Annotated in this window: 45 protein-coding genes and 3 tRNA genes; 38 read left to right on the top strand and 10 right to left on the bottom strand. The window is 34.5% G+C overall.

What is annotated here, in order from left to right; genetic code table 11:
* The 4 genes from AB4Y90_RS00920 to AB4Y90_RS00905 all read left to right on the top strand — a co-directional run.
* A partial coding sequence (locus AB4Y90_RS00920) for a hypothetical protein (protein ID WP_441555300.1) occupies window positions 1-252 on the top strand: 252 nt, incomplete at its 5' end.
* Between the two features lie 52 nt (window positions 253-304).
* Window positions 305-991, top strand: coding sequence for an SIR2 family NAD-dependent protein deacylase (locus tag AB4Y90_RS00915; RefSeq protein ID WP_441555299.1), 687 nt, complete (start codon window positions 305-307; stop codon window positions 989-991).
* Window positions 992-1,075: 84 nt separating this feature from the next.
* Window positions 1,076-1,621, top strand: coding sequence for an RNA 2'-phosphotransferase (locus AB4Y90_RS00910; RefSeq protein ID WP_441555297.1), 546 nt, complete (start codon window positions 1,076-1,078; stop codon window positions 1,619-1,621).
* A gap of 132 nt (window positions 1,622-1,753) precedes the next feature.
* Entirely contained in the window at window positions 1,754-1,948 is a 195-nt protein-coding gene (locus AB4Y90_RS00905) for a hypothetical protein (RefSeq protein WP_441555295.1), read from the top strand.
* A 118-nt stretch (window positions 1,949-2,066) separates the two neighbouring features.
* Here AB4Y90_RS00905 and AB4Y90_RS00900 read toward each other — a convergent pair whose 3' ends face one another.
* Window positions 2,067-2,951 (bottom strand): cupin-like domain-containing protein, encoded by an 885-nt coding sequence (locus AB4Y90_RS00900; protein WP_441555294.1) that lies wholly within the window; start codon window positions 2,949-2,951, stop codon window positions 2,067-2,069.
* Window positions 2,952-3,332: 381 nt separating this feature from the next.
* Here AB4Y90_RS00900 and AB4Y90_RS00895 point away from each other — a divergent pair, with 381 nt between their 5' ends.
* Entirely contained in the window at window positions 3,333-6,101 is a 2,769-nt protein-coding gene (locus tag AB4Y90_RS00895; RefSeq protein WP_441555293.1) for a hypothetical protein, read from the top strand.
* A gap of 48 nt (window positions 6,102-6,149) precedes the next feature.
* On the opposite strand, the gene AB4Y90_RS00890 is transcribed toward AB4Y90_RS00895, so the two are convergent.
* The gene (locus AB4Y90_RS00890; protein ID WP_441555291.1) at window positions 6,150-6,647 is read right to left on the bottom strand and encodes a DinB family protein; all 498 of its coding nucleotides are present in this window, start codon (window positions 6,645-6,647) and stop codon (window positions 6,150-6,152) included.
* 189 nt (window positions 6,648-6,836) lie between these two features.
* Here AB4Y90_RS00890 and AB4Y90_RS00885 point away from each other — a divergent pair, with 189 nt between their 5' ends.
* From AB4Y90_RS00885 to feoB, 4 genes are all read left to right on the top strand, one after another.
* Window positions 6,837-7,598: an FkbM family methyltransferase gene (locus AB4Y90_RS00885; protein WP_441555290.1), complete on the top strand. Its 762-nt coding sequence runs from the start codon at window positions 6,837-6,839 to the stop codon at window positions 7,596-7,598.
* Between the two features lie 103 nt (window positions 7,599-7,701).
* On the top strand, window positions 7,702-8,619 hold the full coding sequence (locus AB4Y90_RS00880; protein WP_441555288.1) for a GLPGLI family protein: 918 nt from the start codon (window positions 7,702-7,704) through the stop codon (window positions 8,617-8,619).
* A gap of 171 nt (window positions 8,620-8,790) precedes the next feature.
* Window positions 8,791-9,057: a FeoA family protein gene (locus tag AB4Y90_RS00875; protein ID WP_441555287.1), complete on the top strand. Its 267-nt coding sequence runs from the start codon at window positions 8,791-8,793 to the stop codon at window positions 9,055-9,057.
* Window positions 9,044-11,029 (top strand): ferrous iron transport protein B, encoded by a 1,986-nt coding sequence (gene feoB / locus AB4Y90_RS00870; RefSeq protein WP_441555285.1) that lies wholly within the window; start codon window positions 9,044-9,046, stop codon window positions 11,027-11,029. Before AB4Y90_RS00875 ends, feoB begins: the two co-directional genes overlap by 14 nt.
* Before the next feature lie 167 nt (window positions 11,030-11,196).
* Here feoB and AB4Y90_RS00865 read toward each other — a convergent pair whose 3' ends face one another.
* Together AB4Y90_RS00865 and AB4Y90_RS00860 are read right to left on the bottom strand one after the other, a co-directional pair.
* A complete protein-coding gene (locus AB4Y90_RS00865; RefSeq protein ID WP_441555284.1) occupies window positions 11,197-11,487 on the bottom strand; it encodes a type II toxin-antitoxin system RelE/ParE family toxin in 291 nt (96 codons plus the stop codon).
* On the bottom strand, window positions 11,475-11,699 hold the full coding sequence (locus AB4Y90_RS00860; RefSeq protein WP_441555283.1) for a hypothetical protein: 225 nt from the start codon (window positions 11,697-11,699) through the stop codon (window positions 11,475-11,477). Before AB4Y90_RS00860 ends, AB4Y90_RS00865 begins: the two co-directional genes overlap by 13 nt.
* 120 nt (window positions 11,700-11,819) lie before the next feature.
* Here AB4Y90_RS00860 and AB4Y90_RS00855 point away from each other — a divergent pair, with 120 nt between their 5' ends.
* From AB4Y90_RS00855 to AB4Y90_RS00830, 6 genes are all read left to right on the top strand, one after another.
* Window positions 11,820-12,842 (top strand): DUF4421 family protein, encoded by a 1,023-nt coding sequence (locus AB4Y90_RS00855; protein ID WP_441555282.1) that lies wholly within the window; start codon window positions 11,820-11,822, stop codon window positions 12,840-12,842.
* Window positions 12,843-12,907: 65 nt separating this feature from the next.
* The gene (locus AB4Y90_RS00850) at window positions 12,908-13,264 is read left to right on the top strand and encodes a hypothetical protein (protein WP_441555280.1); all 357 of its coding nucleotides are present in this window, start codon (window positions 12,908-12,910) and stop codon (window positions 13,262-13,264) included.
* A gap of 21 nt (window positions 13,265-13,285) precedes the next feature.
* Window positions 13,286-14,668: a phosphoglucosamine mutase gene (gene glmM / locus AB4Y90_RS00845; RefSeq protein WP_441555278.1), complete on the top strand. Its 1,383-nt coding sequence runs from the start codon at window positions 13,286-13,288 to the stop codon at window positions 14,666-14,668.
* A 35-nt stretch (window positions 14,669-14,703) separates the two neighbouring features.
* Complete coding sequence (locus AB4Y90_RS00840; RefSeq protein WP_441555277.1) at window positions 14,704-14,934, top strand: hypothetical protein; 231 nt, start codon at window positions 14,704-14,706, stop codon at window positions 14,932-14,934.
* An 8-nt stretch (window positions 14,935-14,942) separates the two neighbouring features.
* Complete coding sequence (locus tag AB4Y90_RS00835) at window positions 14,943-15,218, top strand: type II toxin-antitoxin system RelE/ParE family toxin (RefSeq protein ID WP_441555276.1); 276 nt, start codon at window positions 14,943-14,945, stop codon at window positions 15,216-15,218.
* 135 nt (window positions 15,219-15,353) lie between these two features.
* Complete coding sequence (locus tag AB4Y90_RS00830; protein ID WP_441555275.1) at window positions 15,354-16,736, top strand: tetratricopeptide repeat protein; 1,383 nt, start codon at window positions 15,354-15,356, stop codon at window positions 16,734-16,736.
* A gap of 155 nt (window positions 16,737-16,891) precedes the next feature.
* Here the strand turns inward: AB4Y90_RS00830 and AB4Y90_RS00825 are convergent, their stop codons facing one another.
* Genes AB4Y90_RS00825 through AB4Y90_RS00815 form a run of 3 tightly spaced genes read right to left on the bottom strand, consistent with a single transcriptional unit; the run spans window position 16,892 to window position 18,854 of the window.
* On the bottom strand, window positions 16,892-17,776 hold the full coding sequence (locus AB4Y90_RS00825) for a DMT family transporter (protein WP_441555274.1): 885 nt from the start codon (window positions 17,774-17,776) through the stop codon (window positions 16,892-16,894).
* Window positions 17,763-18,416 (bottom strand): leucyl/phenylalanyl-tRNA--protein transferase, encoded by a 654-nt coding sequence (gene aat / locus AB4Y90_RS00820; protein WP_441555272.1) that lies wholly within the window; start codon window positions 18,414-18,416, stop codon window positions 17,763-17,765. Before aat ends, AB4Y90_RS00825 begins: the two co-directional genes overlap by 14 nt.
* A gap of 60 nt (window positions 18,417-18,476) precedes the next feature.
* On the bottom strand, window positions 18,477-18,854 hold the full coding sequence (locus AB4Y90_RS00815; RefSeq protein WP_378179778.1) for a DUF3127 domain-containing protein: 378 nt from the start codon (window positions 18,852-18,854) through the stop codon (window positions 18,477-18,479).
* A 173-nt stretch (window positions 18,855-19,027) separates the two neighbouring features.
* Between AB4Y90_RS00815 and AB4Y90_RS00810 the strand changes: the two genes are divergently transcribed.
* From AB4Y90_RS00810 to AB4Y90_RS00785, 6 genes are all read left to right on the top strand, one after another.
* Window positions 19,028-19,109 (top strand) — tRNA-Leu (locus AB4Y90_RS00810).
* Window positions 19,110-19,118: 9 nt separating this feature from the next.
* A tRNA-Gly gene (locus AB4Y90_RS00805) sits at window positions 19,119-19,191 on the top strand.
* Between the two features lie 8 nt (window positions 19,192-19,199).
* Window positions 19,200-19,283, top strand: a tRNA-Leu gene (locus tag AB4Y90_RS00800).
* A 255-nt stretch (window positions 19,284-19,538) separates the two neighbouring features.
* Window positions 19,539-20,024, top strand: coding sequence for a hypothetical protein (locus AB4Y90_RS00795; RefSeq protein ID WP_441555270.1), 486 nt, complete (start codon window positions 19,539-19,541; stop codon window positions 20,022-20,024).
* Window positions 20,025-20,106: 82 nt separating this feature from the next.
* Window positions 20,107-21,147: a helix-turn-helix domain-containing protein gene (locus tag AB4Y90_RS00790; RefSeq protein WP_441555269.1), complete on the top strand. Its 1,041-nt coding sequence runs from the start codon at window positions 20,107-20,109 to the stop codon at window positions 21,145-21,147.
* A gap of 961 nt (window positions 21,148-22,108) precedes the next feature.
* On the top strand, window positions 22,109-23,719 hold the full coding sequence (locus AB4Y90_RS00785; RefSeq protein ID WP_441555268.1) for a hypothetical protein: 1,611 nt from the start codon (window positions 22,109-22,111) through the stop codon (window positions 23,717-23,719).
* A 1,644-nt stretch (window positions 23,720-25,363) separates the two neighbouring features.
* Here the strand turns inward: AB4Y90_RS00785 and AB4Y90_RS00780 are convergent.
* The 3 genes from AB4Y90_RS00780 to AB4Y90_RS00770 form a co-directional block, all read right to left on the bottom strand.
* Entirely contained in the window at window positions 25,364-25,819 is a 456-nt protein-coding gene (locus AB4Y90_RS00780) for a GNAT family N-acetyltransferase (RefSeq protein ID WP_441555267.1), read from the bottom strand.
* Complete coding sequence (gene yihA, locus AB4Y90_RS00775; RefSeq protein ID WP_441555266.1) at window positions 25,812-26,435, bottom strand: ribosome biogenesis GTP-binding protein YihA/YsxC; 624 nt, start codon at window positions 26,433-26,435, stop codon at window positions 25,812-25,814. The genes AB4Y90_RS00780 and yihA overlap by 8 nt, the downstream gene beginning before the upstream one ends.
* Window positions 26,436-26,496: 61 nt before the next feature.
* Window positions 26,497-27,258, bottom strand: coding sequence for an alpha/beta fold hydrolase (locus AB4Y90_RS00770; protein WP_441555265.1), 762 nt, complete (start codon window positions 27,256-27,258; stop codon window positions 26,497-26,499).
* 266 nt (window positions 27,259-27,524) lie between these two features.
* On the opposite strand from AB4Y90_RS00770, the gene mraZ reads away from it, so the two are divergent.
* From mraZ to AB4Y90_RS00685, 17 genes are all read left to right on the top strand, one after another.
* Window positions 27,525-27,983 (top strand): division/cell wall cluster transcriptional repressor MraZ, encoded by a 459-nt coding sequence (mraZ, locus tag AB4Y90_RS00765; RefSeq protein WP_441555264.1) that lies wholly within the window; start codon window positions 27,525-27,527, stop codon window positions 27,981-27,983.
* Between the two features lie 20 nt (window positions 27,984-28,003).
* Entirely contained in the window at window positions 28,004-28,897 is an 894-nt protein-coding gene (gene rsmH / locus AB4Y90_RS00760; RefSeq protein WP_441555262.1) for a 16S rRNA (cytosine(1402)-N(4))-methyltransferase RsmH, read from the top strand.
* 115 nt (window positions 28,898-29,012) lie between these two features.
* On the top strand, window positions 29,013-29,378 hold the full coding sequence (locus AB4Y90_RS00755) for an FtsL-like putative cell division protein (RefSeq protein WP_441555261.1): 366 nt from the start codon (window positions 29,013-29,015) through the stop codon (window positions 29,376-29,378).
* Window positions 29,362-31,353 carry a penicillin-binding transpeptidase domain-containing protein gene (locus tag AB4Y90_RS00750; RefSeq protein ID WP_441555260.1) on the top strand — a complete coding sequence of 664 codons (1,992 nt, stop codon included), beginning with the start codon at window positions 29,362-29,364 and terminating at the stop codon, window positions 31,351-31,353. The genes AB4Y90_RS00755 and AB4Y90_RS00750 overlap by 17 nt, the downstream gene beginning before the upstream one ends.
* A gap of 87 nt (window positions 31,354-31,440) precedes the next feature.
* Window positions 31,441-32,901, top strand: a complete 1,461-nt coding sequence (locus tag AB4Y90_RS00745) for a UDP-N-acetylmuramoyl-L-alanyl-D-glutamate--2,6-diaminopimelate ligase (RefSeq protein WP_441555259.1) — start codon at window positions 31,441-31,443, stop codon at window positions 32,899-32,901.
* A gap of 48 nt (window positions 32,902-32,949) precedes the next feature.
* Complete coding sequence (locus tag AB4Y90_RS00740) at window positions 32,950-33,327, top strand: four helix bundle protein (protein ID WP_441555258.1); 378 nt, start codon at window positions 32,950-32,952, stop codon at window positions 33,325-33,327.
* Between the two features lie 36 nt (window positions 33,328-33,363).
* Entirely contained in the window at window positions 33,364-34,605 is a 1,242-nt protein-coding gene (mraY, locus tag AB4Y90_RS00735; RefSeq protein ID WP_441555257.1) for a phospho-N-acetylmuramoyl-pentapeptide-transferase, read from the top strand.
* A gap of 87 nt (window positions 34,606-34,692) precedes the next feature.
* Window positions 34,693-36,018: a UDP-N-acetylmuramoyl-L-alanine--D-glutamate ligase gene (murD, locus tag AB4Y90_RS00730; RefSeq protein WP_441555256.1), complete on the top strand. Its 1,326-nt coding sequence runs from the start codon at window positions 34,693-34,695 to the stop codon at window positions 36,016-36,018.
* Window positions 36,019-36,085: 67 nt separating this feature from the next.
* Complete coding sequence (locus tag AB4Y90_RS00725) at window positions 36,086-37,339, top strand: FtsW/RodA/SpoVE family cell cycle protein (protein ID WP_441555255.1); 1,254 nt, start codon at window positions 36,086-36,088, stop codon at window positions 37,337-37,339.
* 73 nt (window positions 37,340-37,412) lie between these two features.
* Entirely contained in the window at window positions 37,413-38,543 is a 1,131-nt protein-coding gene (murG, locus tag AB4Y90_RS00720; RefSeq protein WP_441555254.1) for an undecaprenyldiphospho-muramoylpentapeptide beta-N-acetylglucosaminyltransferase, read from the top strand.
* Between the two features lie 181 nt (window positions 38,544-38,724).
* Window positions 38,725-40,095, top strand: a complete 1,371-nt coding sequence (gene murC / locus AB4Y90_RS00715; protein ID WP_441555253.1) for a UDP-N-acetylmuramate--L-alanine ligase — start codon at window positions 38,725-38,727, stop codon at window positions 40,093-40,095.
* Between the two features lie 62 nt (window positions 40,096-40,157).
* On the top strand, window positions 40,158-41,084 hold the full coding sequence (locus AB4Y90_RS00710) for a cell division protein FtsQ/DivIB (protein WP_441555252.1): 927 nt from the start codon (window positions 40,158-40,160) through the stop codon (window positions 41,082-41,084).
* A gap of 113 nt (window positions 41,085-41,197) precedes the next feature.
* Window positions 41,198-42,580, top strand: coding sequence for a cell division protein FtsA (gene ftsA, locus AB4Y90_RS00705; RefSeq protein ID WP_441555251.1), 1,383 nt, complete (start codon window positions 41,198-41,200; stop codon window positions 42,578-42,580).
* Window positions 42,581-42,655: 75 nt separating this feature from the next.
* Complete coding sequence (ftsZ, locus tag AB4Y90_RS00700; RefSeq protein WP_441555250.1) at window positions 42,656-44,551, top strand: cell division protein FtsZ; 1,896 nt, start codon at window positions 42,656-42,658, stop codon at window positions 44,549-44,551.
* A gap of 97 nt (window positions 44,552-44,648) precedes the next feature.
* Complete coding sequence (locus AB4Y90_RS00695; protein ID WP_441555249.1) at window positions 44,649-45,095, top strand: GatB/YqeY domain-containing protein; 447 nt, start codon at window positions 44,649-44,651, stop codon at window positions 45,093-45,095.
* Between the two features lie 349 nt (window positions 45,096-45,444).
* Window positions 45,445-45,855, top strand: coding sequence for a BrxA/BrxB family bacilliredoxin (locus tag AB4Y90_RS00690; RefSeq protein ID WP_441555248.1), 411 nt, complete (start codon window positions 45,445-45,447; stop codon window positions 45,853-45,855).
* 109 nt (window positions 45,856-45,964) lie between these two features.
* Window positions 45,965-47,328: GH3 auxin-responsive promoter family protein (locus tag AB4Y90_RS00685; protein ID WP_441555301.1), on the top strand; the 1,364-nt coding region annotated here is incomplete at its 3' end.

Raw genomic sequence — 47,328 nt, 5'->3', positions numbered from 1 at the left:
AGGAGTAAAATTTCAAATATTCCTCTGAAATCAACAAGTAATGTAAATTCTATTGTAAAGTTTGTTTTATCAAATAAATCAAAATGTTGGTCATATGAAGAAGAGGTTAGATTAATAACTCTCTTGTCAGGATCGCATGGCTACAATGAGGAATCATTAAAAAGTATATATTTTGGTATTAAAATGAAAGAAGAGCATAAATTAGAAATTGTTGAAAAACTTGAACATAAAATATTCTTTTTCATAATATGAAATTGAAACCGAATAGTTATGATTTAATATCAGAACGTTTTAACCATAACAAATGAAAAAACTAACCATATTAACCGGCGCCGGAATCAGTGCCGAAAGCGGAATAAAAACCTTCAGAGACGGAGATGGTCTTTGGGAAAATCATAGCATCACAGATGTGGCAAGTCCGGAAGGATGGCGAAAAGACAGAGCTTTGGTATTAGAATTTTACAACCAGAGACGTCGTCAGCTTCATGAAGTGGAGCCCAATGATGCACACAAATTAATTGCCGATCTGGAAAAGCATTTCGAAGTTCAGATTATTACACAAAATATTGATGACCTGCATGAAAGAGCGGGTTCCACAAATATCATTCATTTGCATGGAGAATTGTTCAAGTCATGTTCCTGCAACAACAAAGGTTTGATTTATGAACAAAGAAACGATATTAAGATAGGCGATAAAGCCGAAGACGGAGCGCAATTGCGACCTTTTATCGTTTGGTTTGGAGAAGATGTTCCGCTGATGTATGAAGCCACGAAAAAAGCGAAAGAAGCAGATATTTTCCTGGTAATCGGAACGTCTTTGCAGGTTTATCCGGCTGCAGGATTGCTTCATGATATCAAAGATGATTGCCTTTTAATTGTCATCAACCCAAATGAAACAGGCTTTGGACACGGACAAAGAGCGGTTGTGATGAAAGAAACGGCAACTCAGGGAATGAAATTACTATTTGATAGATTGGTAAATCTTGCGTAATGAAAAATACTGTAAAATCAGAGATTTATTACAGACATTGAAATTTTATTTTTTAATTAGAACAGAAATTAAAAAACGCAAACAATGAACGRACAACACAAGAAAAAAATAAGCAAATTTCTAAGCCTGATTCTTAGACATAAACCCGAAATTATCAATTTGAATTTGGATGAAAACGGTTGGGCAAATGTCGAAGAATTAATTACAAAATCAATCAACGATTCTCAAGGTTTTACTTTTGAGGAACTCGAAGAAATTGTAGAAACCAATGACAAAAAACGTTTTGTTTTTAATGAAGGCAAAACCAAAATCCGTGCGAATCAGGGACATTCGATAGATGTTAATCTGGCTTTAATTCCACAACAGCCACCGGAATTTTTATATCACGGAACTGCTCAAACCAATATCGATTCTATTTTAGAAAAAGGAATTGAGAAAAGAAGCAGGCAACACGTTCATCTTAGTCAGGACAAGGAAACCGCAACCAAAGTTGGAATGCGCCACGGAAAACCGCTTATTTTAGTTATCAAAACAAAAGAAATGTTTGAAGACGGAATAGCATTTTATCTTTCAGAAAATAAGTTCTGGCTGACGGATTTTGTGGATGCAAAATACATTTCGCAGGAATAAACAGAAAAAAATTAAGCTCTTGTAATAAATTTTTCAAAAAAGTGTGATTTTATATTATATATTTCTTACCTTGGGGAAATAAATCGTGGTTTCCGAAAAACGGATAGAGTAGGAAAATTAAACAAAATCATTATGAAAAAATTAAACAAAATCTCAAGAGAAAATTTAAAATCAATTAAAGGGGGAATTACCCCGGAATGTGCAACTTGGTGGGGTTCAGGACGACCATATTATACTACTGAGGCAGCTTGTCTTCAGGCTGCAACCACAGATCCTGATTTAGAACCGTTTTGTGTTAATAAATGTGGACGATGGTATGCTTTTTAATTAAAAATAAGTAAAAAATATCCCTAAAAGTTTCAGGCTTTTAGGGGTTTTTATTGAAAAACAAATTTGAAATTCAGAAATCAAAAAATTGCTTTAATCTTTGATGATGAAAAGTCATTTATCTTTTAGGCAATCCTTTTTTCAAGGCATAATTAGCTCTTTCTATTGCCTTTTTTTCTTTCCAATCCATATAGCGTTTTTTGTAACGGCCTTTCATAAAATTGTCAAAATTTCTCTGTACGGTAAGGTTCCAGAGAGAATTGGCTTTTACAGCCCATGATTTATCCCATGCACGAAGCGAGATAGAGAAGCTTCCGTCGAGATATTTCATCCAGTGCCACCATCCTGTCGGCATAAATAAAGTATCGCCGTGCTCCAGGTAACATTCAATACCTTCTACGCCGTCTAATGCAGGAAATTTTTCAAAATCAGGATTTGTGATGTCATAATCTTCCAAAGCATAGGTAGCATAAGGCAATTTGTAAAGTCTTTCTTTCCATTTATATTCAAAAAGGAGCACATGTTTTCTTCCGTTAAAATGCGTGTGGAAAATATGGGCTAAATCAATATCGTAATGTAAAAATGTTACGGAACCTTTTCCGCCAAAAAACATGGAAGGATATTTATCTAAAAATCCGCCCATCAATTCTTTTGGTGAAATATAATCTTCAAGAAGTTTATTAGCACGCTTGATAGGATCAAAAAAGAAAATTCTCAGATCTGTAGGCTCTCTCTGGATCAGATCAATATAATCTGCAAATTTCATTTCCGTTGTAGGCGTGTTGATCGGTGCGGCAGGATCTGCTTTTGCACTGTCATATAGGGGAACTGTAATGTCTCCTACCACTTCCTTCACATAATCCATCGTCCATTTTTGATAGGCGGGCCATTTTTTGGCCATATTTTTTATCACGACTGGTTTTCTTGGTATCAGATATTTCTTACGAAACTCTTCTTGAGTAATATCGTCAACAATATCAATAGGTTTTAGAATAACCCCCATTTTTTAAAAATTTAGTGTTACAAAATTATTAAATATTTACTTACGGAATTTAAATTAAGATATTTTTAATCTATGACCTTAATCATTTTTTTATTTAGTCGAAATAAGAATTTCTTTTACTTTAAAACAGACTTTAAAATTTTATTTTGATTTAATTCACTTAGCTCTTTACATTTGATCACTTTTTGGTGATGTTTTATGTTGGTTGCTATTGCTTTTAACGTTAAAGTTTTATAAAATTTAATGCTAAAAAATTTACTGTCTAAATTATCACTATGTTTGTAGTTATAAAAATATGATTTAACTAAATGCTAAAATTTATATCTCTATAAAGTGTAACAAAAGCCTTCAACAAATAACTAATTAATCAAATAATAAATTATGAAAAGAAATATTTACCTTTTCCTGATGGTTTTTTTCTCCGTAATCACTTTTGCTCAAAAAACGGTGTCCGGAAAAATTACCGATGAAGATGGTGTAGCGATTCCAAGCGCAAGTGTAACGATTGAAGAACCCGGAAAAGATGCCATTCTTGCCTACGGAATTACCAATTCTAAAGGGGAATATAAAGTGACTTTTACGTCTTCAGAATCGAATGTAGATCTAAAAGTAAAAGCTTTTAACCAAAAACCGATCACAAAACAAATCAGCAACAGTGATCAGAACCTTTCCTTCAAACTACAATCTGAAGCTACCGAAATTAAAGAAGTACAGCTGAAAACCAAAATGATTACCTCGAGAGGCGATACCATTGCTTACGATCTCAAAGCTTTCGACAGCAAAAGTGACCGTACTTTGGCAGACGTAATGAAAAAAATCCCGGGAATTGAAGTAAATGCAGACGGCTCTATTTTATACCAGGGAAATGCCATCAATAAATTTTACGTTAACGGAAAAGACTTAATGGAAGGCGGATACGGAACAATCAATAACTCGCTTCCGAAAGATGCGGTGCAGAAAGTTGAGGTTCTGGAAAATCACCAACCTGTAAAAATGTTGCAGGGTAAAATTCCTTCTGATGCCGCTGCGATTAATATTAAACTTAAAAAAGCCGTTACCATGACCGGAAGAGGCGAAGTTGGAACCGGTTTTGGAGATCCATGGCTGTGGAATGTAAAGTTAACGCCTATGTTTTTTGGACAAAAAAGCCAATGGGTTGCCAACTACAAAACCAATAATATGGGAGAGCAGGTAGAAAATGAAGGAAATATTATAGGCTTCGGAAGCTCTTGGGAAGGAAGAAGAGGAAATGCTTCACAAAACAATTGGCTTAGAGTAGAAACAGCAAGTATTCCGAATACACCCGTGAAAAGATATTTGATGAATAACGTACATTATTTATCAGCAAATTATCTTACAAATATTGATAAGAAAAAAGAATGGGAATTGAAAGCTAATGCGAATTATACAAACAATTCTGTAGAAAGAGAAGATAACGTAGAAACGGTGTATGCAGGAACAGCCAATCAGTCAGGATCAACAATTACAACGACAACAAAAAATAATTTCTATACCGATAAAGTAAAAGGTGAATTGATTTTCACTAAAAATGCGAAAAAAGGATTCTTTAAAAATACCACTACTTTTTCTCAGTTTTGGAATGCAGACAGAGCATTGGCTACAAGAGTAGGAAGAGTGGGCGATCAATCTCTGGAGTCTCCGACATCATCTTTTCAGAACTCATTAAGTACCATTATTCCATGGAAAGAAAAAATGGTAAACTTAAAATCGTATATTAATTATCAGGATGACAGCCAGACTCTGAGCATTTCACCTGCAAATTATCTACAGTTTCCATTGCCTTATTTACTTCCTAAAGTAGATCCAACTGATCCGGATAAATATGCTACGATAAATTTTGCACCCGGAACGAGAGCGGTACAAGATTTCAGAATAAAAACATTAGATACTTCTCATTCTGCAAATATCAGTTTTACAAAAAAAGGATGGACTTTTACTCCGGAAGTAGGGTTTGATTATTCAACCAATAAATTAAATACAAATTTTGACGGATTAGCAGTTCAGGATCCTCTTATTCCAACCATAGCTCCACCAGATTTCGGAAGTTCTTTATATGAAAATAATCTTGAATTTACAGAAATAATACCTTCCGCTTCACTTGGAATTAATTATAAAAATGATGCATGGAGCTTATTTGCAAATATACCCGTGAATTTTAATAACATTAAAGCTGAAGATGATGTAAGAGGAGTTTCTAAATCATTAAGCAAAGCTACATTTACTCCAAATGCTTTTTTACAATATAGTTTTGCCTCATTTTGGAAAGCAAGCCTTAACGGAAACATCAGTAATAATTTTGGAGATATACAGACAGCTTACGCAGGATATCTGTTGTCAAGTCCGGCAGGATTTAATGTAATGGATGCAAAAAACCCTATTCCTGAAATCAATACAAAAAGCATAGGTTCACGAATAGAATATAGAAACCCGTTAAATAATTTATTCTTTAATTTAAACTACAGAATCAGCGGCACAAAACGAAACTTATTATCTTCTCCGGTTTTAGATCCTACAACAGGATTTACTTTAATTCAGTACAGAAATCAGGATAATACTTCTACAAGCAACAGCTTTAGCGGTGAAGTTGGAAAATACTTTCCGAATTTTAAAACAAATCTATCCGTAAGCTATAGAAATTCGGATACCGTTTCTGATGCGTTTTTTAACAATATCCAATACGAAAGCCAAAACAACAATCAATCTTATGGACTGAAATTCAACAATACTTATTTCAGTTGGATGAGTATTGATTATACTTTAAGTCTTTCCAGAACTACACAAGAAAACAAAGGACTTCCAAATGGAGGAAAATTAGCTCCTAATACAGGATTTAACCATAATCTTGCAGCATTTATTTATCCATTAGAAAATCATACAATAGGTTTCAATTGGGATCAGGTAAATTCTAGTGATGGTGAAAGAAAGTTTGATAATGCTTTTTTTGATCTTTCTTACCAATATACATGGTCTAAAAAGAAAATTGATTTTGAATTAAAGTGGATGAATATTGCCAACCGAAAAGTTTTTGAAACGTATGACATCTTAGCTTCTCAGAATGCAGTAAGATATACAAGAATTCAATTACGACCAAGCCAGGTAATGCTTTCAGTAAAATTCAATTTTAAATAAATAATAAAAACCAATCTCATCGAGATTGGTTTTTTGTTTAAAAATATTTTAAAAATTAGGATTGTCTGCAGTCGGACCATAACTTCCCGGAAGTTCAATGTCATTTAATCTGTAATAAACTCCCAATTGTGCTCTGTGATGCGTAATCTGGTTTAAGCTGTGACGAATGGCTTCATATTTCGTCCACGAAGCCAGCTCGTGTCCGTCGTTTTTCAAAGCCCATCTCGGTTCTAAATCTGTTTCAGATGCTTTTTCCAGCGCTTCTTCGCTTGCTCTGTAGTTTTCTTCCAGAACTTTTAAAAGTTCGTCTTTTGTAGAAAGATGCTTTGGCTCCATTCCGCTTCTGRCAAAATCGAGTTCTGAAGAATTGAGCATAAACCCAGCCCAGCCAAAAACTTCCGTAATGTGGGTGGCAAGATGCATCATTTTCATGCTTTTCGGGTGTGGAACATAGTCATTTTTGTTGTCGGGGTAAATTTCCAAAAACCTTTTTGTGGTCTGATACTCGGTTTTTAGCTCGTCTCTTAGTTGTTTTAAGGTATCCATAAAATATTTGTTTGGGTGAGCTTAAATTTAAAAATTTTAAAAGAGCTGTAATTGTTTTATTGATAAAAAAATAAAAAATAAGATTTCTGACTTAGTAAAGTTTGGTGATGCAGAATTAATAATTTTATTGTGGAACAGGTGAAAGTTTAATGAGAAAAATTTTATTTTAGCAAAAATAAAATCAAATAAATGAGAAAAAAAATATACTTAAAAATTAAAAACTTTTTACCCTATTATACTGAATACGGATTCAAAGAAGGCTATGAGCTTTATAAAAAACTTTCATCTTCAGACTTAAATAATATTAGCATTTACGGAATAAAACACCCRATCCATCTCAGAAAAAACGAGCCGTCTGATCTGGAAGTTTTTAAACAGATTTTTATAGAAAAACAATATCTGCCTCATCATTACAAAAACCCGAAAACCATTATAGATGCGGGAGGAAATGTAGGACTTTTTACAGTTTTAATGAAAAATAAATTTCCCGACGCTAAATGTTTTACCATTGAACCGGATCCGGATAATTTTATGATGGCAAAAAAGAATCTCGAAAATTATTCTGATGTACAGCTGTTAAATAAAGGTGTCTGGAGTACTGATGTCAAGCTAAAAATTATTGATGAGAATGCTTCAAAATGGGGAATTCAGGTAAGAGAAGACAACGAAAATGGTAAAATTGAAGCCATATGCATCAATACGATTATCAAAGAATACAATCTGGATAAAATAGATGTATTAAAAATGGATATAGAAGGCAGCGAAAAAGAAGTCTTTTCTAAAAACTATGAAAACTGGCTGCCAAAAGTAAAAATACTGGTTATTGAACTTCACGATTCTATGCAGAAAGATGCCTCACGAATCTTTTTTGAAACCCTGAATAAAACCTRGCCTCATTACCATCTTTTTGTAAGCGGAGAAAATCTGGTTATAGAGAATCTTTCTATTTAATAATTGTCGGGCTGAAATTTTTTTAAAGAAAATTAATTTTTGTTTCATAAAATCTGTAACAAAAACCAACTCATGCAAACTAATTGAGTAAACCTTTTATATAATGAAAAATATACTTTCAATATTATTTGTTGCCGTTTTTGCTTTTGCAAACGCACAGGAAACAGCAAATCGATTTTTTTATGAATTGACTTTTAAGCCAAAAAAAGATTCAACAAAAATTGATAAAGTAATTGCTACTTTAGATATAACAAGTAAAAAATCAATCTATCAGGATTACACAGTTGCAGCTCAGGATTCTATTATTAAATTAGCTGTTGAAGAAATGGAAAAGACTAAATCTTTTAAAGATATGTCTAAGCTTATTAAAATGCCAAAATTTTCATACAAGATTGTGAAAACATATCCTGAAATGAAAGAGCAATTTGTAGATAGAATAAGTATGAACTTATTTGGTTATGAAGATGATATAAAATTTAAGTGGAATATTCTCCCTGAGAAAGAAAAAATAGGAGAATATAATACTCAAAAAGCAACAACGGATTTTGGAGGAAGAAAATGGACTGCCTGGTTCAGCACAGATATTCCTTTTCAGGATGGACCTTATAAATTTTATGGATTGCCCGGATTAATCGTTAAGATTGAAGATACAGAAAAAGATTATTCTTGGAAACTAAGCGGTAACAAGAAAATTGAAAACTATGAAGAACTATCTTATTCAGAAAAAATTAATGCAAAATATGGGATGTCGAATTCAGTAACTCCTACAAGTAAAGAAAAGTTTGAAAAGGCTTATGCTACTTTCAAAAAAGATCCAATGGGAGAATTTCGTCAAAAAATTACTCCAGAAATATCTAGCATGAAAATGCCAGGATCTGATATCACAGTAGGAGAAATGATGAAAAAACAAGAGAAAATGGCAAAAGATTTCTTCAATTCTAATGATAACCCTATCGAAAAACCTAATTCTGTAAGTGTTGGTAATCTTGAAAAAGTGGGTAAAGAAAAAGACAAAAAATAAAATCAATTTTAACTAAATTATATTTATAAACCCAGATGCAGTAATGTGTTTGGGTTTGTTGCATCAGATAATTGAAGATATTATAAATCTAACTGCCTTTAAATATGAAATGTAACGTTATTTAGATTAAATTTAAATAGCTATATTTGCAGTCACAAAAATTTTAGGGTCTTGAAGGATAATCAATTACATACATTAAGCAGCTTTCCAAAAAATAAAATTGGGAAAATAGTAGATTATGATAATGAAAACCTGAAAATGCCCACCAAGATTATAGAAATGGGGCTTCTTCCCGAAACCCTGTTTAAAATTCTTTATCAGGCGCCATTCAATGGTCCGCTTTACATAGAATTTGGCGCAGAAAAAAGTCGTATCGCTTTGCGTAAAGAAGAAGGAGATTTCATTATTGTAGAAGATTTGATTAATGCAGGAAAATAACAAAAAACAGATACTTTTAGTAGGGAACCCGAACGTAGGAAAATCAACCGTTTTTAACGCTTTGTCAAACAAAAAGCAGAAAACGGGAAATTACGCAGGTGTCACTGTCTCAAGCCATACGGGTAATTATTCTTATAAAAATGAAGAGGTGGAGATTGTGGATCTTCCGGGATCTTACAGTATTTATCCGAGCTCTGAAGATGAGGCGATTTTCTCTAAATTTCTGATTGATGGACAAAAAAAATATTCCGGAGTGGTTTATATTCTGGAAGCATTAAGCCTGAAAAGAGGCCTGTTATTATTTCAGCAGATTCAGGATCTTGGAATTCCGATGATTTTGGTTTTAAATCAGATTGATCAGGCAGAAAGAAGAGGAATCCACATTGATATTGAAAAACTTTCTCAGACATTAAATATCAAAATTATTCAGACCAATGCAAAAGAAAAGATAGGGATAGAAGCAATTAAAGAAGCTGTTTTTACTAATGATTTTGTTACTTCCAAAAAATCAAGCTTCGAAATTCCTGCAGAGCATAAAGATCTTCTTGACGAAAATTCTGAAAATGAGTACCAGTCGTGGATTAATTTCACTCTTGGAAAAGGCTCAGATTCAGAATTAAAAAATAAAGTTCCGAAAAGACTCCAGGTTCAGGAAACGGTAAGACGTTACCAGAATGTTGATAAGATTCTGAAGGATGTTATTACTAAAAAAGCGCAGTTTAAAGAGCTTTTAACAGAGAAATTAGATAAAATTCTTGTTCATAAATTCTGGGGATATGTAGTTTTCTTATTTATCCTTTTAATTATTTTCCAGTGCGTTTACTTTTTAGCGGAATATCCGATGAACTGGATCGACGAGGCTTTTGCCTGGCTTTCTGAGTTTTCGGCAACACATCTTCCGGAAGGTCCTGTTAATTCTTTGGTTTCGCAGGGAATTATTCCCGGATTAGGCGGAATCATCATCTTTGCACCACAAATCGGAATCCTTCTGTATTTCCTTTATTTACTGGAAGATTCGGGATATATGGCGAGAGTGGTTTTCCTGATGGACAGGATTTTAAGACCATTCGGTTTAAACGGAAAAAGTATTGTTCCATTGGTTTCTGGTACGGCTTGTGCGATTCCGGCGGTAATTTCAACAAGAAATATTGAAAATTTAAAGGAAAGGCTGCTTACGATTTTGGTGACGCCATTTATGACCTGTGCTGCGAGACTTCCGGTTTACAGTATTATTATTGGCTTAATTATTTCAGATAAAACCATTTTTGGAATTCAATATAAAGCCTTGGTGCTTTTAGGAATGTATCTGTTAGGATTTTTTGTGGCTTTATTATCGGCTGCAATTCTTAAAAACTTCATTAAAGAAGACGGTAAAACCTATCTTGTGATGGATTTGCCAACTTATAAAAAACCTCTTTTCGGCTACGATTTTAAACTGGTTTTAGGAAAAGTCTGGGATTTTATTACAGGAGCCGGAAAAATTATCTTCATTGTAAGTATCATTATCTGGGTATTAAGTTATTTTGGGCCGAAGCAAAATCCGGATGAAATGGTTGCAACTGATGTTCATTTAGATCATTCTTATCTGGCAAGAATGGGGAAAGCGATCGAGCCTGCAATTGCACCGCTTGGTTACGACTGGAAAATGGGAGTGGGAATTCTTACGAGTTTCGTGGCGAGAGAAGTTTTTGTGGGAACAATGTCTACTTTATACAGTTTGGATGACGATGCTCCCGAAGGAAAAGTAATCGATAAAATGAGACACGATGTAAAACCGAATGGCGAAAAGGTGTTCAGCTTTGCAACGGGAGTTTCGGTATTATTATTTTATGCGTTTGCAATGCAGTGTGTTTCCACATTAGCAGTAGTTTACAGGGAAACCAAAAGCTGGAAATGGACTGGCTTTCAGGTAGCCATGATGACCGGTTTGGCATATTTTGTGTCGTTGATAGCTTATCAAATCTTAAAGTAATGGATTCTTCATTAATCTTTCAATATATCATTATTGGGCTTTTGGTGCTTTTTGCCTGCTACTCTCTATATAGATTCATCAGGAAAAATTTCTCACCAAAGAAATTCAGCTCTAAAAGATCGGGTTGCGATAAAGATTGCGGATGTTCTTAGAAAAGACTTTATAAATTAAAATGGGTTGTCTTTTTTATTTGCCCAAAAAGATAAAATCTCAACAGTTGTTTTATTTATTCTATAGTGCATAGAAAAGTTTTCTAAGACCAAAACTCTTCTTACTTGTTCTTTTGTGCCGAAAATGATTGCTCCAATAAAAGGATTATGAGAAAGTAGTTTCTCCTTTCGTTCGACTTCTTCAATTATTTTTAAAGAATAAATATTAGATTTATTGTGATTGATCCAATATTCTAATATTTCTAAATATAGTTTTTCCGCTTCAGGAGTCCATTTTATTTCGAACATAATGCTCGAGCTTTTTGATGAACATCAGAGCTTTCAACCAACTTATTAGCATTAGCTTCATCAATACCGTTATTAATAGATTTTAATTCTTCTGGCGAAACAGTCACAATTTCTTCAGAAACTTTTTCAAAAGAAAATTTCATTCTATTTAAAAGATTTTCTAAAAAGCTGGCTTCTTCAGGGGTTGTAGGATGCACTATTATCGTATTCATAATCTGCTTTTTACAAAGGTATAAATTATTTCTAATTTTGAATTTTTATAAAAAATAAATTCTTTTCAACCAATATAAATTTATTTGTAGTAATTTCATTTCCCAAAACTAAATCTCAATTTGAATCCAAAAGAAGCTTCCGTTTTTTTTCTTTGTCTGATGGGTTTTTATTCACAAGCGCAAACAGACAGCACAAAAATAAAATCTTACGCAGATCAAGTAATGATTCGTGTAAATTTAGACACGAATATAGAAAACTACACTTTTTCGGAAGGGGATGAAGAAAATTTAAACGAAACCATACTTTCTGTCAATAACAAAACAAAAGCTTCGTTATCTGTAGATTACAAAATCATCAGTGCAACTTTATCTTTTACTCCTCGATTTTTCCCGGGAAATAATGACAACGACAGAAAAGGAAACAGTGCTTACACCAACTTCAGCTTTAGGTTTTTTCCTCAAAGATTTATACAGACCGCTTATTATAAAAATGTAAAAGGATTTTATATCGAAAACATGCAGGATCTTATTCCGGGTTGGCAAAAAGACAGAGATCCTTACATTAAGTTTCCGGATTTAAGGGTTCAGACTTTTGGAGGTTCCACAGCATATATTTTAAATAAAGATTTTTCGTTAAAAAGCCTTTATACACAAGGTGAATGGCAGAAAAACAGCAAAGGAAGCTGGGTTCCGTTTTTAGACTATGATTTTACTATTTTCAGCAACATGATTGATGGCTTAAAAAGCAAAGAATATCAATACAATTTTGGAGCAAACATCGGCTATTTTTACAATTGGGTCATCGCTGAAAAAGTGAATATTGCACCTTATTTAACAGTAGGTTTTGGCGGGAAATTTACAAGTTTCAAAGATACTTTAGAAGACGGAACAAAAGGACCAAAGCAAAAAGAGCAATACGTAACGGCAAAGGGATCGGGAGGTTTGCATATAGGATACAATTCTGACCGTTTTTTGTTTGGCGGAAAACTAAATTTTAATGCAACAGCTTATGATGAAAAAGAAAACGCTACCGTTGAAAACAACAACATTTACGGGCTTTTATACATCGGTTATCGCTTTCCGCCTCCCAAAGTTGTAGAAAGAAATTATAATAAAATTCAGAAAAAAATTCCTGTACTTTAAAAATATGTAAATAATATTTCATTCTAATGTCGTGTCTTTTATTTGTATTTTTGCAAAAAAAAACAATGGTTAGTAAAGAATTATTTGAAGTTACAGATATAATAGAAAAACTTATTAGATTGAATGTTTGGAACCAAGATGCTGATAATGAAGTAAAAAAAATGTCTTTAATTATTTATAAAATGGCATTTTTGAGAACAAAAAAGGAATATATTAGTCCGAAAATTGATCCGTTCGAATTAATTAACAATCCGTCATTAATGAACTATCCAAGTATTTTAAAAGGTATCAATAATATTTCTAAATCAGCAATAGATCAAATAAAGATAACTGGCTCAGAAGTTTCACTTATGGAATTAACTGAAATTGTTCATATGATTGTTGATAATACAGTTGCTCAATTAAATGCAATTGGAAAATAAAAGAATTATAAAAATAATAAAATGTCATTAATAAAAAGTATTTCAGGAATTCGCGGAACAATTGGCGGGAAAGTGGGCGACAATTTAACACCGCTTGATGTTGTAAAATTTGCTTCTGCTTTCGGAACCTGGCTTCAGAATAATAAAAATAAAAAAGATTTAACGCTGATTATCGGCCGCGATGCAAGAATCTCGGGTTCGATGGTCAATTCTTTAGTTACTGCAACTTTACAGGGATTGGGAATCAACGTGATCGATTTGGGACTTTCCACAACTCCGACTGTTGAAGTAATGGTTCCTGAACTGAATGCAGATGGCGGAATTATCTTAACCGCTTCTCACAATCCGAAACAATGGAATGCTTTAAAATTATTAAACGAAAAAGGAGAGTTCATCAGCGGAGAAAATGGTGCTGAAGTTTTAGCTTTGGCTGAAAGTGAAGATTTCAACTATGCCGATGTAGATGATTTGGGGCAGTATGAAACCAGAGAAGATGCTTTTGATATTCATATTCAGAAGATTTTAGACTTGCCGATGGTAGATGTAGAAGCAATTAAAGCTAAAAAATATAAAATCGTTCTTGATGCCGTAAATTCTACTGGCGGAATTGCAATTCCAATGCTTTTGGATAAATTAGGCTGTGAAACCGTGAAATTATACTGCGAATCGAACGGACAGTTTCCGCACAATCCTGAACCGTTGAAAGAGCATTTGGGAGATATTTGTGAGCTGGTAAAGAAAGAAAATGCAGATTTTGGCGTTGTTGTAGATCCGGATGTTGACAGATTAGCTTTAATCGACGAAAAAGGTGAAATGTTCGGGGAAGAATACACTTTGGTTGCTGTTGCAGATTATCTTTTGAAAAATAAAAATGGTGTGGCAATTTCAAACCTTTCTTCAAGCCGTGCTTTGAGAGATGTTGCACAAACTCACAACTCAGAATACTTTGCAAGCGCAGTAGGAGAAGTGAATGTAGTGAATTTAATGAAAGAAAAAAATGCGGTAATCGGCGGTGAAGGAAACGGTGGAATCATTTACCCTGATCTTCATTACGGAAGAGATTCTTTGGTAGGAGTTGCTTTGTTTTTGACGCATTTGGCGAAAGAAAACAAGACGGTTTCTGAACTAAGAGCTGGTTACCCAAGCTATTTTATGGGTAAAAAGAAAATTGAGCTGACTCCGGAAATTGATGTAGACTCTCTTTTAACTAAAATGGAAAAAGAGTATCAAAATGAAGAGGTTTCTACTGTTGACGGTGTAAAAATAGATTTTGAAAACAATTGGGTTCATTTGAGAAAATCAAACACAGAGCCGATTATCAGAATTTATACAGAGGCTAAATCTCAGGAAGAAGCCGATAAACTGGGTGATGATATGATTGCAAAAATCAGAAGTTTGATTTAAAATAAATTTTATAACTTTAAGTAAAATATTTTACAATGGATGTAAATTTAGAGCTTCAGACAAAAAAATTAGAATTGATCCATTGGCTTTCTTCAATTAATGATTTAAAGATTATTGATAAAATTTCAAAGATCAGAAAAGAAGAAAAAACATGGTGGGATGGTATTTCAGAAGCGGAAAAGAAAATGATTGAAGAGGGACTGGAAGATATTGAAAATGGAAATATAATTTCCCATGAAGATTTTTTGAAGTCTTACGGTAAATGATTGAAATTGTGTGGACAAAAAAAGCCATCCGTGAGTTTGATCTGATTTATCAATTCTGGATAGAGCATAACAAATCAAGTTTTTATTCTGAAAAAATATTTGATGAAACCTTGAGAATGATTAAAATTCTGCGAAGCAACCCAGAAGCAGTACAAGAATATACGGTATTGGGTTTAAGAAGGGTTGTGATTTTAGAAAACTTCTCTATGACCTATCAGTTTAAAAATAATAAAATTCAGATAATTTCTTTTTTTGACAACAGAAGAAACCCGGATAAAATTTAAATTGATTAACTTTAATCTAAGTCAGATGATACTTTAATCATCAATGTTAAGAAAAATTATTTTATAGTAATTAATAAATTGTTTTACAATGTTGATAAGGAATTTTTAACGTTGTAAATACAGAATGAGACGATATTGGAAGAATATTTTGGAAATGAACTGGTGAAAAAGTTCGAGGAAATGATGGAAAATAATGATGAATTCTACTTCGATACCGAAGAACTGGAAGACATTATTGTTTATTATCTGGAGCTGGGAGATTTTAATTATGCCGATATGGCGGTAAATTACGGTCTTAAGCTTCATCCCAATTCTTTAGAAATCAAGATTAAAAAACTGGAGGTTCTTTTAGAATGGGAAGACTATAATATGGCGAAAGAACTGATCGACGAGTTAAAAGGTTCTTCTATGGAGAATACAGACTTTTTGGTTTGCTACGCCAAATATTATTCGAATTTAGGAAATCCCAAAAGATCCATCGAAATCTGCAAAAAAGCCTTGGAATTGAAGGAAGAAGAAAATTTCCTCAATAATTTTATTGCAGATGAATATGTGAATCTTGGAGATCCTTTTAACGCTCTTAAACATTATCAGCAAGCATTGAAACATGATCCAATGGATGAATATTCTTTGGAAAATGCAATGGTCTGCTTTAATGATCTTAATAAGAGTGAAGAAGCGATTGCTTTTCTGAACGGCTATCTTGATGATTTTCCGTATTCAGAAATTGCATGGGGTGAGTATGGACAATATTATTTCAACAGAAAAAATTACGAAGAAGCCATCAAAGGTTTCGATTATATGTTGGCAATCAACTCCAGCTCAGTTGGAGTTTATGCGAGCAAAGCAGCCTGTTATGAAGCTTTAAATCAATATCACAAAGCAATCGAGGTTTACGAAGAAATGCTGGAGCTGGAATACACAAAAGCATTTACTTTTTATAAAATCGGATTGTGCTATAAAGCTTTAAAACAGCCGATCATTGCTTTAAACTCGTTCCAGAAATCGTTAAGAGAAGATCCTCAGTTTTATCTTTCGATGATGGAGCAGTCTTATCTTTATGAAGAAATGGGCGGCATGCCAGAAGCTTTACACTTCGCAAGAGAAGCAACATTATTAAATGAAAGCAACCTTGATTATCAGAAAAGACTGGCATTTTTGTTCATCGATTCGGGTAAGTTTGAGGAAAGCCTTTCTTGCCTTAAAAAATTGGTAGATGCAGAACCTTCGAGATTTTATAATTGGTATGCATATTCTGAGGTTTTGATGTTGGTTGGAGAGTATGAAGAAGCCGTTACGGTTTTAAATTTAGCTTTAAAACACCATCACAGAGCAGAATTATTTTACCAGTTGAGCAACTGCTATTTTAATTTAAGAGATCATGAAAAAGGTGGTGAATCTTTGGAAAAAGCTTTAGAGCTTGACCCTTCATTGATTACAGATATGCAGAAGAAGTATCCGTACATAAAAGATGAGGTGAAAAAAGCAAAAGCGAAAGTTAAAAAGAAGAATTTATAGGATTGATAATGGAAGTTTTCAAATTTCCGGAAGTCAATTTAGCATTTATTTAAAATAAGAAAATCCTGCAGTGATGCGGGATTTTTATGTTTAGAATTATATTCGTGCATTCGTGGCTATTTTAATATGCCACAAACAATAGAGTAATTTACCTGCTATTTTTTCACCACTGTTTTGGCTCTTAAAAAGATTAAACCCGCAATAATAATACTTGTTCCTGCAAACTGCAAAGAAGTTAATTTTTCGCCGTCTAAAACGCCCCAGATTATTGCAACAATCGGCATCAGCAAAGTAACGGTAGATGCAAACAGGGGTGTGGAAACTTTTAATAAACGATAATTCATCATCATTGCCAATCCGGTTCCGAAAACAGAAAGTAAGCTTACAAAACCTAATCCGATCATATTTTCTTTGCTAAATGTAAATGTAGAAACAAAACCTGTAGAAAGCAATGCAATTACTGAAGGCAAAAACAATACAAAAGAAAATACAAATGCAGATAAAATAGTAGATGAAACCTCCATCAGCTTTGATTTTACCGTTGTTGTACTTATGGCATAACATAAAGTTGCCAAAAGCAATAAAAGTATCGGGAACAGTTTAAATTTAGTACCGTCATCGCCGCCGAAAGCCAGTAAACAAACTCCCGTAAAGCTTATGATAACTCCTGTGATCTGTCTTTGATTGGTTTCGAATTTCCATATTAAAGCGCCTACAATAATGACGAAAATCGGCATCATCGAATTGATTATTCCTGCAATGCTGCTGCTGATCTCAGTTTCCGCAATAGGAAATAAGAACATCGGGATGAAGTTACCTGTAAAAGCCGCCAAAATAAGCCATTTCAAATGTTTCTTCGGGAAAAGTTTACGTTTTGAAATTGCAACAGGCATTAAGATAATTCCGGCAATTAAAACCCTTAAAGCTCCCACCTGATAAGGGCTGAAGTGGTCTAAGGATTTTTTAATCAAAATAAAAGAAGAGCCCCAGATAACACTCAGTAAAATCAGAAGAAGCCATTTTTCTTTATCTGCGTTCATGGTTTTGGTGTAAAATTTTTAAAAAATCTTTTTTAGGAATCATTCTCGCGCCCAAACTTTCTAAATGTTCGGTGTGAGACTGACAGTCGATTAATTTTAAATCATTTTTGTGTGTTTCTATAAAATGGATAAATCCAGCTTTGGAAGCATTGCTCACCTTTGCAAACATACTTTCTCCGCAAAATATCTTTCCGATCTGTAAGCCGTAAAACCCGCCAACAAGTTCATTGTTTTGCCAGACTTCTACGCTTCTTGCAAGGCCGTAAATGTGAAGGGTAATAAAAGTTTCCATCAGTTCATCAGAAAGCCAGGTTCCTTCCTGCCCTTTMCGGTTGATTTTTTGACAGTTTTTTATCACTTCATTGAAATTTTGATTTTCGGTAATGGTAAAAACCTTTCTGTCTAAAATCTTTCTCATCGATTTTGAAACCTTCAAATCTTCCGGGAAAAGTACAAATCTCGGATCGGGACACCACCAAAGAATTTCTTCACCGGGATTAAACCAAGGGAAAATTCCATTCTTATAAGCAAACCAGATTCTTTCCAGAGATAAATCTCCACCGAAGGCAATGATGCCTTCATGCCCGTCATATTGCGAAGGATCGGGGAAAGATATTTCGTTTTCGTCTAATCGAACCATTATGAGAAAAAAAATCCCACTTTTCAAAAAGCAGGATTTGTATTTGATTTTGTTTTCTGATTAAAAAGGTAAATCATCATCATCGTCACCTGCAAAAGGGTTTTCATTTGAAACCGGAGAAGCAGATTGAGACGGAGCAGCTTGTGTAGGTTCTGAAGCATTATCAAAAACTTTTTCTACTCTCCACCCTGTAATAGAGTTGAAATATTTGGTTTCTCCCTGTGGTGAAACCCATTCTCTTCCTCTGATGTTGATTCCTACTTTTACATTTTCTCCTTCTTTCAAAGAATCCAGCAAATTTATTTTATCCTGTAAAAATTCGATGTTGATTGGCTGTGGATATTGCTCTTGTGTAAGAATAACCATTTCTCTTTTTTGGAAACCACTCGCAAATGTTTGAACATCAGTGATTTTCTTTACTGTTCCTTGTAATTCCATATCGTAAATATTAACGATGTAAAAGTAATAAAATGAAATTTAAAAAGAATGGTTTCAAATAAATTTTACAAAAAATAAATTTTTTTTCAGAAAAGGTTTGGAAGTAAAGAAAATTGCCCTATATTTGCACTCACAAAAACGAAACAAGTTCTTTAAAATAACTCAATAATAATGCGGATGTGGTGTAATTGGTAGCCACGCCAGACTTAGGATCTGGTGCCGTGAGGCGTGGGGGTTCGAGTCCCTTCATCCGCACTACAAATTGCGAAAATAGCTCAGCTGGTAGAGCACAACCTTGCCAAGGTTGGGGTCGCGGGTTCGAGTCCCGTTTTTCGCTCTCATCACGCCCTGGTGGTGGAATTGGTAGACACGCAGGACTTAAAATCCTGTATCCGCAAGGATGTACGGGTTCAAGTCCCGTCTGGGGTACACAAAAAGACTGTTAATCATTGATTAGCAGTCTTTTTTGTTTATTACTATTCTAATGTTTTTTAATCCTACATAAAGACTTAAACTCATTTTGACCTTTACATAAAACTCCAAACGATTTAATGTAATTTCCTTATAATCAGTATTTTGGAAATGTTTTATTTATAAGTGTGTGGTTATTAGGGGGTCTGATTCCGGGCAAAACCCACTTTTTTCATTACTTTATGAAATTATTTAATTCGGTCTTTTTTAAGGATGAATTATTTATTAAGAATGTTGATGATGAAAAAACACCTTATAAAATCTATAATTTTTTTACTTGCAATATTTTGTTCTGAGAAACTTTATAGTGAAAGCGCTATAAATTCGGAAGTTGAGAATATTTACGATTTTCCTTTTAAAAATGCAGATGAAGTTATTGGTTCAGGAAAAGCAATTCTTGCTGCTGCCGGTTCTGATAACGAAATCTCAATAGGATATTACCATCTTTTTATGGGTTACTTTCTGAAAGGAGATTACAGCAGCAGTATTTTATACGCTAAAAAAGGCGATTCGTTTTTTTTAAAACATCACAGAGCCGAAGATCATTTCATGGCAAGCTATTATTTGTCTTTGGCTTATCAGAAGTCAGGATTTATGAAGCAGGCTTACCAAAAGCTTGAAGAAACAGAAAAAATTGCAGATAAACTTAAAATTGCTGATTTTTCTGCAATGACCTTAAGAATCAGGGCTAATTTTTAGAAAATCAGAAAAGATATCAGGAAGCAATCAGCTACCGGATAAAAAGTCTTGAATATTCTCACCAGATAAATAAAAGCCTGTAATGGCAGTCTCCAACTTCAGGGCGGGGCATTGTTTTCTTGCTTTTGATTACCTGATGACAGGAAATATTATACAAGCCCGAAAAGAGCTTGCAATATTTGATAACTATAAAAAAGATGCAGCATACTATAACTACCGGATGGAAGTATATTATGCCTGCAAAGCAATAATTGCAACCAAAGAAAATAATAAAGAAGAGGCAGTAATGTATTTCGACAAAGCTGTAGATGCAGCTAAAAAGAGTGAAACATACGAACAGCTGATTATTTTGCTGGAACTGCGTCTGACACTCAACATAGATAGCTTTGAAAGAAGAGGGGAATTGTTCAGGGAGTTTATTCAGCTGAAAGACAGGTCAAAAAAAGAAAGCGTTGAAGTCATCACAGAAGAAATCAATAGCAAGAATGCAGAGCTGAGATTGCAAAAAGAGTATAAGTATATGATGATTCTGGCTGGCTTACTGTTGTCTGCCGGTGTGGTTGCTTACAAAAAAAGAAAACGGAAAAACCAGAAAAAGCATTTTGAAAATATTATTAAGGAGCTTGAAAACAAAAAAGCAGCTGGTTCTGACATTTTAAAAAGTAAAATAGCAAATAATATCCAAAAGGTCTCTGATGAAGATTTTGAAGATCCGGCATCCGTATTTTTCCCGGAGGAGACAGAAGTTGAACTCCTAAGGAAACTTGAAGTTTTTGAAAGTAAAAATGCATTCACCGCAAAAAATTTCACGGTAAATAATTTTGTAAGCATTCTCGATACCAACACCAAATACGTAAATTATCTGCTGAAAGAGCACCGCGGTAAAACATTCAGCGAATATATTAATGACCTGCGAATACAATACATCCTGAATTATTTAAATGACAATCCGGAAAGCCTCAAATACAAGCTTACTTATCTTTCGGATCTGGCGGGCTTTTCTTCACACAGCTATTTTACTAAAGTATTTACAAGAAAAACGAAAATTACACCTTCAAAGTTTATTTCGTCGTTAAAAGAAAAAAATAAAAATGATGCGCATGAAACCGATGAATTGAATTGAAAACAGAGATGATTTTTTACTTACAAATGATAAATATTTAGAAATTGAAAACTGAAATCAACCCAAAAAAGCGATTCGTAATAAAATGAAAATTTTTGCGATTTTTAGTTTTAAGATATTGGTTTTCAGGAGTTAATTGTTTTTATTATATTTGTAATATTCCGGAATTGTACAAGAAGGTTTCTTGTTTTCAGCTTCCGTTTAGTATTAGATTTGCATCGCAATGTTTCGAGCACTTTATGAGAAGTTAACTCTTTCCCTCGGGTTAATTTTCTCAGCATTGCAATGCAGATTCTAAAAACAGTTTGTTTAATTGTCGATATTGAACAATCTAAAAAATGAAAAAAAATTATAAAAGAACAAATGATGAAAAAAATTAAATTCTAAAAGATATATCTACTGATATGTTGAAAGGTTGAACAACCTTCCCTAAAACTTCCAGACAGTATCTAGTTTACTTAAGATTAAAAAAAATAATATACCGGGATTGGCTAAAATGTTGATTTTCAAGGATTGTTTTTTTTGATATTTGTAATATTCCGGAATTTTACCACATGTTTTGTGGTTTTAGGGTTCGGTGAGTATTAGATTTGCACCGCAATGCTTCGAGCGCTTTTTGAGAAATTAGCTTTTTCCCTCAGGTTAATTTTCTCAGCATTGCAATACAGATTCTAAAAACGGATTGTTTTAATTTTCCGGAATTAAGCAATCAGAATGACACAAAAAATTTATTATTAAAAAAAACAGAAATGATGAAAAAATGTTTCAAACAAAAGCATTACTATTTAACTAAATGCACCATGAGCTTTTCTATCTGAAAGCTCATTGTAAACTAAACCACCAGTATTTTACAATTTATATTTCCCACCAGTATTAGTTGGCGGTTAAACCATGAAGCTCAGGCTTGAGAAATCTGTCTTTTGAGTACAATTTTAAAACACAAAATTTAACACAAGAAATAATGAAAACGCAATTTTTTACAATAATGTTATTTTCTTCCGTCTTAGCCTATTCGCAGGTCGGAATAGATACAGAAACTCCAAAGGCTACGTTGGATGTGAAAGGAAAACCATCAGACCTTACAAAAATTGACGGTCTTATAGCTCCCAGACTAAAAGGATCTGAGCTGAAAGCTAAAGATGCGCTTTATGGAACCGACCAGAAAGCCAGTCTAGTATATGTATCGGAAGCCTTAGCTGCTTCAGACACCACTGCAAAAACCATAAATGTTACAAGCATAGGTTACTTTTATTTTGATGGAAGCATTTGGCAAAAACTGAATGATGGAAATACAGGGAATGCAGGAAATGACTGGTCACTATTAGGAAATAGCGGAACCACTGCCGGTACAAACTTTATAGGAACTACTGATGCTATAGATTTGGTTGTAAAAACCAACAATATAGAAAGAGAAAGAATTTATAAAGAAGCTAATATCAATAACACAATTAAAACAATTACCGGTGGAGATTTAAATATAACCGGAATTACTGTGGGAAAAGGTAAAAACAACAATCCAGACAATACTGTTTTTGGTGTTCAAGGGCTTTTTTCAAATATTACGGGAACCTTCAATACAGGGATGGGAGCTTATGCACTGAAAAGCAATACTACAGGAACATCAAATGTTGCTATTGGTCACAGTTCTTTAATTTCAAATACAGAAGGAGGCACTAATGTAGGATTAGGAGCAAGTACCTTGGTTTACAATCAAACAGGAAGCAACAATATAGCGATTGGGTTAAGTGCATTGTCAAACATTTCTAATACAGATGGTAATCTTAATATTGGTATTGGTTTTACAGCGGGTAGTCAGCTGAAAAATGGCACATCGAATAATATTGTAATAGGTTCTAATCAACAATTAGCAAATGATACAAACAGTAACCAACTCAACATTGGTGGTGCAATCTTTGGAACAGGGCTTACCGGATCTGCAGCTGCACCTGCGGGAAATATAGGAATTGGCACAACAACTCCATCTACAAGACTTGAGGTAAACAATGGTACTACAAACGGTGCGATTAAAATTGTAGACGGTACACAAGGGGAAGGGAAAATATTAACCTCTGATGTAAATGGTGTAGGAACTTGGCAAGATAATAGAACTAAAACAATTATTGGTCAAAATGCTAATGCAGGATATGATTTGCCTTTTGATGTGTTTTCTGAGTATAGATATACTGGTGCTTCTATTACATTACCACCGGGAAAATGGTTGGTTATGATTACCCAGCTTGCAAAAATTGAAGGAACTACAAYAGCAAATGACTGGCTGTTTATTAGAACTACTTTCTCTGATGAAAACTTAACAACAGTAGGGCAAGCAGGAGTCAGATCTGCAGATATTGTTACAGCTCCTGTATTAATGAGTTTTACTGTAAATGGACAGTCTTGGTTTAATGCATATTCAGGCTCTGTTTTAATAAATAATACATCTGGAGGCAATAAAACTTATCGATATATAGCCGGGGATACTGTAACAAACAGTCCGCCGCCAGCAGGAGTAAATTTAAGCAATTTTGGAGGAAACTGGGCTGAAAACTCTATTACGGCGATTGCAATAAATTAAAAAAACACATATACTCGATATAGTAATCAAAATACGTTATCAGGATTTGTGTTGGGTGCCGTAGGACCACACTTTACCTGCGGCACTTTTTTTAATACAAAAAAAGCTCCGGACATTAGCGAAAACATTTATTAAATAAATACAACAGAATTCCTTTTATTCATTTGTTGGTGCCGTAGGTGCAGATTTACCTGCGGCACTTTATCAAATCTTAAATTGTTTTCATTTAAAATAATCTGATCTAAACAAAAGTAATACGAGTTACTTCTTTTTTTTAATGTTTTTCATAATGAAAGCAGGAGTTTTTAAAATTCCTGCTTTCTATTTTGAGCCAAATGCTACTGTATCGGACCTAAAAGGTCGGCTATCTGAGTAAAGAAGTAAAACAACCGGGCAAATTTCTCTATTGTCAGAGTAAAACGCTCAAACATTTGAGCAAAAAGGTCAGAATTTTAAGTAAAATGCTCAAATATTCTACCTGAAAGGTCAAATGTTTGAGTGTTAAGATTGTATTGGTTGTAATTTTAATGATGTACATAACTGAGCATGCCCGAATTTTTAATCTGATCTTCCGGTAAATCTTTTCAGTGTTATATATGGGTATTAAATTGAGTTTTTTACTTGTAAAATTCCGGAAAATTGCTATCCATTCAGTTTTTTTCAGAGCCTAAAACAGGTAAATTTGTATTGTAGATGTAAGCACTTAAGAGAAATCTTAACGCTTATTTTTTTTATCATAATTGTGTTTTAGTGCCGTAGAAATATAATGTTGCTGCGGCACTTTTATTAAGAACTTTTTATAAAAAAAGAGAATTATTCATACCTAAAAGCAAATAATTCGCTTTCATTTTTTTACTGTTTGATGTTTAAGAGCCGGAGTTTTAAAGTTTTCCGGCTTTTTTATCCAAGACTAAACATAGAATGCAGCTACTACATTCATCATAAGATCGTGCTATTTGTATAAAAAATTCCGAAAAAAACAATTGTTTTCTTTTTTTAAGTAAAATATACTAAGTTTGTGGTGGAAAATATTTGTTTAAGAAAATATTCTTAAGCATATTTTTCATAATTGTGATTGGTGCCGCAGGTTGATTTTTTTGCGGCACCTTTATCTAATCTTCATTTTTTTTCATTTAAAATAATTAGCTTTTATATTAAAAAGCAATACGAATTACCTTTTTAATTTTATCATAATGACCCCAGTTCTGCTTTAGTGTTAAACTAAAGATGCCTTTGGATTTTTTATTTGTAAAATTCCGGAATATTACCATCCATACAGTTGTTTTCAGGCTTGAGAATAGGTAAGTTTGCCTTAAGTGTTAAGCGTCTAAGGTGAAAATCCTGACGCACGTCTATCATCATTTGTGTTTTTGTGCCGTAGAAACATGTTTACTGCGGCACATTTAATAAGGATTATATGAAAAACAAGATTATAAAAATTACATGTTTAACGTTATTATTGATAATTTGTCACTTGTCCTCAGATCAATAGGTTGTTTGCATGACTCCTAAAAAAAGATATACGCCGAACGATTTATATACTCTAAAGAAATAAGTTTATTTCTTTATTTCATTTTTTTAAAGTTTTTGTTAAGCCGGAGCTTAAAAGTTCTGGCTTTTTATTTTGTTTTAAAAGGCTAGAAATTATGACTGCTTTCTAAACATTTCCGTATGCGGAATATTGTCTTCCAAATATTTCTTCCCCGTATCTTCAAAACCAAAATATGAGTAAAATCTCAACAGATAATCCTGCGCAGAAATTCTCACTTCAGAAGTTTTAAAACGGTTTTCTATCGTTTCAACAGCATATTGTATCAATTGTTTGCCTAAATTTTTTCCTCTGCCTTTTTCTGACGTTAAAACTCTTCCGATCGAAGTTTCGTCATATTTTATACCTTTATCGAAAATCCTGCAGTACGCTAAAACGCTATTGTCTTGTTCCGCCCAAAGGTGAATGGCTTTTTGATCGTAGCCATCCAGATCGTGATACGGGCAATCTTGCTCAACCACAAAAACATCTACTCTCGCTTTAATGATCTCGTAAAGCTCAGAAGTAGTCAGTTCTTCGAAGCTTTTTATTTTCCAGATAATATTATTCATTAAAATTAACGCTGTTATTTGCTAAAAATTCGTTAGTCGTCTGGATGAAATTTAAAATCTCGTCGCATCCTTCTTTCTTTTCTGCTGAGGTTACGTACATTTCTGGAAGGTCTGCCCAGGTTTTCAGCAGTTCGTTTTTATAGTTTTCAACATTTTGAATGGCAATGCTTGGTTTCAGTTTATCTACTTTCGTAAAAACAATCGAAAAAGGAACTCCGCTTTCGCCGCACCATTGTATAAATTCAAGATCAATCTTCTGCGGGTTGTGGCGGGAATCTACCAATACAAAAAGATTCACAAGGTTTCTTCTGTTGAGAATATAATTGGTAATCAGTTTTTCAAAATCTTTTCTGATGACTTTTGAAACTTTTGCATATCCATAACCCGGCAAATCGGTAAGATACCAGTTTTCGTTAACCAAAAAATGATTAATAAGCTGGGTTTTTCCCGGTGTTCCAGATGTTTTTGCCAAATCTTTGTGGTTCATCATTGCATTGATCAATGAAGATTTCCCGACGTTTGATCTTCCGATGAAAGCATATTCCGGCATGTCTGGTTCCGGGCATTCCTGCCATTTTCCACTGCTTTTTACAAACGTTGCTGTTTTTATAACCATTGTATTGATTTTTTATTTAGAAAAATAAACCATTAAGAAGAGTCTTAATGGTTTATCGTTTTTATATTTTGTCTTTTACCCAGTTGTAAAGAATTTCATTAAACTCATCTGGCTTTTCCATCATCRCAGCGTGTCCGCATTTATCGATCCAGAATAAATCTGAATTAGGAATAAATTTGTGCATGTCTTCTGCAACTTCAGGAGGAGTTACGTTGTCTTGTTTTCCCCAGATCAGACACGTCGGTCTCAGGATTTTAGGAAGATCATTCAACATATTGTGCTTAATGGCGCTTCTTGCCAGCATCACGGTTTTAATTCCTTTCATTCGGTCGTTTACCACACTGAAAACTTCATCTACCAGATCTTCAGTAGCTACCGAAGGATCATAAAAAACCTCTTCAGCCTTTTTTCTGATATAGGAACGGTCGTTTTTTCTTGGAAAGCTGTCGCCAAAAGCTCTTTCATACAAACCGGAGCTTCCTGTTAAGACAAGATTCTGAACCAAGTCAGGTCTTGCCAAAGTTAATATTAAACCTACATGACCACCCATAGAATTACCTACAATAGTAACCGGCTTGCCAATATTGGTTTCGATAAATTTGATTACATATTTTGCAATCGTTGTGAGATTGGTATTGAGTACCGGCAAATCGTAAATAGGAAGTTGAGGCACATAAACCTTAAAGCCTCTTTCTGAAAAAAAACTCACCATTTTATCAAAATTACTCAATCCACCCATTAACCCGTGCAAAAGCACAAGAGGGTGACCTTCTCCAGCTTCTATAAAGTTATATTTCTTTTCTTTTTTTGTACTAAATCTCATAATGCCTGTCTAAGCCTTGCAAAAATACAAATTAAACACCAAAAACTTTTTGATATAACTAATATAAACTAAAAATAATATATGAAGCGTATTGTTATGGGATTTTTTATAAATCTTTTTGCTATGCTCCAAATATGAGAAGCTTAATAAATCCTAGAAATATATTATCTCACTGATAATCAACAATTATTGAAACTTATTAACATTAAGTCAAAAAGTGGGAAAAAGTGGGAGGATTTGGAAAAATATTTATAATTTTGTCCCAAATGAGAAATTTCATTGGAACATATGAGTGCAAAATAGACGACAAAGGTCGCCTTAAAGTGCCTTCATCTCTTATAAAGCAGATGGAGAATTTTGAGGATAAAACCTTTGTGGTAAAGCGTTCTGTGTTTCAACCGTGTCTTGAAGTTTACCCTATGAAAGCATGGGATAAACTGATGGATAAGATTAATAAACTGAATAGATTCATCAAAAAAAATGCAGATTTTATAAGAATGTTTACCGCTGGAGTAAAGACCGTTGAGCTCGATACCGCCGGAAGACTTCAGATTTCTAAAGATCTTACCCACTTTGCAAATCTTACGAAAGATATCGTGGTGACAAGTGCGGGAGAGCTTTTTGAAATTTGGGATAAAGAAGCATACGAAAAAGTAATTGCAACCAACGAAGATGATTTTGCAAATCTTGCAGAAGATGTGATGGGTGCTTTTGATGAAGAATAATTAATAAACACAAATACAGCATGTATCACAACCCCGTTTTATTGAAGCAAAGTGTGGATGATTTGGTGACTGATCCAGACGGAATTTATGTGGACTGCACATTTGGCGGTGGCGGACATTCACGCGAGATTGTAAGCAGACTTTCTGAAAAAGGAAAGTTATATGCATTTGACCAGGATCTTGATGCGCTCAAAAATAATATTGAAGACCCGAAATTTACTTTAATCAACCAAAACTTCAGATTTCTTGAAAACTCCCTTTTAATGTATGGTGTTTCTCAGGTTGACGGAATTTTAGCTGATCTTGGAGTTTCTTCTCACCAGTTTGATGAGGCAGAGAGAGGTTTTTCCACAAGAAGTAATGCGCCGCTTGATATGAGAATGAATGTCATGCAGAGCCTTGATGCCAAAAAGGTCATCAATGAGTATGACGAAGAAGCTTTGGCAGATATTTTTTATTATTATGGTGAATTGAGAGAGGCGAGAAAATTAGCTCGTGATATTGTTCATCATAGAAAAACTAAAACAATAGAAACCACAGAAGATCTGAAAAAACTTTTCAGCTATCTTCCGCCGCATAAAGTGAATAAATTTTATGCACAGTTGTTTCAGGCAATAAGAATTGAGGTAAATCAGGAACTTGATGTTCTGAAAGAAATGCTGGTTCAGTCTTACAATATTCTAAAACCGGGAGGAAGATTAGTCGTTATTTCTTATCACTCTCTGGAAGACCGTCTGGTAAAAAGATTTCTGAAAAACGGAATGTTTGAAGGTGAGCCGCAACGTGATATCTACGGAAATTACGAAAAAGCATTTGAATTGGTGAAGAGCAAAGCAATTATTCCTGATGACAAGGAAATTGAAGAGAACTCAAGAGCCAGAAGTGCTAAAATGAGAACAGGAATCAAGGTTTAATGGTGAATGAGTGAATTGTTAATCGTGAATTTTAAAATTGACAATTGACCACAAAGTGAATTCACTGCAAAGCAAAATTGACAAATAATATTTAAAAATAAACCAGACAAAGTCTGTGGCAAAAAGAACAACATACAAACCTCAGAAGAAGCTCACTTTTATAGACATTATAAAAGGAAACTTTCTGAACCGTGATGAAATAAAAGTTCATTACAAGTTTTTCCTGTTGTTGTTTGTTTTGATGATGGCGATGATTTACAGCAATCATTTAGTCAATAAAAAAATAAAAATTGTTAATGCTTTAAAAGAAGAAACAGAAGAATACAAATCCAGAAATGCTTACGCACAAAGTAAGCTGATAAAAGTAAAAATGGAGTCTGAGCTGGGCAAGGAAGTCGCCGCAGATTCATTAATGACTTTGGAAAGTCACCCGCACAAATTGTTAATAAAATTAGACAGTAGTGATGCAAAAACAAAATGATTACGATAATAAAAGAAAGAAGACATTGCGATGGGGTTACCTTTTCGCAACTGTTGCTTTATGCGTATTTGTGATGTTTTTGGCGAGAATCGTTATTCTTCAGAACACCAATGTTCAGGAAATTAAAGACGATTACATCAACAATAATTATCGTACTGCCACTCTGAAAGCTGCTCGTGGAAATTTATTTGCTTCAGACGGATCAATTTTGGCAACAACGGTAATGCGTTATGACATTTATCTCGATTTTAAAACGATAAAAGATACGGTTTACAGCAATAATATTGGTGCGCTTACTGATTCTTTAAGCAAAATGTTCGGCAAATCGAGAGCAGATTTCAGAAAAAGATTTGATGAGCAGAAAAAGAATAAAAATCAATATTATTCTTTAGTAAGAGGGTTAGATTTTGACCAATATGACAGAATCAGAAAGTTTCCAATTTTTAAGAGAGGAAAAAACAAAGGTGGATTCATTGTTGACAGAAATTATAAACGTGAGTTGGCTACTTCAGAAATCGGTTCCGGAACAATAGGAATTGATAACGGCGTTGCAAAAGCAGGTCTTGAAGGAGCATTTTCAAAATACCTTACAGGCATCGACGGAAGCAGATTAGAGCAAAGGGTAAATTCTTCTCAATGGAAACCAATTGATTACTGGAAAGTAAGTGAGCCGGTTGACGGACAGGATGTTTATACGACTTTAGATCTTAGAATTCAGGATATTGCCCATTCAGCATTGCAAAAACAGCTCGTAAATTTTGAAGCAAAACACGGAACGGTTATCGTAATGGAAGTAGAAACCGGGAAAGTAAGAGCTATGGTAAATCTTCGGAAAAATGATGAAGGGAATTATGTGGATGCTTATAACTATGCTATTAAAGACAATATAGAACCGGGTTCAACCTTTAAAGTAGTTTCGCTTTTGGCAGCAATGGACGATGGTTTTATTGATGAAAATACAACGGTAGACGTAGGAAATGGAGTTTGGGTTTATGCAAAGCAAAGAATTTCTGATGGTCACGGTGGCGGAACTTACGATATTTCCGATGTTTTGGCTAAATCCAGCAACGTGGGAACGGCAAAGCTTATTACAAAATATTATGCAGATAAGCCTGAAATCTTCTTAGATCATTTAAGAAGATGGAAATTATTTGATAAAATGGATATCGAGCTTCCGGGAATTACAAAGCCAAACAATCTTACGCCTCAAAACAAAAGATGGAATGCAGGAGCTTTGGCTTCTATCGGTTTTGGTTACGGCACAAATATCAATATTCTGCAGTTAGCGACTTTCTATAATGGCGTTGCCAATAATGGTAAAATGGTAAAACCTCTTTTCATCGACAAGATCATGCAAAACGGGAAGGTTACTTTTGAAGCCCAGACTCAGGTCATGGTTAAAAAAATGGCATCTGAAAAAGCAATTAAAATGATGACCGATGCTTTAACAAAAGCCGTGGAAAAGGGAACCGGAAGAAGTATTTTCACACCCAACTTAAAGATGGCAGGAAAAACCGGAACCGCAAGATTTGAATATTGGCTTCCCGGTCCAATGAAATACAGATCTTCATTTGCAGGATTTTATCCGGCAGATAATCCGAAATATACATGTTATGTGATGATCAGTGAACCGAACACGGCAAAAGGGTTTTACGGAGGAACGGTTTCAGCGCCTGTTTTTAAAGAAATTGCAGGGAAAACTTTCTTGAAAACCCCTCAAAATATCGAAAAAGAAATGCTGGTTGATAAAAAGGTGAACCTTAATAAAATGGTTGAACCCAATGTAAAAGTAGTGGTCAGCAATAAAAAAATGCCAAGCGTAGTTGGGTTGATCGGTAAAAATGTTATTCCGCAATTGGAAAATTTAGGGTATCGGGTAGACTTTAAAGGAGTGGGAAGAATCAGGGAACAATTTCCGCTCGAAGGCACTACGATCAGCAAAAACCAGAGAATTTATTTGTCTCTGCAGAATTAAAATAAAAGAAAAGAGTCCTGAAAGGACGATTTAAAAAAGGATAGGATGCAATCCTATCAGAAAAATAAAAAATAAAAAGCATCAGCAATGCAATTAGTTGAATTATTAAACAGAATTCCGGTTTTAGAAAGTCATGGTGAAAACGACCGTGAAGTTTCCGCTTTGGTTTTCGACAGCAGAAAAGTTTCGGAAAATTCACTGTATATCGCAGTGAAAGGAACGGTTGCAGACGGACATTCATTTATTGTATCATCGATTGAGAAAGGTGCAAAAACTATTGTTTGCGAAGATTTACCGGAGAATTTAGATGAAAATATTACTTACATCAAAGTAAAAGATTCATCAAAAACTTTAGGGCAATTAGCTTCTAATTTCTATGGAAATCCTTCTGAAAAATTAAAATTAATCGGAGTTACTGGAACCAACGGAAAAACTTCTGTTTCAACTTTGTTGTTCGATGTTTTTAAAAATTTAGGCTATAAATCGGCTTTGCTTTCAACGGTTGAAATCAGAATCGGGGACGAAATAATTCCTGCAACACATACAACTCCGGATGTGATTACGATTAATCAGATTTTGGCTAAAGCGGTTGAGTCGGGATGCGAGTTTGCCTTCATGGAAGTAAGCTCACACGGAATTTCTCAGAACAGAACTGAAGGTTTGCACTTTAAAGTTGCCGGGTTTACCAATCTTACCCACGATCATTTGGATTATCATAAAACGTTTGATGAATATTTAAAAACGAAAAAAAGATTTTTTGATGAGTTAAATGAAAATGCCATTGCAATCACTAATGTTGATGATAAAAATGGAAATGTGATGTTGCAAAACACCAAAGCAAAGAAAAAATCTTACGCTTTGAAAACAATGGCAGATTATCACGGAAGAACTTTGGAAGTTGATTTTAACGGAATGCTGTTGAATTTCAACGGAAAAGAATTTTGGACAACCTTAACAGGAAAGTTCAATGTTTACAATTTGCTATTAGTTTTCGGAATTGCTGCTGAATTAGGTTTCGAGCAAGATGAAATTCTTCAGGCAATAAGTGTTCTTAAAAGAGTTTCAGGAAGGTTTGAAACCTTCAAATCCGACGGCGGAATTTTCTTCATCGTAGATTACGCACACACTCCGGATGCGCTTGAAAATGTTTTAGACAGCATCAATGACATCAGAACGAAAAATGAAAGATTAATCACGGTTTTCGGTTGTGGAGGCGACAGAGATCACTCAAAAAGACCTGAAATGGGGAATATTGCCACCAAAAAATCAACTTTGGCAATCATCACTTCAGACAATCCGCGGACGGAAGATCCGGCTGTAATTATTAAGGAAATTGAAGCAGGTGTTGAGCCACAAAATTTCAGCAAGTACACTTCAATTCCAGACAGAAGAGAAGCAATAAAAATGGCAATAAAATTTGCCGAACCGAAAGACATCATTCTCGTTGCCGGAAAAGGCCACGAAAATTATCAGGAAATCAATGGTGTAAAACATCATTTTGATGACAAGGAAGTAATTAATGAGCTTTGGAAGCTGATGAGTAAATAGATTGTGAATTGAAAGATTTAATTCATTTAAGAATTTAAAAATTAAAAGATGACAAAAAATTTCGAAGATTTTCCTGTTTATCTGAAAAGTTTAGAATTAATTGAAAAAGTCTATCAATTTCTAAAATCGAAGGATTTAGAAAAAGAATTTGAATTTGATAATCAAATTAAAAGAGCCGGATTTTCAATATCAAATAATATTGCGGAAGGCTCAGAATATAATAATAACAAACAGTTTATTAAATATTTGAAAATTGCAAAAGGCAGTTGTGCCGAAGTTAAAAGTATGATGATTGTAAGTAAGAAATTGAAATTGGGAGAAGAAGTTTTAGCAGATGAAATAATTAATCTGTCCAGAGAAGTCTCTTCTAACATTTCAAATTTTATTAAATATTTGAATGCAAATATTGAAAAACCACAATCTTAAAATCTTTAAATAAATTAAATTTTTAAATCCGAAAGAATGCTATACTATCTATACGAATATCTAAACAGTCAAGGCATCCACATTCCTGGAATGGGAATGTTGAGGTACATTTCGTTCCGTGCAGGAATGGCGGTTTTGCTTTCATTAACGATTGCTTTGGTCTACGGTAAAACAATTATCAATTACCTGAGAGGGAAGCAAATGGGCGAATTGGTGCGTGATTTGGGATTAGACGGACAAAAACAAAAAGAGGGAACTCCCACAATGGGAGGTCTTATCATTATTTTGGCGACCATTATTCCGGTTTTGCTGTTTACGAGAATCACCAATATTTATATTGTTCTTCTTATCGTTACGGTGATTTGGATGGGAGCAATTGGTTTCCTGGATGATTATTTAAAAAAGATTAAAAAAAATAAAGACGGATTAAGCGGAAAATTCAAGATTGTAGGTCAGGTTGGTTTAGGGCTAATTATCGGAGTGACAATGTATTTCCATCCTGAAGTGACGGTTAAAAGAAAATATGCAGATGCAAAAGTAGTCAACAGAAATAATGTTGAACAAAACTTTATGCCGACCGAAAAAATCACCGTTTCTACCGTTCCGTTTACCAAAAATAATGAGTTTGATTACAGCGGAATATTATTCTGGATGGATGATGCCGAAGCGCACGAATGGGCTTGGATAGTTTTTATTCCCATCGTAATCTTTATTGTTACAGCGGTTTCCAACGGAGCCAATATTACCGACGGAATCGATGGTTTGGCGGCAGGAACAAGCACGATTATTCTTTTGGCTCTTGCTTTTTTTGCCTACGTTTCCGGAAACATCATTTTTGCAGATTATCTCAATATTATGTTCCTTCCGAATATGGGTGAAACCACGATTTTTGCCGTCGCCATGGTCGGTGCGGTAATAGGATTTTTTTGGTACAATACGTATCCGGCACAGGTTTTTATGGGCGATACGGGAAGTTTAATGTTGGGAGGTGTCATTGCCGTTTTGGCGGTTATTTTAAGAAAAGAATTAATGATTCCTGTGCTTTGCGGAATTTTCTTAATTGAAAACATTTCAGTGATGCTTCAGGTGGTTGTCTTCAAATACAGGAAAAGAAAATTTGGGCTGGAATATGCTCAAAATAATAGATTGTTTAAAATGTCTCCGCTTCATCATCATTATCAGAAAGACGGTTTCCACGAAAGTAAAATCGTTAACAGGATGATTATCATTGGGGTTATGTTGGCAATTGTGTGTCTCATTACATTGAAGATGAGATAAATGAAATTGAGATATTCAGAAATTAGGAGATTTAGAAATTAGAATCCTCTTAATCTCTTAATCTCTTAATCTTTTAATTTTAATTAAATGAAAATAGTTGTTTTAGGAGGTGGCGAAAGTGGTTGTGGTGCTGCTTATTTGGCTAAGAAAAAAGGTTTGGAAGTATTTCTTTCAGACAAAGGAGCAATTAAGGATCACTACAAACAATTTTTGACGGAAAATGACATTGAGTTTGAAGAGGAAAATCACGATGAGGAAAGAATTCTCAATGCTGACTGGATTGTAAAAAGCCCGGGAATTCCGAAAAAAGCTGAAATGATTAATAAAATTCATGAGAAAGGAATCAGGCTTTCCTCTGAAATTGAATTTGCTTCGGAATTTACAGATGCAAAAATCATTGCTATTACAGGAAGCAACGGAAAAACAACGACAACGTCTTTGATCTATTATATCCTGAAAAATGACGGATTGAATGTAGGTTTAGGCGGAAACATCGGTTACAGCTTTGCAAAGCAGGTTGCTGATGAAAACCATGAATATTATGTTTTGGAGGTAAGTTCTTTCCAGTTGGATGATATTCAGAACTTCAGGCCGTATATTTCTTTACTGTTGAATTTGTCGAAGGATCATTTGGATCAGTACAATTACAACTATGAAGAATATGCTTTGGCAAAATTCAGAATAGCTGAAAATCAGGAGAATGATAACTTTTTCATCTACAATAAAGATGATGAAATGAGCAAAAATATTCTTGAAAAATTTGAAATTAAAGCGAAAATGATTCCTTTTTCAACCAAAGAAAAATTGTCTGAAGGAGGTTTTGTAGAAGGAGATAAAATTGTGGTAAAACTGAAAGACGAGTTCTCAATGAAAGTTGATGAATTGTCTTTATTGGGAAATCACAATGTAGCCAACAGTTTAGCGGCTTCAATTGCCGGTAAAATATTGGAAATCAATAATGAAAGCATCAGGAATTCATTGATGACCTTTCAGGCAGTTGAGCACAGATTGGAACTTGTTACTGAAATCGAAGGTGTAAAATACATCAACGACAGCAAAGCAACCAATGTAAATGCAACTTATTATGCCTTAGAAAGCATGAAAAATCCGACAGTTTGGATTGTCGGAGGATTGGATAAAGGAAATGACTATACCGAAATTGAAGATTTAGTTAAAAGAAAAGTAAAGGCAATAGTTTGTTTAGGAATTGATAATCAGAAAATTATTGATTTCTTTAAAAACAAAAAAGAACTGATATACAGCACTTCAAGCATGGAAAAAGCAGTGGAAACTGCAAAATCACTGGTAAAAAGCGGCGATACGGTTTTACTTTCTCCTTGTTGCGCAAGTTTTGATCTTTTCAAAAGCTATGAAGACAGAGGAAAGCAGTTTAAAGTGCAGGTACTAAAATAATTGTAAAATGTAAAAAGTATTAATGTATAAAGATTTTTAGCATCATGAATACATTTTACATAAATACATGAATACGGAACGTATGAACGAACAGAATACAGAAAGCAGATTTGAATTTCTAAAGGGCGATAAAGTACTTTGGATGGTCATTCTTGTGATCTCCATTTTCTCTATTTTCCCGGTGTATTCTGCAAGTTCAAACTTAGAATATATTGTTAACAACGGAACTACAACCGGTCACGTGATGAAACACATGTTCTTTGTAGTTTTAGGATTGGCAATTATGAGAATTGTTGGAACAGTGAAGTACGAATACATGGGAAAACTCAGCAGTATTATGTTGGGTTTAATGATTATTTTGCTGATTGTCACAATGTTTACTGGGCAAACTATTGACGGAGCGAGTGCTTCAAGATGGCTTAAAATTCCGGGAACACCGATCTCGTTTCAGCCTTCGTCTTTTGCTTTTTTAGTGTTAATTATTTATCTGTGCAGATATTTAACCAAGAAAATAACAAGAGAAAGACTTCCGATTGAGAATGTAATGTACATTTTCGGGCCAATTTTACTGGTTTTCGTATTGGTCGCAAAAGATAACGGTTCGACAGCGTTGATGATTTTAATGGTTTCAGTTATTGTTTTGGTTATCGGACAACTTCACTGGAAATACATTGCAGGATTTATTTCTACATCATTCGTTGCTATTGTTTTGTTTTTATTGATTGCTTTAAATACCAATTTAATTGGTGGAAACCGTGTTCATACATGGATGAGCCGTATCGAAACCTTTACGTCAAGCAAAGCAAAAACGGCTGATGTTGATGATGAAAGTGTAAAAGCTAAAAATTATCAGGTAATGCAGGCAAAAGCCGCCATCGTTCACGGTGGAATTACCGGAATGGGACCAGGAAAATCTGCTTTAAAACAAATGCTTCCGCAATCTGCATCTGATTTTATTTTTGCAGTAATTGTTGAAGAATATGGCTTGATAGGAGCTGGATTTTTAATTAGTATGTATCTGATTATGATTGTCCGAATCGTCATGATTGCGAGTAAAATGCCCGCGTTTTTCGGTTCGTTGCTCGTTCTCAGTCTCGGGGTGATGATTTTTATTCAGTTGGCAGTAAATATTGCGGTTGCAGTGAATCTGATTCCGGTAACAGGACAGCCATTGCCGCTGATAAGTTATGGTGGAACAYCCATGTTGGTAACATACATCCAGCTTGGAATTATTTTAAATATAAGCTCAAGAATTCAGATTTATGATGAAGAAGGAATGGGCAAAAAACAAAGCATTGCCGAAATAAATGACATTGCATAAATATAAATGATGGATGATAATTTATAATGATTTCATATCGCTTATCAATCATCATTTATCAATAATAAAAAGTATGAACAAAAAACTAAAAGTATTGTTATCAGGCGGCGGAACAGGAGGACACATCTTCCCGGCAATCGCTATTGCAGACGAAATCAAGAAAAGATTTCCTGATGCAGAGTTTTTGTTCATCGGAGCCAACGGAAAAATGGAAATGGAAAAAGTTCCGCAAGCTGGCTATAAAATAGAAGGATTAAACATTGCAGGTTTCGACAGAGGAAATTTGCTTAAAAATATTGGCTTGCCGTTCAAGCTTATTTCGAGTTTGCTTAAAGCTAAAAAAATTATAAAAGAATTTCAACCTGATTTTGCGGTGGGAACAGGTGGTTTTGCAAGCGGACCGGCTTTGTTTATGGCTGCAAAAATGGGAATTCCGACTTTTATTCAGGAGCAAAATTCTCTTCCCGGAAAAACCAACACAGCAAACGGAAAGAAAGCAAAAGCAGTATTTACCGCTTATCCGGATATGGAGAAATTTTTTCCACATTCGAAAGTTTTTTTCCTTGGAAATCCGATCCGTGAAAACATCATTTCAGGAATGCAGGAAACTTCTTCAGCTAAAGAAAAATTAGGTTTAGATCAAAATAAGTTGACCATTTTATCGGTTGGCGGTTCTTTAGGCTCAAGAACATTAAATAACGGCTGGAAAGAAAATTTAGAGAACCTGAAAGAAAAAGGATATCAATTGATCTGGCAAACCGGAAAATTGGATTACAAAGAAATTGTTGATAGTTGTCAGTTGTCAGTTGATGGAAATAGCCAACAACCAACAACCAACAACCAAATCCAAATCAAGGAATTCATCAAAGATATGGAAACCGCCTATTCAGCAGCTGATGTGATCGTTTCCAGAGCGGGAGCGATTGCTATTTCAGAATTGGCAGTAGCGCAGAAGCCTGTTTTGTTGATCCCTTTTCCATTTGCGGCGGAAGATCATCAAACTAAAAATGCAATGAATCTGGTTGAAAAAAATGCAGCCAGAATGGTGAAAGATTCYGAAATGCAGGAGAAATTCTGGAATACGCTTTCAGAAATCTGCGAAAATGAAAATGTAAGAAAAGAAATGTCTGAAAATCTGAAATATTTTGCCAAACCTAATGCGGCAAAAGAGATTGTAGACGAAATTTTTAAAATAATTAGATAAGATAAATATGAAATGTTTGTCATTCTGAACGAAACGCAGTGAAGTGAAGAATCTAATATTAAGATTCCTCGTTCCTCGGAATGACAAAATGAAATTTTTAAATAATTAAATAGAGATAAAGACGAATGAGTTTTTTGAAATGAATTTCAAATCTCAAACTTCAAATCTCAAATAAAATAAAATGAACAATTTAAAAACATATCAGAATTTTTACTTCGTTGGAATCGGAGGTATCGGCATGAGTGCTTTGGCAAGGTATTTCCATGCTTCGGGCAAGAATGTTTTGGGCTATGATAAAACCAACACCAAGCTTACTGAGAATCTGATGAATGAGGGAATTGATATTGTTTTTGAAGACGTCATTGATGAAAAAATCACTTCGCTACAGAAAGAAAATACATTGATAATCTACACTCCGGCTATTAAAAAGTTGGGCATTCTGGATTATTTTAATGAAAATCAGTTTGAAGTTTTAAAAAGAGCAAAAGTTTTAGGTTTAATCACCGAAAACACAGACTGCATCGCAGTTGCAGGAACGCATGGTAAGACAACAACATCTACTTTGGTTTCGCATCTGTGTAAAGAAGCAGATTTACCGTTTTCATGCTTTTTAGGAGGGATTTCTGAGAATTTTAAATCAAATTTTCTTTACAATGGTTCGCAATATTCTGTGGTGGAAGCTGATGAATACGACAGAAGTTTCCTGAACCTTTCTCCGGATTGGGCAGTCATAACTTCTACTGATGCCGATCATTTGGATATTTACGGAGATAAAAATACGATTGAAGAAGGTTTCAGACAGTTTGCAGCTTTAGTTCCAAATGATAAACAACTTTTTGTAAGAAAAGGAATTGAAATTGGGAGACCGCACATTACGTATGCAGTCAACGAAGAAGCTGATTATTACTCAGATAATCTTCGGATGGAGCATGATAAAATCTACTTTGATTTTCATACACCCACAGAAACAATTAAAGATTTTGTATGGGAAATCCCCGGAATTCACAATGTGGAAAATGCAACGGTTGCAATTGCAATTCTTCACAATTTGGGAGTTGATTTTGAAACTTTAAAGAAGGCAATTGCCAATTTTAAAGGAATTAAAAGAAGATATACAAAGCATACTTATAAAAGCGGTAAAATTTATATCGACGATTATGCGCATCATCCAACGGAAATTAATGCGGTTGTCGGTTCGATAAAAACATTTTATCCGGATAAAAAATTATTGGTGGTTTTCCAGCCGCATTTATTCAGCAGAACGAGAGATTTTGCTGATGGATTTGCAGAAAGTTTAAATAATTCTGAAGAACTTATTCTGCTGGATATTTACCCAGCAAGAGAGCTTCAGGAAAATTTTGAAGGCATCACTTCAGATTGGTTATTAGAAAAAATAGCATTAGAAAAAAAAGAAGTTTCAACATTGAATGAAGCTTTCAGTAAAATAAAAGAAAAAGAATTTGACATTTTGCTTACAGTCGGCGCAGGAAATATAGACACACTGTACGACCCGATTTGTGAGTGGCTTGCAAAAAGAATAATTAAAAATTAATAATTAAAAAAACAGTTTGAAATGTCTAAAATCTAACATCTGAAATCTGTTATCTAAAAAAAATGAAAAACAAGTACAGAATTTTAAAAATTGCCATCACAGTGATCATTCTTGGTTTTCTGCTGAGCTTCTCGTTGAAGAAATTCAGTGGTCAGAAGATTACGGACAATAAAATTTCTGTAAAAATGAATGAGAAAACTCCGGTTTATTTCATTGATGAAAAAGATATCCGAGAGATTGTCAATAAAGAAAATCCGTCAAGGAAAGTTGGAGATTTAAACATTCCGGAACTGGAAAAGAAGATCAATTCGCTTCCGGCGGTTGACAGCGCCAATGTTTATTTAAATTTAAATGGAAAACTGAATTTAGATATCAAACAAAGAGTTCCTGTTTTCAGGCTGAATTATAAAGGGAAAGATTTTTATGTGGATGAAAAAGGGACAGAATTTCCGATTTCAAAAACGTATTCACATCCCTGCATGTTGGTGACAGGTGATGTAAAAAAAGATGAATACGAAAAGCTTGCTGAATTGGTTGATAAGATTGACAAAGATGATTTCAGCAAAAAATATTTTATCGGAATCTCAAAATATAAAGACAGCTACAATCTTCTCACCAGCGAAGGAAATTATAAAGTAGAGATTGGAGATTTAGATAATATTGAATTAAAAGTAAAAGGTTTTAAAACTTTTGTAGAGAAATACTTGGTTTATCAGGATCCTCAGAAGTACAGCATGGTTTCTGTAAAATACCAGAATCAGATTGTAACAACACTGAATCCTTATTTTAAAGAAAATGACAGTATTTTAAAAGCTAGTCATAAAGATTTGATAAAAGCTCCGGTTGCGGTAGTAAAAAAAGCGAGTTCTACTTCTTTAAAACCGAAAGAAAATACAAAACAAAAAGCTGTAGTCAAACCACAGGAGAAAAAGAAAACTCCGGAAAAGAAACCGGCAGCAAAACCAAAAGCAAAGGTTAAAATAGAATAAAGAAGAGTCCTGAAAGGACGATTTAGCAAAGGATAGGATAAAATCCTATCAAAATAAAAATAGGTAAAATCCTATAGAATTAAATAAGTAATTAAATCAAATCGATATACACAATGGAAAATCAAGAGTATTCAGTAGGTCTTGACATCGGGACAACCAAGATTGTCGCCATTGTCGGAAGGAGAAATGCACATGGGAAGATAGAAATTCTCGGTGTTGGGAAGGCAAAAAGTCTCGGAGTTCATAAAGGAATTGTGAATAATATTTCACAAACCATTAACTCTATTAAAGCAGCTGTGTCAGAAGCACAGTCAAGCGCAGGAGTTCCCATTCATAAAGTCACTGTAGGTATTGCAGGAAAGCACATTCGCTCACTGCAGCATTCAGATTACATTATGCGTGAAAATCCCGACAGATTCATCACAGATGATGATATTGAAGCATTAAAAGATCAGGTAAAAAAGCTTGTTATGCTTCCCGGGGAAGAAATTATTCATGTTCTTCCGCAGGAATATAAGGTTGATTCTGAAGGAGAAATTCAGGAGCCTGTCGGAATGCACGGAAAACGTCTGGAAGCCAATTTCCATGTTGTTGTAGGACAAATGGGAAGCATCAGAAACATCGCAAGATGTGTAAGAGAAGCAGGTTTGGAGATGGAGGCACTTACTTTGGAGCCTTTAGCATCTTCTGAAGCTGTTTTGACTAAAGAAGAAAAAGAAGCAGGAGTAGCCATCGTAGACATCGGTGGGGGTACTACAGATATTGCTATTTTTAAAGATAATATCATCCGTCATACCTGCGTCATCCCTTACGGAGGCGGAATTATTACGGAAGACATCAAAGAAGGCTGTTCAATTATAGAAAAGCACGCCGAGCAATTAAAGGTTAAGTTCGGTTCTGCAGTTCCTGAATTGGAAAAAGACAGCACGTTTGTAACCATTCCGGGACTTCACGGAAGACCGGATAAAGAGATCTCTTTGAAAACTTTAGCACAGATTATCAATGCGAGAGTTGAGGAAATTCTTGAAATGGTCAACACCGAATTAAAAGCTTACGGAGCTTTCGAACAAAAGAAAAAACTGATTGCAGGAATTGTATTGACAGGGGGTGGTTCAAATTTAAAACATCTTCGTCAGCTCGCCAATTATACGACAGGTTTCGACAGCAGAATTGGTTTTGCGAATGAATATATTGCAAACGATAAAAACCAATACCTGAAAGGACCGGAATTTGCAACCTCTATTGGTCTCCTGATGGAAAGTTTAAAAATCAGAGATAAAAAAACGGCTGCTGTAGAAGAGAAAGTTGAAATTGAAGCTGAAACTAAAGTTGAGCAGAAAGATTTGCCAACTAATAGTGCAGAAATTCAAAATCAGGATGCTCCGCAAATAGAAGAAGAGCCTAAAGCACCGATACAAACATCAAGACCTTCTAAACCAACTTTCGGACAGTCGCTGATGGAAAAAGTGAAAAAATTCTTTGAAGAAGTAGAATAAATATAAATGATAAATCATAATTGATAGCAATATATCGATTATCATTTATCAATGATCAATTATAAAAATATAGTTATGGAAAATATAGGCACACAAGGATTTTCATTTGATCTGCCAAAAGGAAATTCTTCGATCATCAAAGTTATCGGTGTTGGTGGCGGTGGAAACAACGCCCTAAAACACATGTACGAAAAAGGTATTCATGGGGTAGATTTCGTGATCTGCAATACCGATGCGCAGACTTTAGATAACAATCCGGTTTCAAACAAAGTTCAGTTGGGAGTTACCATTACTGAAGGTCTTGGAGCGGGTGCAGATCCTGAAGTTGGTGAAAAAGCTGCGATCGAAAGTATCGAAGATATCAAAGCAGCGATGGGACAAAACACCAAAATGGTTTTCATCACGGCAGGAATGGGTGGTGGTACTGGAACAGGTGCAGCTCCTGTTATTGCTAAAGTTGCCAAAGATATGGGGATTCTTACGGTAGGTATTGTTACCGTTCCTTTCAGTTTTGAAGGGAAAAGAAGGCTTGATCAGGCAGAATTGGGACTTGATAAACTAAGAAATAATGTTGATTCATTAATTGTGATCAACAATGATAAATTAAGACAGCAATTTGGTAACCTTGGTTTCAAGCAAGGGTTCTCAAAAGCAGATGAAGTTTTAACCAACGCAGCAAAAGGAATGGCGGAAGTTATTACCGGTTACTTTGATGTAAACATCGACTTTAGAGATGCTAAATCTGTGCTTCAGAATTCAGGTACGGCATTGATGTCTACAGGAATGGCTTCTGGTGAAAACAAAGCTGAAGAAGCTGTTAAAAAAGCATTAGATTCTCCGTTATTGAACGACAACAAAATTACAGGCGCAAGAAACGTACTATTGTTGATCAGAAGTGGCGCAGAAGAAGCTACGATGGACGAAATCGGAATCATCATGGATTATATCCAGAAAGAAGCAGGTCATACTGCCGATATTATTTTTGGAGTTGGTGCTGATGAAGAATTAGGCGATTCAGTAAGTGTATTGGTGATTGCTACCGGTTTTTCTAATGATAATCAAAAATTTTCAGGACCTACTGAAAAAATCAGAATTGGTTTAAATGATGCTTTGGAAACTCCGAAAGCTTCTCCTTTCAAAACAAGAGATGAGAGAGAAATGTCTCCTGAACAGGGATATGATTTCGGAGGTAAAAATCTCTTCAGATTAGATGATGAAGACCAGGATACGCCACAGTTTAAAATGTCGTCTTCTGAAAAAAAAATGACTATTGAGGAAGAAGAGATAAAAACAGAAATAAAGTTCTCTGATAGAGAGGAAGATACATTAGAAAGCCCGATTCAGAGCTGGAGAAACGAAGAATCTGGTAATGATAACGATGTTAATTTATTTTCTTTCGATGATGATCCGAACGACTTAGAGATCCAGTCTTTTTCTTTCGATTTTGAAAATAAAAAAGAGGAGCCAAGAAACGATTCTTTTACACCTAACTATTCAGACGAAAAGCCTGTTGAGTTCAGCTTTACCGTAAACGAACCGATTGTTGAGCCTAAATCTGATTTCGGACAACCAAAAAATGAGTTTGAAACTTTTACCCAAACCGTAGAAGAAATTGCTCCTAAAATTGAGAATTTTTATCAGGCTAAAGAGGAAACCAAAGAAGAAGAAAAACCTGCTGTGCAAAACAAAGCAGAAACCCAGAGACAGACAGAATCTGAGTTCACTTTTGTCAATAAGCCTGCAGATCAAGAAAGAGTAACGGAAAGAAGAAACAAGCTGAAAGAATTCAACTCCCGTTACCAGAATTTCGACAGTGTAAATGAGTTTGAATCTGTTCCGGCTTTCAAGAGAAAAAACATTTCAATTGACGGTTCTAATGCTTCAGACCAGAATATCAATACGTATCTCTCTGATAACAACGGAAACATGCAGATCAGAGAAAACAGATTTTTAAATAAAGACGTTGACTAAAGTAATATAACAATGTAGAAATGTACCAATGTAACAATCTTTACACAATCAATAATTGGTAAACTGTTACATTGATACATTGTTAAATTTAATAAAAATGAGTTTAGAACTTACCATAAGCGAAGCTATAAAAACAGCGATGAGAGCAAAAGACAGAGTTGCTTTAGACTCTCTCCGTGCTGTAAAATCGCAAATATTATTACTGAAAACCGAAGCTTTGGGAGCTGAAGTTTCTGAAGAGCAGGAAATTGCCATTCTTCAGAGAATGATTAAGCAGCGTAAAGATTCTTTTGAGCAGTTTACCGCTCAGGGAAGAAACGATTTGGCAGAAGTAGAAGAAGCTCAGATGAAAGTAATCGAGCAATTTTTGCCAAAACAGCTTTCGGCAGAAGAGCTGGAAGTAGAAATGAAAAACATTATCGCAGAAACCGGCGCTGAATCTTTGAAAGATTTAGGTAAGGTGATGGGAGCAGCATCAAAAAACCTAGCCGGAAAATCTGACGGAAAGAGTATTTCCGAGATGGCGAAGAAGCTGCTTTCTTAGTTGTTGGTTAATAGTTGTTTGTTGATGGATTAATGCTATCAACGATCAACCAAAACCTATCAACCAATTACAACGGATATTCAACCTTTGYATATCGATTTGATTAAAGAATCCCGAAGCATTATGTTTCGGGATTCATTTATTGTAAATCCTTTATCAATTCCATTTCAAATTTAGCAATAATATTTTAATATCAATGTGTTTTATGTAAAAAAATATTAAAATTATTGTTATATCATTATGTGTCAAGGGGTTTTCATTTTGTTTATTAAATACTTAGATAGTTTTTATAAATAGCAAACACATGTAGAAATGTTGTAAATTTGTAGACACTTAAAAAAAATAAGAAATGTATCCAACAGATTTAGTAATGCCTATGAAGGCTGAGCTTACAGATAAAGGTTTTGAAGACTTGGCAACTCCTGCTCAGGTAGAAGATGCTTTAAAGCAATCAGGAACAACTCTTTTAGTAATCAATTCTGTATGTGGTTGCGCAGCGGGAGCGGCAAGACCGGGAGTTGTTTATTCTTTAACAGGAGATAAAAAACCGGACCATTTAACGACTGTTTTTGCCGGTTATGATAAAGAAGCAGTAGAAGTGGCAAGAAAACATTTGGCGCCATTCCCTCCAAGCTCACCGTGTGTAGCACTTTTCAAAGACGGAGAATTGGTTCATATGCTTGAAAGACATCATATTGAAGGAAATCCTGCAGGAGCTATTGCAGCAAATTTACAGGCGGCTTACGACGAGTACTGCTAATCAGTCTTTTAGTATCAAAAAAAATAATATGAAAACCATTGCAAATTTTGTGATGGTTTTTTTATTTAAATCATTCGCTGAAAATTCAAATATTATTATATTTGTCTTAATGGCAACGAAAGCACTTTTCAATACGGTGGTCAATTGGTTTATCAAGCAAAGGATAGATCAGATTCAGAATTTTATGGATTATCCTATCGATACCCAGAAAGGGATCCTGTTTTCTCAGTTATTCCATGCAGAAGACACAGAATACGGTAAGAAATATGGGTTTAATTCTATTTCGAGTTATCAGGATTTTAAAAATAAAGTTCCGATTGTGACGTATGAAGAGTTTGAATCCTATGTTGAAAAAGCAAGACAGGGTTACAAAGACGTGAGCTGGCCCGGTTATATCAAGCATTTTGCAAAATCTTCGGGAACGACCAATGCCAAAAGCAAATTTATTCCTATTTCGGCAGAAAGCCTGGAATATTGCCATATGAAAGCAGGCAAAGACATGGTTTCTATTTATGCAAATAACCACCCTGAAAATCAGCTTTTTACAAATAAAAATCTACGTTTGGGCGGAAGCTCTGAATTGTATGCAGATTTCAACACAAAATTCGGCGATCTTTCGGCTATTTTAATTGATAATCTTCCTTTTTGGGTTGAAATTACCACGACTCCAAGCAAAAAAGTTTCATTGATGGGAGAGTGGGAAAGCAAGCTGAAAGCCATTGTTTCTGAAGTTAAAAATGAAGATGTAGGAAGTATTTTGGGGGTTCCAAGCTGGATGATGGTTTTGTTGCAAAGGGTTTTAAAAGAAACAGATGTAAAAAACATTTCTGAGCTTTGGCCAAATCTTGAAGTATTTTTTCACGGTGGAATAAGCTTTAAGCCTTACAGAGAGCAATATAAACCGCTTATCGGGAAAGATATTAATTATTACGAAATCTATAATGCTTCTGAAGGATTTTTCGGCATTCAGGACAGATCGAATAGTGATGAGATGCTTTTAATGCTCGATTACGGAATTTTCTATGAATTTATTCCGATGGATGAATTTCACCGTTCTAATCCTAAAGCAGTATGTCTGGAAGGCGTAGAAGTCGGGAAAAATTATGCAATGGTGATTACGACAAACGGCGGACTTTGGAGATATTTGATAGGTGATACCGTGATTTTTACTTCAACGAATCCTTTCAGAATAAAAATTACGGGCCGTACAAAGCATTATATTAATGCTTTTGGTGAAGAACTGATGATTACCAATGTGGAATCGGCATTAACGAAAGCTTGCCAGGAAACTAATTCTTCTGTAAAAGATTTTACCGGAGCTCCGATTTTTATGAAAGAAAATGAAAGCGGCGCTCACGAATGGATTTTTGAATTTAGTGAGCATCCTGAAAACCTGGATTTATTTACCGATATTTTTGACAGGCATCTGAAAAGCATTAATTCTGATTACGAAGCCAAAAGGTATAATAACAT

The organism is Chryseobacterium sp. 2TAF14, assembly GCF_052115105.1.
Lineage (GTDB): Bacteria > Bacteroidota > Bacteroidia > Flavobacteriales > Weeksellaceae > Chryseobacterium.
This window is presented reverse-complemented; position numbering and strand designations above follow the sequence as displayed.

Excerpts from the sequence above, each read along its gene's own strand:
- AB4Y90_RS00915 (WP_441555299.1), top strand. The coding sequence starts at position 305 with ATGAAAAAACTAACCATATTAACCGGCGCCGGAATCAGTGCCGAAAGC.
- AB4Y90_RS00905 (WP_441555295.1), top strand. The coding sequence starts at position 1,754 with ATGAAAAAATTAAACAAAATCTCAAGAGAAAATTTAAAATCAATTAAA.
- AB4Y90_RS00900 (WP_441555294.1), bottom strand. The coding sequence starts at position 2,951 with ATGGGGGTTATTCTAAAACCTATTGATATTGTTGACGATATTACTCAA.
- AB4Y90_RS00895 (WP_441555293.1), top strand. The coding sequence starts at position 3,333 with ATGAAAAGAAATATTTACCTTTTCCTGATGGTTTTTTTCTCCGTAATC.
- AB4Y90_RS00880 (WP_441555288.1), top strand. The coding sequence starts at position 7,702 with ATGAAAAATATACTTTCAATATTATTTGTTGCCGTTTTTGCTTTTGCA.
- feoB (WP_441555285.1), top strand. The coding sequence starts at position 9,044 with ATGCAGGAAAATAACAAAAAACAGATACTTTTAGTAGGGAACCCGAAC.
- AB4Y90_RS00865 (WP_441555284.1), bottom strand. The coding sequence starts at position 11,487 with ATGTTCGAAATAAAATGGACTCCTGAAGCGGAAAAACTATATTTAGAA.
- AB4Y90_RS00860 (WP_441555283.1), bottom strand. The coding sequence starts at position 11,699 with ATGAATACGATAATAGTGCATCCTACAACCCCTGAAGAAGCCAGCTTT.
- AB4Y90_RS00850 (WP_441555280.1), top strand. The coding sequence starts at position 12,908 with ATGGTTAGTAAAGAATTATTTGAAGTTACAGATATAATAGAAAAACTT.
- glmM (WP_441555278.1), top strand. The coding sequence starts at position 13,286 with ATGTCATTAATAAAAAGTATTTCAGGAATTCGCGGAACAATTGGCGGG.
- AB4Y90_RS00840 (WP_441555277.1), top strand. The coding sequence starts at position 14,704 with ATGGATGTAAATTTAGAGCTTCAGACAAAAAAATTAGAATTGATCCAT.
- AB4Y90_RS00825 (WP_441555274.1), bottom strand. The coding sequence starts at position 17,776 with ATGAACGCAGATAAAGAAAAATGGCTTCTTCTGATTTTACTGAGTGTT.
- AB4Y90_RS00815 (WP_378179778.1), bottom strand. The coding sequence starts at position 18,854 with ATGGAATTACAAGGAACAGTAAAGAAAATCACTGATGTTCAAACATTT.
- AB4Y90_RS00795 (WP_441555270.1), top strand. The coding sequence starts at position 19,539 with ATGAATTATTTATTAAGAATGTTGATGATGAAAAAACACCTTATAAAA.
- AB4Y90_RS00790 (WP_441555269.1), top strand. The coding sequence starts at position 20,107 with ATGGCAGTCTCCAACTTCAGGGCGGGGCATTGTTTTCTTGCTTTTGAT.
- AB4Y90_RS00780 (WP_441555267.1), bottom strand. The coding sequence starts at position 25,819 with ATGAATAATATTATCTGGAAAATAAAAAGCTTCGAAGAACTGACTACT.
- yihA (WP_441555266.1), bottom strand. The coding sequence starts at position 26,435 with ATGGTTATAAAAACAGCAACGTTTGTAAAAAGCAGTGGAAAATGGCAG.
- mraZ (WP_441555264.1), top strand. The coding sequence starts at position 27,525 with ATGAGAAATTTCATTGGAACATATGAGTGCAAAATAGACGACAAAGGT.
- rsmH (WP_441555262.1), top strand. The coding sequence starts at position 28,004 with ATGTATCACAACCCCGTTTTATTGAAGCAAAGTGTGGATGATTTGGTG.
- AB4Y90_RS00750 (WP_441555260.1), top strand. The coding sequence starts at position 29,362 with ATGCAAAAACAAAATGATTACGATAATAAAAGAAAGAAGACATTGCGA.
- AB4Y90_RS00745 (WP_441555259.1), top strand. The coding sequence starts at position 31,441 with ATGCAATTAGTTGAATTATTAAACAGAATTCCGGTTTTAGAAAGTCAT.
- AB4Y90_RS00740 (WP_441555258.1), top strand. The coding sequence starts at position 32,950 with ATGACAAAAAATTTCGAAGATTTTCCTGTTTATCTGAAAAGTTTAGAA.
- mraY (WP_441555257.1), top strand. The coding sequence starts at position 33,364 with ATGCTATACTATCTATACGAATATCTAAACAGTCAAGGCATCCACATT.
- murD (WP_441555256.1), top strand. The coding sequence starts at position 34,693 with ATGAAAATAGTTGTTTTAGGAGGTGGCGAAAGTGGTTGTGGTGCTGCT.
- murC (WP_441555253.1), top strand. The coding sequence starts at position 38,725 with ATGAACAATTTAAAAACATATCAGAATTTTTACTTCGTTGGAATCGGA.
- AB4Y90_RS00710 (WP_441555252.1), top strand. The coding sequence starts at position 40,158 with ATGAAAAACAAGTACAGAATTTTAAAAATTGCCATCACAGTGATCATT.
- ftsA (WP_441555251.1), top strand. The coding sequence starts at position 41,198 with ATGGAAAATCAAGAGTATTCAGTAGGTCTTGACATCGGGACAACCAAG.
- ftsZ (WP_441555250.1), top strand. The coding sequence starts at position 42,656 with ATGGAAAATATAGGCACACAAGGATTTTCATTTGATCTGCCAAAAGGA.
- AB4Y90_RS00695 (WP_441555249.1), top strand. The coding sequence starts at position 44,649 with ATGAGTTTAGAACTTACCATAAGCGAAGCTATAAAAACAGCGATGAGA.
- AB4Y90_RS00690 (WP_441555248.1), top strand. The coding sequence starts at position 45,445 with ATGTATCCAACAGATTTAGTAATGCCTATGAAGGCTGAGCTTACAGAT.